The following is a 54,540-nucleotide window of genomic DNA, read 5'->3' as shown; positions in this document are numbered from 1 at the left end:
GAACCTACGGACGCCCTTAGGGAGCGATGCCGAGGGGGCGCTCCCGAGCCCCGAGGGCACGACGCCCCGACTGGCCCTCGTGTTTCTAGAACATGCGGGCTGATCTGGGCGAAGGTAGTTTTGCAGGCATGACTTTCCCTCATGACCTTCTGCTGGCCGCCGCTGACAACTCCGGATTCAATTGGTGGTGGTTGCTGTTGATTCTCGTCATCGCCGCCATCGCCCTCTACCCCGTGTTCAACCGCCGGAACAAAACTGACCAGAACAAGGACGTGGCCGACCACTCTGAACCGGGTGATGATCCCGTCACCAGGTAGTAAGGGGAATGCCCCTTATTTCTCGATGTCCACGACCACCCGCAGCGGATCCTGCAGCACCGTCACCGAGTACGGGCGCTGCTCATCCAGGCCGATGTAGGTCAGCGTGTGGCCCTCGAAGGTGCCGGTGTTGACCACCTCGGCGATCACACCGCCGCCGGGGTACTCGCCGACATCCAGGCCCTCGTGATCATGCTCGAAGGGGTAGGTCGTGCCGGTGAGGTCGATCTTGAGGAAGGCCTGGCCGGCAACCTCCACGTCATGGCCGGAGCCCTGCTGATAGGGCTGGTCAAGGTAACCGGTAAACCAGCCGGGTTCTCCATTGCCGACGAAGTCATAGACCACCCGGTCGAAGGTCTCATGCTCTCCGACGCGGATGCCGGTGAGCAGGGGAGCGGGCTCCTCCCACTCGGGGCTGCGCTCCAGATCCTCGGTGGAGGGAGTGCCCAGAGGCCGATCGGTGGGCTCAGATTCTTCGTCCGGGGTGGTGGTCGTCGTCTCCTGGGCGGGCGCGGCGGTGGAGGTGACCGTGAGCGGGCTGGAGTCAGCGGCGGTGGTTTCGGCACCGCCTGCATCGCCATCGTTGCAGGCGGTGAGCAACGCAGCACCGATAAGAAGGACGGCGGCGGGGATGAGGGGACGTCGATAAGCGTTCATAGGTCCACGATATGTGTCATAACCAATAATTGTCACCGGTTATTACCGAATTGTTAACCCGTGACCAGATCGATGACAAGCCGTTTCGGATCCTCCAGGTACGTCACCGAATACGGATGGCGCTCATTCAGGCCGATGACAAACTCCGAATTCGCCTCAAAGAGGCTGGCGTAGGTGATGTGGTTGATCACGCCGCCGCCGGGGTGCGGGCCGTGCTCCAGCAGCGCCGAATCATCGCCCATCGGGTAGGGCGTGCCCATGATGATCACCTGCAGGGCGGTGCTGCCCTCATAGTCCACGGGCAAACCGGAGGCCTGCTGCAGGGGAGTGTCGGTGTACTCGATGAACCAGCCCGGCTCGCCCGCGCCCTCCAGGTCGAAGACGAGGCGGTTGAAGGTCTCGTGTTCGCCGATGCGATAGCCGGTGACCTGCAGTTCCGATAGCGAAGGCCAGTGCTCCTGGCGGCCCGTGTCCGGAGAGCCCAGGGGCTGGACGCCGGGCGTAGACGTCGTGGGCGTTGCCGTCACCGTGGAGGTGACAGGTTCTGGCGCGGGCTCCGGATCCGGGGAAGCGCACGCCACCAACACCAGTGGCAACACCACGAGCCACCGCCTCATGGCTGGATCAGCTGGATCCAGTGGCCGCAGGTGTCATCGAGGACCGCCACCTTGACGGGGCCCGCGTCGGTGGGTTCCATGGAGAAGGTCACCCCGAGCTCGAGGAGCCGGGCGTACTCTGCCTCGATGTCGGCCACCTCGAACTGGGTGAAGGGCAGGCCGTCGGCGTAGAGCGCCTCACAGAACACGGCGGCCGCGGGGTGCCCCATGGGCTCCAGCAACAGCTCCGTTCCGGAAGGATCATCCGGGGAGACGAGCGTGAGCCAGCGCGCGCCCTCACCGACGGGGACGTCGTGCTTGACCTCGAATCCGAGCTTGTCGGTGTAGAACTCGAGGGCCTGCTGCTGGTCGGCGACGTAGATGCTGGTGATGTTGATGCGCATGCCCCGATCCTATGCGCCTACACTGGGTGACCGTATTCACTGGACTTCAAGGAGGAACCATGGCGATCAAGGTGGGAGTGCTCGGCGCGCAGGGCCGCGTCGGCTCAGCGGTGTGCGAGGGCGTGCAGGCGGCACAGGATCTGGAACTGGTGGCGCAGGTCGATCAGGGTGATGACCTGCAGATGCTTGTCGACGCCGCCGCGGAGGTCGTCGTCGACTTCACCACCCCGGGTTCTGTCATGGGCAACCTTGAATTCACCACGGCCCACGGCATCCACGCCGTGGTGGGCACCACCGGTTTCGATGAGGAGCGCCTGGCGCAGGTCCGCGAGTGGACCAGCAGGGAGGGCGCGGGACACGTCCTCATTGCCCCGAACTTCGCCATCTCCGCGGTGCTGGCAATGAACTTCGCCGCGCAGGCCGCCCGCTTCTTCGACTCGGCTGAAGTCGTCGAGTACCACCACCCGCACAAGCTGGACGCGCCGTCGGGCACCGCCATTCATACGGCGCAGGGGATCGCTAAGGCGCGTCGAGAAGCAGGGTTGGGGCCTATTCCGGACGCCACCGAGCAGAGCCTCGACGGCGCCCGCGGCGCGGATGTCGACGGCGTGCGCGTCCACGGCGTGCGCATGACCGGCATGGTCGCGCACGAGGACATCATCTTCGGCGCCCAGGGCCAGTCCCTGACCATCCGCCAGGACTCCTACGACCGCACCTCTTTCGTGCCGGGCGTGCTGCTGGGCGTCCGCGAGATCGCCGGGCACCAGGGACTGACAGTGGGGCTCGACTCCTACCTGGGGCTCTAGAATGGCCAAGCCAGTCACGCTTGACGTCCAGCTCATCGCCGCCACCGCATTCACCCCGCCGGTAGGTGTCGACTGGGACGTCGACGACACCGCCACGGATGCGGAGGCACTCGTCGAATTCGCCGGACGCGCCTGCTACGAGAGCTTCGACAAACCCAACCCGCGTACCGCCGCCAATGACGCCTACCTGCGCCACATCATGGAGGTCGGCCACACCGCGCTGTTAGAGCACGCCACCGCCACCTTGTATATCCGCGGGATCTCGCGCTCGGCCACCCATGAGCTGGTACGCCACCGCCATTTCAGCTATTCGCAGCTCTCGCAGCGCTTCGTCCACACCGATGAAGCCGAGGTCGTGCTACCGACACTCATCGCCGAGGACCCCGAGCTGGAGCAGATGATGCTGCGCGCCGTCGACGAATCCCGCTTCATTTACCAGGAGCTTCTCGACGCCCTCGACGACAAACTCGCGGAAGAGCCCAACGCCCTGCTGCGCAAAAAGCAGGCCCGCCAGGCCGCCCGCGCGGTGCTACCGAACGCCACCGAATCACGCATCGTCGTCACCGGCAACTACCGCGCCTGGCGGCACTTCATCGGCGCCCGCGCCACGGAACACGCCGACGTGGAAATCCGCGCCCTGGCCGTCGCCTGCCTGCGCCTGCTCCAGCAGCAATCCCCGGTGCTCTTCTCTGACTTCCAGATCTCCACCCTTTCCGACGGCACCGAGATGGCCGTCAGTCCCTACGCCACGGACCTCTGACTGGCCCGGGATTCCCCGACAAGAAAGCGAAACAGGTACCCTTGACCACCATGAGTACAGGTTTGACCGCCCAGACCGGAGTCGCGGACTTCGGCACCGTCAGCGTCGCCATGGTCACCCCCTTCGACCGGGACGGCGCCCTCGACCTCGAGGCCGGACGCAAGCTCGCGGCCCACCTCGTGGACAACGGACTCGATTCTCTGGTGCTCGCCGGCACCACCGGCGAATCCCCGACCACCACGGTCGAGGAGAAGCTGGCTCTGCTCAAGGCAGTGAAGGAGGAGGTCGGGGACCGCGCGAAGCTCATCGCCGGAGCCGGCACCAACGACACCCGTGTCTCCATCGAGCTGGCCCAGGCGTCTGCCGAGGCCGGCGCCGATGCCCTCCTGGTGGTCACCCCCTACTACTCGAAGCCGAGCCAGGAAGGCCTCTACCAGCACTTCCGTGCTGTCGCAGAGGCCACGGAGCTGCCGATCATGCTCTACGACATCCCGCCGCGCTCCTCCATTCCGATCGAGGCGGACACCCTTCGCCGACTCGCGGAGATCGACACCATTCGTGCGGTCAAGGACGCAAAGGGTAACATGGCCGAGTCTGCACTGCTCATGCATGAGACCGGTCTCGCCTGGTACTCCGGTGATGATCCGCTCAACGTCCCGTGGCTGTCCATCGGCGCCTCGGGCTTCGTCTCTGTGGTCGGCCATGCCGCACCGCAGGCACTGCGCGAGCTGTACACAAGTTTCGAGGAAGGCGACCTCGCCCGCACGCGGGAAATCAACGCCACTGTTCTTTCACCGCTCATCGCCGCCCAGGGTCGCCTGGGCGGAGCAACGATGGCCAAGGCTGCCCTGCGTCTGCAGGGCATTGAGGTGGGGGACCCGCGTCTGCCGGTCGTCGCTCCCGACGAGCAGCAGATCGAGGCCCTCCGCCGTGACATGGAAAAGGCTGGAGTCCTTTAAATATGACTGAATCCCGTAATCGTGCCCGGAAGGTCACCCGCAAGGCGGGCCCGCCGGAGACCGAGAGCACCGCTGCATCCCCGGTTTTCCAGGCACCGACCCCGGAGACGAACGGAAACGCTGAGCGCAGCACCCCGCCGACCGAATCCGGCAACCGCGGCGGTAACGGCAACAACGGCAACGGCAATGGCAACCGCTCCCGCAGCGGCGGCAACAACCGCGGCCGTGGTGGCCGGGGCGGCCGCAACCAGGGGGGCCAGGGTGGCCAGAACCAGGGCAACCACGACCGGAACCAGGGTGGACGGGGACGTCGCAACGTCGTCAAGTCCATGCAGGGCGCGGATTTGACCAAGCGCCTGCCGGAGCCGCCGAAGGCCCCGAAGAACGGCCTGCGCATCTACGCGCTGGGCGGTATCTCCGAGATCGGCCGCAACATGACGGTCTTCGAGTACAACAACCGTCTGCTCATCGTTGACTGTGGTGTGCTCTTCCCGTCCTCCGGTGAGCCGGGCGTGGACCTGATCCTCCCGGACTTTGGTCCGATTGAGAAGCACCTCGACCGCGTCGATGCACTCGTGGTCACCCACGGCCATGAGGACCACATCGGTGCCATCCCGTGGCTGCTCAAGCTGCGCCCGGACATCCCGATCCTGGCCTCCCGCTTCACCCTCGCGCTCATCGCCGCGAAGTGTAAGGAGCACCGCCTGCGTCCGAAGCTCATCGAGGTCAACGAGTCCTCCGATGAGAACCGCGGCCCCTTCAACATCCGTTTCTGGGCCGTCAACCACTCCATCCCGGACTGCCTCGGACTGGCGATCAAGACCGGCGCCGGCCTGGTCATCCACACCGGTGACATCAAGCTGGACCAGACCCCGACGGACGGTCGCCCGACCGACCTCCCGGCGCTGTCCCGCTTCGGTGATGAGGGCGTGGACCTCATGCTCTGTGACTCGACCAACGCCACCACCCCGGGTGTCTCCGGTTCCGAGGCGGATGTCGCCCCGACGCTCAAGCGCATTGTGGCCGATGCCCGCCAGCGCGTCATCCTCGCGTCCTTCGCCTCCAACGTCTACCGCGTGCAGGCAGCCGTCGACGCTGCTGTCGCCGCGGGCCGCAAGGTCGCCTTCAACGGTCGCTCGATGATCCGCAACATGGAGATCGCCGAGAAGATGGGCTACCTCAAGGCACCGAAGGGCACCATCGTGTCCATGGATGATGCCTCGAAGATGGCCCCGCACAAAGTCATGCTCATCACCACCGGTACCCAGGGTGAGCCGATGGCGGCGCTGTCCCGCATGGCGCGCCGTGAGCACCGGCAGATCACCGTCCGCGACGGCGACCTGATCATCCTGTCCTCCTCGCTCGTCCCGGGCAACGAGGAGGCTGTGTTCGGTGTCATCAACATGCTGGCCCAGATCGGCGCCACCGTGATCACCGGCAAGGACGCCAAGGTGCACACCTCCGGTCACGGATACGCCGGCGAGCTGCTGTTCCTCTACAACGCGGCACGTCCGAAAAACGCCATGCCGGTTCACGGCGAGTGGCGCCACCTGCGCGCCAACAAGGAGCTGGCGATTGCCACCGGTACCGAGCGTGATCGCGTGGTGCTGGCCCAGAACGGTGTCGTCGTCGATCTCGTCGATGGTCGCGCCCAGGTTGTCGGCCAGATCCCGGTGGGTAACCTCTACGTCGACGGCACCACCATGGGTGAGGTCGACGCGGATGTCCTCGCCGACCGCACGAGCCTCGGCTCCGGCGGCCTGATCTCCATCACCGCGGTGATCGATAACCGCACCGGTCGACTCATGGAGTCCCCGACGGTGGAGACCAAGGGCTTCAGCGAGGATGACCGCGCCATGACCCCCGAGGTCAAGGAACTGGCCGAGACCATCCTCAACGACCTGGCCGCGGAGGGCGAGAACAACCCCTACCGCATGGTCCAGCAGCTGCGCCGCCGCGTCTCCCGTTTCGTGGAGCAGAAGTGGCGCCGCGAGCCGATGATCCTGCCGACGGTCGTGCCCATGACCTCCGACCTCGACGACGCCATCGACGACGACGAGATCAAGGCCTCCGCCCGACCCTCGCTCTAAAGGCTCACCCATGCACCCCGGCGCTATGCTGGGGTGCATGTCTTTTTCTGCCACCGAGCGCACCCGCCTTGCCGACTTGCTTATCGACGTCGGCCCCACCGCCCCCACCCTCTGTGAAGGATGGGACACCCGCGATATGGCGATCCATCTCTACCTGCGCGAGAACCGGCCACTCGCCGCCGCCGGCATGTTCGTTCCCGCGCTGGCGGGCCAGTTGGCGAAGGCCAGCGCGAAGACCGCGGAGCGTGACTATGAGGAGGTCGTGCGCGAGTGGGCGGCGGGACCGGGGACGTTGAACCCGGTGCGGTTCGTCGATAAGCAGATGAACACCGCGGAACACTTCGTGCACCACGAAGATGTACGCCGCGGCGACGGGGTGGCGCGTCCCCGGGAGTTCAGCGCGGCGGTGAACAAGCAGCTGCACGGGATTGTCAAGATGTTGGCGCCGCGGCTGCTCAAGGACAGTGAGGCGCCGGTGATCCTGCATCCGGAGGGGCTGCCGCGGATTGTCGCCGTGGATGAGCGCGGGGTGAGCGAGGACGGCGAGAACGTGGTCAGCGTGAGCGGCGCGGTGGGGGAGATCCTGCTGTGGGTTTTCGGCCGCGATGTGGTCGAGGTGCGTATCGACGGCAACCCCGCCGACGCCCACCGCGGAGGATTATGAACCTGTGCCCGGTGTGGCTGATGTGAATGAAGTGGTGTGAACTACTACAGTGGGGGCCATGTCTGTACGAAGCTCGGCGCCCCGCACCAAGAAGGACCGCACCCGGCCCTCCTCCCGAGGAAGCAAGGCCCAACAGCCCGCGACCTCCGCATTCCGCGCTGCTGAGACCTCCGAAGAGAGGACCGGCAGCGCTTTCCGTGCGGTCGGTGGCGGTCTCGGCTCCCTCGCCCGCGGCGTGGGCAACCTGACCCGCCGCTCCGCCGAGCCCGCTGCCCCGGAACCGGAGGAGCGCGAGCCGCGCGAGCGCCGTGACGTCGACATGGACGGCATCGCCCTGGTTCTTCTCGGCCTGGCGGCCGTCCTCGGCGCCTCCGTGTGGCTCGATGTCGCGGGACCCATTGGCGCGGCCATTTCCACCGCCGCCCACCTGGCCATCGGCGCTGGCGCACTCATCCTGCCCGTGGCACTGATCGCCCTGGCTATCGCGCTCATGCTCGGGCTCAGCGACAACCCCGGCGAGCGCCCGCGCATCGCCATCGGCACCACGCTCATCGCCGTCGCCATGCTCGGCCTCGTCCACTTGCTCGCCGGCAACCCCGCCGAGTGGGAGGGACGCGCCATCGCTGGTGGTGCCATCGGCGCCTGGACCGGCGGCACCCTGGCCTTAGGTTTCAGCTCCTATGTGGCGATTCCGCTGCTCGTGCTGGTCATCATCTACGGCGCGCTCAAGGCCACCGGCATCACCACCCGCCAGGGGTTCGACTACCTCGCCCAGCTCATCCGCGACATCCGCACCCCCGGACCCGAGCACGACGACATCTCCGACGATGACCCCTACGGTTTCGTCGACGACGACATCGACGCGCTTGCCGAAGGCCGCGAGCGCGCACCCCGCCCGCGGCCGAAGCCGCGGGTGACGCGGGCGTCGAGAAGCATGACGACGCCGCTGGACAACTACCCGGTCGAAGAAGACCACGCGGAAGAATTTGAACACGACACCCAGCACACGCTGTTTGACACCCCCGTCCGCCGCGCGGACACCGATGAATTCCCGGCCGTCGACGCCGTCGACGCCTCCCGCGAGCAGATGCGTCAGGCCATCGTCGCCCGCTCCGGCATCGACGCCGCCGCCGTGCCCGCCGCCACCCCGAAATCCGAGGTGGAGGATCTGCCCGTGCCGGAACCGCGCCAGCCGGACACCACCACCGACTACCAGCTGCCCAGCACCAACCTGCTTATCGACGGCGAGCGCCCCAAAACCCGCACCGAAACCAACGACCGGATGATCGAGGCGATCACCGACGTCTTCAACGAATTCAACGTCGACGCCACCGTCACCGGATTCTCCCGCGGCCCGACCGTCACCCGCTACGAAGTGGAACTGGGCCCGGGTGTCAAGGTCTCCAAGATCACCAACCTGCAGTCCAACCTGGCCTACGCCGTGGCGACCGACAACGTCCGCCTGCTCACCCCCATCCCCGGCAAGTCGCTGGTGGGCATCGAGGTGCCCAACACCGACCGCGAAATGGTCCGCCTGGCCGATGTGCTCAACGCGCCCGCCACCCGCGGTAACCATGACCCCATGCTCATCGGCCTGGGCAAGGACATCGAAGGCGACTTCGTCTCCCACTCCGTACAGAAGATGCCGCACCTGCTCGTCGCCGGATCCACCGGCTCGGGTAAGTCCGCCTTCATCAACTCCATGCTCGTCTCACTGCTCACGCGCGCCACGCCTGAGGAGGTGCGCCTGATCCTCGTCGACCCCAAGATGGTCGAGCTCACGCCCTATGAGGGCATCCCGCACCTGATCACCCCGATCATCACCCAGCCGAAGAAGGCCTCCGCTGCGCTGCAGTGGCTCGTCGAGGAGATGGAACAGCGCTACATGGACATGAAGTCCGCGCGCGTGCGCCACATCAAGGACTTCAACCGCAAGGTCAAGGCAGGGGAGATCGAGACCCCGCTGGGTTCCGAGCGCGAATACCGCCCCTACCCCTTCATCATCTGCGTCGTCGACGAGCTTGCCGACCTCATGATGACCGCGCCGAAGGAGATCGAGGACTCCATCGTCCGCATCACCCAGAAAGCCCGCGCCGCCGGCATCCACCTCGTCCTGGCCACCCAGCGGCCCTCCGTCGACGTGGTCACCGGCCTGATCAAGACCAACGTCCCCTCGCGCCTCGCCTTCGCGACGTCCTCGCTTACCGACTCCCGCGTCATCCTCGACCAGGCCGGCGCCGAAAAGCTCATCGGTATGGGCGATGGCCTGTTCATCCCGCAGGGCGCCGGCAAGCCGCAGCGCCTCCAGGGAGCCTTCGTCACCGACGAAGAGGTCCAGGCCGTTGTCGACGCCGCCAAGGACCAGGCACAACCCAACTACACCGAGGGCGTCACCGAGGACCGCGGCTCCGATGCCAAAAAGGAGATCGACGAGGACATCGGAAAGGACATGGACGACCTCCTCGAGGCCGTGGAGCTGGTGGTCACCTCGCAGCTCGGCTCGACGTCCATGCTGCAGCGCAAGCTGCGCATCGGCTTCGCCAAGGCCGGTCGCCTCATGGACCTCATGGAAACCCGCGGCGTGGTCGGGCCTTCTGAAGGCTCCAAGGCGCGTGACGTGCTGGTCAAGCCCGAGGAACTGGACACCATCCTGTGGATGATCAAGGGCGCCGATCCGGCGGAGGCGCCGAAGGAGGAGGCCGGGGACGTGAATGTCGTCGAGGCTGACCCGCCGCGCGGGGTGTTCTAGGGGGGTCACCCTGTAACATTTGACGCCTGTTGGCTTTTGCCGACAGGCGTCATTGTTATAAAGGGAGCCGAAATGGGCCTATAAAAATACGTGCACTCGTCATTTGTGACATTTTGCCGACCGGTGCCAGACCTAACCGTGTATAGTGACACCCCATGGAGGGGAGTACCCCCTAAGCGGCATTGATCGTCAGCACGGTCCTGAACAAGGACCCGGTCGTGCCGGCCTTGTTTTTCCAAGGTGAGGAAGACCTCCGGTCATTTACGCAACCTGAAAAGACCGGAGGCACAATGTCTGTACCCCTGTGGATCTGGATCGCCACCATCGTGTTGATCCTCGGATTCTTCATCTTCGATTTCTACTCCCATGTCCGCACCCCCCATGAGCCCACGCTCAAGGAATCCGGCACGTGGACCGCGTTCTACGTCGCCCTGGCCCTGGCGTTTGGTGTGTTCGTCTACTTCATGTGGGATCACCAGCACGGCATGGAGTACTTCACCGGCTACGTGACGGAGAAGGCGCTGAGCGTGGACAACCTCTTCGTCTTCGCGCTGATCATGGGCGCTTTCAAGATCCCGCGCAAGTACCAGCAGAAGGTGCTGCTCATCGGCATCGTGCTGGCGCTGGTGCTGCGTTTGCTGTTCATCCTGGCGGGCGCCGCGATCATCTCCGCCTGGTCGGACGTGTTCTACCTCTTCGCCATCTTCCTGCTGTGGACCGCCGCCAAGCTGCTGTGGGATGAGTTCACGGACGCGCCGGAGACTGATCCGAATGACATGAAGATCATCCGTTGGCTGCGCAAGGTCGTCCCGGTCACCCCCGGCTACCACGGCGACAAGCTCACCGCTAAGTACCACGGTAAGTTCGCGCTCACCCCGCTGTTCGTCGCGCTGGTGGCCATCGGCCTGGTGGATGTGATGTTCGCCTTCGACTCCATCCCCGCGATCTATGGCATCACCACTGAGGCGTACCTGGTGTTCACCGCCAACGCCTTCTCCCTGATGGGCCTGCGCCAGATGTACTTCCTTCTCGACGGCCTCCTCGACCGCCTTGTCTTCCTGCCCTACGGCCTGGGCCTGATCCTCGGCTTCATCGGCGTGAAGCTGCTGCTGCACGCACTGCACGAGAACAACCTGCCGTTCATTAACGGCGGCGAGGACGTGACCGTGCCGGAGGTGCCCACCGAGCTGTCCCTGGTGGTGATCGTGGGCATCCTCACGGTGACGGTGCTGGCGTCGATATGGAAGAACAAGTACGACCAGGCGCAGGGTGGCATCGACACCCGTATCCGCCCGGAGGAGTGGGACCACGAGCTCACCGAGGAGGAGATGTACACCGCCGACGACGTGACCGCATCACCCCATGAGAAGGGTTCGACGAAACTCAGCGACCTGGAGTAAAGACGTTGAGCACGGCGTTCCAGGGGCGGATCTCGCGCCCCTGGAGCGCCTTTTCGCGGATGAAGGGGTCTGCGTCCATCAGTGCTTCGGCGTCTGTGACGGTGGAGCCCTCCGGCAGGCGGACGATGATGAGCGCACCACCCGAACCGTCAGTGTGGGGGCCGGAAGCGACGAGCTGTCCGGCGTCGAGAAGCGTCTTGAGCCACTCCCGGTGCTCGGGGCGCACGCGGGTGATCGTCTCATCGCCGTCGGGGTAGCGGTACTGCACTGTGAAGTAGTTCATGTCGGGTGATTCTACGCGGGGTAGGGTGTGTGTCGTGACTGCTCCTTCGACTGACCGGCCCAGCAATTTCAACCTGCCCAATGTGTTGACGAGCCTGCGGATCCTGGTCATCCCCCTCTTCCTCTGGCTGCTGCTGACCGGCCAGATGTGGTGGGCCTTCGGCGTCTTCGTCGCGCTGATGATCACCGACAAACTCGACGGCGACATCGCGCGTGCCCGCAACCTGGTGACGGATTTCGGGAAGATCGCCGACCCCATCGCTGATAAGGCACTGATCACCGCCGCGCTCATGGGACTCAACATCATCGGGGTGTTGCCGGTGTGGGTGACCGTGGTCATCCTGGTGCGTGAGTTCGGTATCACCCTGTGGCGCATGGTCATGCTGCGCCGCGGCCTGGTCGTCCCGGCGTCGAAGGGCGGCAAGATCAAAACCACCCTGCAGGCTCTTGCTATCGGCCTGTACTTGCTGCCGCTGCCGGAGTGGATGGACCTGCCGACGTGGATCGTCATGCTCGCGGCAGTGGCGGTCACCGTCATCACGGGCGTGCAGTACCTGTGGGATTCGAGAAAGCAATGACACTCGTCGATGCTTTGCGACGCCGCGGTCTCACCGTCGCCTTCTGCGAGTCCCTCACCGCGGGACTCGCCGCCGCCACCCTCGCCGACACCCCCGGGGCGTCGGCGGTGCTGCGCGGCGGGTTGATCACCTACGCCACCGACCTCAAGTACTCCCTCGCCGGGGTGCCGGCGGGTGCGGATCCGGTCGACGGGGAGACGGCAGTCGCCATGGCCCGCGGCGCGCGCGAGCGATGCGGCGCCGATTGGGGAGTGGCGTTGACCGGTGTCGCCGGCCCCGAGCCGCAGGGGGAGCACCCGGTAGGGGAGGTGTGGCTGGGATTTGCGGGGCCGGGGGACGTCGATAAGCACAAACTGCAGCTGGACGGTGACCGGCGGGCCATCCGTGAACAGGCCGTGGCGGCAGCACTCGCAGGACTGTGGGAGCGCGTGGAACAAACCACGGATGCCGGACGTTAAGAGGAGTAATGGTTACTACCGCTGTACTTGATACCCCGATCACCACCCGCCGCGCGCCCGAGCCGCTGCTGAGGGAGGCACTCGGTGCTGCCCTCCGCTCCTTCCGCGCCGACCAGGGCATCACCCTGCGAGAACTCGCCGAACAGGCCCGCGTGTCCCCCGGCTACCTCTCCGAATTGGAACGCGGACGCAAGGAGGTCTCTTCGGAGCTTCTCGCGTCGGTGTGCCACGCACTGGACACGTCTGTGGCAGACGTGCTCATTGAGGCGGCTGGCTCCATGGCGCTGCAGTCTGTCGCCGAGGAACTGGCGACAGAATCACTGCACGCTTAAGCGACAGTTCATCACCTACTCCGCTACCATGGTGGCGTAAAACACTGACTAACCAGGAAGGCCCAATCCGACATGGCTAACCCCTTCGTTAAGGCATGGAAGTACCTCATGGCGCTCTTCGACTCGAAGATCGAGGAGAACGCCGACCCGAAGGTGCAGATTCAGCAGGCCATCGAGGACGCCCAGCGCCAGCACCAGGAGCTTTCCCAGCAGGCGGCCGCTGTCATCGGCAACCAGCGCCAGCTGGAGATGCAGCTCAACCGCCGTCTCGGCGAGATCGAGAAGCTGCAGGCCAACACCCGCCAGGCGCTTCAGCTCGCCGACAAGGCCCGCGCTGAAGGGGATGAGCGTAAGGCCGTGGAGTATGAGAACGCTGCCGAGGCTTTCGCCGCTCAGCTGGTCACCGCCGAGCAGTCCGTCGAGGACACCAAGCAGCTCCACGACCAGGCTCTGCAGCAGGCTGACCAGGCCAAGCAGGCCGTCGAGCGCAACGCCATGGCCCTGCAGCAGAAGGTCGCCGAGCGCACCAAGCTGCTTTCCCAGCTGGAGCAGGCCAAGATGCAGGAGAAGGTCTCCGAGTCCCTGCAGTCCATGAACGCCATCACCTCCGGTTCCACCCCGAACCTGGACCAGGTGCGCGAGAAGATCGAGCGTCGTTACGCCAACGCTCTCGGCCAGGCCGAGCTGGCTCAGAACTCCGTCGAGGGCCGTATGGCCGAGGTGCAGCAGGCAGGCATCCAGATGGCCGGCCATTCCCGCCTCGAGCAGATCCGCGCCGAGATGCAGGGCGGCGGTCAGCTGACCTCCGGCCAGGCTGACAAGGCCATTGAGTCCGGTAACGGTGGAGCCAATGTCTCCGACGATGCCGTGGCCCAGCGCATGCGTGAGCTGCGCGGCGAATAGCCTTTTGCCTGCCCCGGCCCCCCCGGTGGGGTAGGGGCTTTGTCATGCCCGGACCCTTGACAGGTAATCTGTCGCGGTTCAGGTATGACTACCTCTTGTTCTTGTCCTCCCTGGGGCTCACCATGCCGGGGATCCCGCAGTATTGCGTGGCTGCTGAGCCCTTGACGTGACTACGCTCACGTATAGGGTAGGGTTCATGGATTCCACATCGGTCGTGCCTCTGCCCCCGTGCTCTGCCAGTGCGGCGATGGGGCAGCTGGCCGTCAGCCTCTTCTCCTCCCGTTAGGACTCATCCGTGAATACTCTGCTCCTTATCCTCGGTTTTCCCGTGCTCTTGTCGTCCATGCTGTCCTCGCTGGCCGGCGTCCCGCAGTGCACCCTGTTCGACACGACGGGGTGCTAATGGTCCACTACGTCCTTGATCCCGACATGTCCCAGGTGGCTTTCGAAGTCCGTCACGCCATGATCACCCGGGTGCGCGGCCTGTTCACCTCCTTCGAGGCTTCGCTTATCGACGACTCAGTCACCGCGACCATCGCCGTCTCCTCGTTGAGTACCGGTGTGGCTCATCGGGACGAGCATCTGCTGGCCGCTGATTTCTTCGACGTCGAGCAGTTCCCGGACATCACCTTCCGCTCTACCGAGGTCGAGCGCGACGGTGACGGTGACCGGGCCCGCGTTCACGGTGACCTCACCGTCAAGGGGCGGACACAGCCGGTGGTCCTGGATATCATCGACATCGCCGAGGCCGAGGTCCCCGTTCCCGCCACGGGCGAGATCGAGCACCGACTCGGTTTCCGCGCGTCCACCACCGTCAACCGGAAAGACTTCGGACTCGATTTCCACGCTGAACTGCCCAGGGGAGGGTTGCTGCTTTCCGACGAAGTGCGGATCGAGATTGACGGCTCTGCGATCAGGCAGGACTAGTCCGCGGCGCCCCGCGCGATAAGCGCCTCCGCCAGCAAGCGGGCCCGGCGGATGGAGCGCACCAGCACCGGGGTGCCGAATGCGGCGATGGAGAAGCCGGCGCCGCGCGCTTTGCGAGCGGCCAAGACCTCGTGGACCGTCGCCAGCTGGAGGGGGATGAGCCGCAGCGTCAATGACACCGCCAGGGAGATGGTTTCCACGGGCAGCCCGAAACGTTCGAAGGGGCTAAGGCCGCGCTCGATGGCGGCCATGAGCTCGGCGATAGAGGTGGTCAGGGTGAGCAAAGCAGCCGCCGCCACGGAGGCCAGCAGAACGAGCACGGTGGTCAGGGCGAATTCCCATCCGCGCTGCCACCACTGGAAACCACCGAGCACGGCGAGAACGGGCATGACCGGCAGGATCTGGCCGAGCGCAGTGCGTACCGGTACCCGGGCGATCACGTAGCCGAGCAGGACCACAGCCAGCCAGCAGGCCGCGACGAAGGGCGTTTTCACCAGGATGGTCGAGGCCAGGATGAAGGCCAGGAGCAGGAGAAACTTCCAGCCAGCCGGCAGGCGGTGAATCGCGGTGGTGCCGGGAAGGTAGACGCCTAAGGGGATGTTCCTCATGCCAGCATGAGGTTCCGGTAGTGGGCGCAGACCTCGGACGGGGTGCCATCGGCGATCACACTGCCGTTGTCGAGGCAGATGACCCGGTCGAAGTCCGCGAGGATATCCAGGTCGTGGGTGACCACGATGAGTTGCTGCTCGAGCTTGGCGAATTCCGCGACAATGCGGTGGCGGTTGCGCAGATCGAGCAGCGTGGTGGGTTCATCGGCGATGATGAGATCCGGCTCGATGACCAGCACAGAGGCCAGGGCGAGGAGCTGCTTTTCGCCGCCGGAGAGCGTGTGCGGGGAGTTGTCTGCCAAGTCCTGCAGGCCGAAGCGGGCGAGGGCGGCGTTAACACGTGCGTCCCGCTCAGCGCGGGAGAGCTTCAGGCGGCGCAGGGAGAAGGCGACGTCGTCGCGCACCTGTGGCATGACGATCTGGTTCTCGGCGTCGGAGAAGACGAATCCGACGCGGCGGCGGATGTCGCGGCCGTGGCGGGCGACGTCGGCGGCGTCGATAAGCACGCGGCCTTCCGTGGCATCGCCGAGCCCGTTGATGAGGCGCGCAAGGGTGGATTTCCCGGAGCCGTTGGCACCGATGATGCCGATGCGGTGCTCGGTGAGTTCCAGGGAAATCTTGTCGAGAGTAGGGGAATCGTCCCCGTCAAAGGTGACGGAGACGTTCTCGAAAGTGATGGTGGGCATTATTTCTTGCGTGTGAGCAGGTCAGGGAAGGCGGCGTGGATGCCGAGCGCGATGATGACCATGATGGCGAACTTGGCCACGTCCGGGACGACGAAAGCACCCTGGGCGATGATGGACTCGCTCAGGGACAGGCCAGCGCGCCACACCAGTCCCAGCGCACCGAGCGTGTACTGGATGAGCAGGCCCACGAAGGCGGCGAGGGCGAACCAGAGCATCTGCTCGCCGCGCTTTTTCGGGCGCGCGCGGTAGGCGATGGCACCTGCCACACCTGCGGAGACGAGGTAGCCGGCAAGGTAGCCGACGGTCGGTCCAGCCAGTGCCGCCAGGGTGGTGCGTCCACCAGCCAGGACCGGCAGGCCGATGAGGCCGAGGGCGAGGAAGAGTGCGGCGGCGAGGAAGCCGCGGCGCCCTCCGAGGACGAGTCCGGCGAGGACGATAGCGGCGTTCTGCAGCACGATGGGCACGCCAGCGGCGCCGACGGGGATAGAGACGAAGGCGAGCACGATGATGAGTGCGGCGAAGACGGCGATGTAGGCGAGATCCTGCACTCCGGTGCGGGAGGTGCGGGCGGCGGTGGCTGTTGTCATGGGAGGAAACACTAGCATTGAACGGTGTTCAAGGGAACCTGTGGATGGTGTGTCTGTAGTATCGGGGCATGCGATTGACCGAGTTTCATCAGCTCATCGAGGACGAGTTCGGACGCGCGAAAGGCCGCCACCTGCTGCACTCGCACGTGCTGGCTACCCGGGGGGAGACTGTCCAAGCGCTTGTCGACGATGGAGCTGACCTGCGGGAAGTCTGGCTGGAGATCTGCCGCGACTTTGATGTCCCGGAGGAGCGGCGCCTGGGTCGCGACATGCCGGGGCGATGGCGTTGAGTTCGAACAGGCGTGCGTGTATGTTCGAAGGCGATGGCCTACGTGTCGCACCCTGTGGATAGTGTGGGCCCCGATAAACGCACGTACGCACTTTCTTGGCCGAACCGGGATCCTTTCGCGGGTTTCCGGAGTCTAAGAGGGTGTGGACTATTCACACAACCCAGACATCATTGACCACCCGACAGAAGGAACCGTCACCATGGCACCGAAGAAGAAGGCCGCTGCACCGAAGGGCGATGACCGCGCGAAGGCACTGGATGCTGCCCTGGCTTTGATTGAGAAGGACTTCGGTAAGGGCGCGGTCATGCGCCTCGGCGACGATAACCGCCCGCCGATCCAGATCATCTCCTCCGGTAACACCGCCATCGATGTGGCTCTCGGCATCGGCGGCTACCCGCGCGGCCGCATCGTCGAGGTATACGGGCCGGAATCCTCCGGTAAGACCACCGTGGCGCTGCATGCTATCGCCCAGGCGCAGAAGGCCGGCGGCATCGCCGCGTTCATTGACGCGGAGCACGCGCTCGACCCTGATTACGCTAAGAAGCTCGGCGTCGACACCGATGCCCTGCTGGTCTCTCAGCCGGATACGGGTGAGCAGGCCCTGGAGATCGCGGACATGCTGGTGCGCTCCGGCGCCATCGACATCATTGTCATCGACTCGGTCGCCGCGCTGACCCCGAAGGCGGAGATCGAGGGTGAGATGGGCGATAGCCATGTCGGCCTGCAGGCCCGTCTCATGAGCCAGGCGCTGCGCAAGATGACCGGTGCCCTGCATTCTTCCGGCACCACCGCGATCTTCATCAACCAGCTGCGCGAGAAGATCGGCGTCATGTTCGGCTCCCCGGAGACCACCACCGGCGGCAAGGCCCTGAAGTTCTACGCCTCCGTGCGCCTGGATGTGCGTCGTATTCAGACGCTCAAGGACGGCCAGGATGCGATCGGTAACCGCACCCGCGTCAAGGTGGTCAAGAACAAGGTCTCCCCGCCGTTCAAGATCGCGGAGTTCGACATCATCTATGGCGAGGGCATTTCCCGCGAGTCCTCGCTCATTGACATGGGTGTGGAAAACGGCATCGTGAAGAAGTCCGGTTCCTGGTTCACCTACGAGGGGGATCAGCTGGGCCAGGGCAAGGAGAAGGCCCGCCTGCTGCTCAAGGAGACCCCGGAGCTGGCCGATGAAATTGAGCGCCGCATCTTCGGCAAGCTCGGGATCGGCCCGGATGCCGCCACCGCAGAGGGCGATCTTAGCGACGACCCGGTGGACATGGTCCCCAACGTTGACTTCGACGATGAGGACGAGGTCGAGGACGCAGCTGCGGAGTAGTCGATGGGGGAGCAGGAGCTGAAGATCGCGCAGCTGCGCCGGGCAATGGTCGAGTACCGGCCCGGTACGCTGTTTGACCATGACGCCGAGGAGGCGAAACAAGCGGTGCGCAAACGCGCCCTGCTTCTTCTCGACGCCCGCGCCCGCTCCCGCCACGAGCTGCGTTCCCGGCTCGCGGACCTCGAATTTGAACCCCGCGTCATCGACGACGTCCTCGACGATCTCGCGGGCGTCGGACTGCTCAACGACGCGGTCTTCGCCCACGAATGGGTCCGCCAACGTCACGCCCGCCGCGGGAAATCGGCCCGGGTGCTCGATATGGAACTGCAGGAAAAAGGAGTCGACTCCGCCACGCGTGCCGACGCCCTGGAGCAGATCGACCCGGCCGATGAGGAAGCCACTGCGCGTGCCCTGGCCGAGAAGAAGGCCCGCACCGTGCGCCGTGCTCCCGCCGACCGCGCCGAGCAGGACAAGATGCTGCGTCGCATCGTCGGAGTGCTGGCCCGCCGGGGATTCAACCAGGGGATGAGCCTGCGCATCGCCCGCGAGGCCCTCGACGAGCGGATTGAGCAGCTTTAGCTGCGCAGACTGTTCAGGCAGAGGTCGAGCGTCCCGCAGTGGTCGACGTAGTGCCGCAGGCGCTGCACGCATGCGGGAGCTGGCATTGAACTATCCATGTGCTCGGTGACGCTACCGGGGCTCGTTCCAGTCCACGTCCAGGGAGGTGTTCCACTCGGGGAGGGGGCCGGTGGCGTCGCTAAGCGTGGCTTCGCAACGGTAGGAGGCGTCGAAGGAGGTGCCCGCGTCGTTGAGGAGCGGGAGGGTGCCGGTGACGGTAGCGGAGGCGGCGTCGTCGGCGAGCTCGGTGGACCGGGCGTCCTCAAAATTGATCTCAGAGAGGTAGAACCCGGCCTCGGTGGCGGCCTCGATGGCCGCGACCGTGCAGTCGGATTCCGCCGACAGCCGCCGGATCTCCGCCTCCTCCTCGGAGGCGAAACCGGTGGAACCGCACGCGGTGAGTACGAAGATAGGCACGAGAGGTGCGGCGCGATACTTCATGCGTTGAGTGTGACACGAATTCTACTTCGGCGCCTGCACTATCTCGGCGGATTCGATCATGGCCTCATAGTGGTGCGCACCCGCCATCCCCGAACCGCCGTGGCGGTGGGTAGCCCGGCAGCGGTACCGGACGGTGTGTTCCCCCTTTGTCTCATCGACGACCGTGGTCTGCGCGGTCACCACCGCGGTGTCGCGCGCGGGCCGCTCGAAGGAGACGGAGACATGATCGGCCGCGGGAACTGGGATAAAACTGGACTCTTCCTGGAGGTAGAGGGAGAACTCCGCCCAGCATGCCTGGGCGGAGTCGGTGTGGATCCGCTCGTTGGGGATCGCACTATTCGAGCCGCAGGCCATCAGCGCCAGCGGTATGGATAGTACAACAATCCATCGCATGGGTTCACTGTAGCCGCACCCCTTTGGCCGCGCGGACAAAAGGGGGTATGAATGTTATTGGCCCGGGTTCTTGATCTCGACGTAGTCGGGATCGTGCCAGTCGACGTTGACGTTGTCCTTGGTGTCCAGGCCCTGATCGGGCAGCTCGGGAACCTTGGCGACAATGTTGCGGCGGGCCCGGCCGGCGCGGAGTTGACGCTCGATGCGCTGGGCCAGGGAGGTCAGCGCCCAGTTGATGAGGATCATGATGATCGCCACCACCGTCAGCGAGGCCAGGAAGTTCTGGTTCACCGATGCGGTCTGGATACCGGAACGGACCACCTCGACGTAACCGATCTGGTAACCGAGTGCGGAATCCTTCAGCGCGATGACCATCTGCGCGATGAGTGCCGGCAGCATGGCGGCGATCGCCTGGGGCAGGAGGATCGTGCGCATCGTCTGGGAATGTGACATGCCCAGCGCGCGGGCCGCCTCCGTCTGCCCCTTCGGCAGGGACTTGATGCCGGAGCGCAGGATCTCGGCAATGACGGAGCCGTTGTACATCGTCAAACCGAACACCACCGCAGCAAACGCGAGTTCCCGGGGCGGGAACATCCGGTAGGTAGCGAACATCTGATAGGCGAAAATCATGAGCAGCAGCACCGGGATCGCGCGGAAGAACTCCACGATCACGGCGCACACCCAGCGGATCGGTGCCACCTCAGACAGACGTCCCAGGCCGAGGATGACACCCAGGATCATCGCCAGGATGATGGACACGAACGCCGACTTCAAGGTGCCCCACAAGCCGGGCAGGATATAGGTCTGCCAGGTCTGCGGATTAATGAACGGGGTCCACTTTGCGGAGGTCAGCTGGTTGTTCTCGTTGAGTGTCCAGCCGATCCAGCCGAGTGCCACCAGCGTGACCACCGCGGTGAGCACCGTGAAGATGATGTTGTTGCGACGACCGCGGGGGCCGGGGGCGTCGTAAAGCACTGTCGCACGTACGGACATTATTTCCTCACCGCCAGACGATCAGACAGACGACCCAGGGCCAGGCCCGTGGGCAGCGTCAGGATGATAAAGCCCAGCGCGAAGATGCCGAACACCACGAACAGCATGTTCGCGTGGTTTTCGATCGTGGACTTCATGAGCAGCGAGGCCTCCGCCACGCCGATCGCCGAAGCAATCGTCGTGTTCTTGGTCAACGCGATCAGCGTGTTGCCCAAGGGCACGATCGCTGCGCGAACGGCCTGCGGGAAGATGATATTGCCGAAGATCTGGCTAAAGGACAGGCCCAGAGAACGCGCCGCCTCCGCCTGCCCGAAATGCACCGTGTTGATGCCCGAACGCAGCGATTCCGCCACAAAAGCCGAGGTGTACAGGATAAAACCCAACACCGCGAGACGGAAGTTGTTGTCCACCAGGAAGGTGGGGGAGCTCCGATCGGCCATCACCAGACCCAGGTTCTGGTACAGGCCGAAGGAACAGAAAATGATGATCAACGTGAGCGGCGTATTACGCAGCGTATTGATGTAGAAGGTGGCCAACCCACGCAGAATCTTCACCGGAGAGACCCTCATGGCCGTCAAAATAGTGCCGAGGATCATCGACCCGATGGCGGAATAGACCGTCAGCTGAATGGTCAGCCAGAACGCCGGCCACAACCGGGGGCCGAGATCGGCCCATAATGTCGACATGAGGGATAACTCCTTGCGTGCGGACTAGTTCTCGTCGAGGAAGGACAGATCGCCCGGCTCACCCGGGGACACGGCCTCATCGCCGCCGAGGTTCTCCTGCAGGAGACGGTCGAAGTCGCCCGACTCATGCAGCTCGGTCAAAGCGGCGTTGATGGCATCCGTCGCCTCGGAATCATCCTTGGCCAGGCCGATGCCGTAGTACTCGTTGGTGAAAGGCTCGCCGTCCTTCTCCATCTCAATGACCTTGAACTGGCCCGGGGCCTGCGCGGAGTAGCCGAGCAGAATGGTCGCGTCGGTGGTCATCGCGTCGATGTTGCCCTGGCGCAGCGCCTCCACGCAGGAGGAGTAGGTGTCGTACTCCTGCAGCTGGACACCCGGCAGGGCATCCTTGACCTTCTGCGCCGGGGTGGAGCCGGTGACCGAGCAGAGGATCTTGCCGTCGAGGGACTCCAGATCAGTGATCTCAGTCTCGTCCTCGCGCACCAGCAGCGCCTGGTGGGTGATCAGGTAGGGGCCACCGAAGTTGACGGACTCGGAACGGCCCTTGTTGATCGAGTAGGTCGCGGCAATGAGATCCACCTCGCCGTTCTGGATGAGGGTCTCACGCTGCGCGGACGGGGTCTCACGCCAGGTGATGGTCGGGGCATCCCACCCATTCTCCTCGGCGATGTGGTTGACCACGTACTCCGCGACATCCACATCCAGGCCGGTCATGGAGCCATCCGGGTTATGCAGGCCCAGGCCCGGCTGATCGTACTTGGTGCCCACGGTCACCTCACCGGACTCGATGGCGGCGAGCATGCCGTCACCGCCACCCGCGGAATCACCACACGCGGCGAGAGTGATACCAGCCAGAACGGCAGTGGAGGTCAGGGCGGAGATACGGAAAATGTTGCGCTTCATGTCGTTGATTCCTTGTCTTTAGTGGGAGAGGATCTTGCCGAGGAAGTCCTTGGCGCGATCTGTCCGCGGATTGGTGAAGAAGTTCTCGGGGGTGTCGTCCTCGACGATCGCCCCGTCAGCCATGAACAAGACCCGGTCCGCGGCGCGGCGCGCGAACCCCATCTCGTGGGTGACCACCACCATCGTCATGCCTTCCTTGGCCAGGCTGGCCATGACGTCGAGGACCTCGTTGACCATTTCGGGGTCAAGGGCGGAGGTGGGCTCGTCGAAAAGCATGACTTTGGGGCTCATCGCCAGCGCGCGGGCAATCGCCACGCGCTGCTGCTGGCCGCCCGACAGTTGTGCCGGGTATTTTTCGGCCTGGTTGGCGATGCCGACCCGTTCCAATAGCTCCATGGCGCGCTGCTCGGCCTCCGCCTTCTTCTTCTTGCGCACCTTCATCGGACCGAGTGTGACGTTGTCCTTGATGGTCAGGTGCGGGAAGAGGTTGAAGGACTGGAAGACCATGCCGACATCGGCACGCAACCTCGCCAGGTCCTTGCCCTCCTCGGGGAGGAGGACGCCGTCGATCTCGATGTGGCCGTCCTCGATGGTTTCGAGGCGGTTGATGGTGCGGCACAGCGTGGACTTACCGGAGCCGGACGGCCCGAGTACCACGACGACCTGACCGCGCGGGATCTTCAGGTTGATGTCCTTGAGCGCGTGGAAGTCGTCGAAATACTTCTGCACGTCCGTCATCCGAATCATGATGTCCGCGTTAGCTGGAACACGTTCCGATGGGGGTGTGGTCTGGGTCATAGGAGAGATCTTAGACATAAAGCTCCCCGGGCCATACGAGTTTTGCTTAACTTTTCAGCAACGAGGCAAAGTTTGTTAATTGCTTATCGACGCCCCCGCCATCGTTTAGGCCGAAACACCCCGCGCCGATACAATGACCTCCCGTGGCACAGCTTGAGACCGATACCCCCCGCACCTATGAAGTGCGCACCTTCGGGTGCCAGATGAACGTCCACGATTCCGAGCGCCTCTCCGGGCTTCTGGAGGAGGCCGGATATACCGCGGCGGCGGATACGCAGCCGGACCTCATCGTGTTCAACACCTGCGCCGTCCGCGAGAACGCCGACGAGCGCCTCTACGGCACCCTCGGATCCCTGCGCGCGACCAAGCGCGAACATCCCGGCCTGCAGATCGCCGTCGGCGGGTGCCTGGCGCAGAAGGACCGCGACACCGTCGTCTCCCGCGCACCGTGGGTGGACGTGGTGTTCGGCACCCACAACATCGGCTCCCTGCCGACCCTGCTGGAACGCGCCCGGCACAACGAGAAGGCGCAGGTCGAGATCGTCGACGCCCTCGAGGCATTCCCCTCCGTCCTGCCCGCCAAACGCGAATCCGCCTACGCCGGATGGGTGTCAGTGTCCGTCGGCTGCAACAACACCTGCACCTTCTGCATCGTGCCCGCACTGCGCGGCAAGGAGATCGACCGCCGCCCCGGCGACATCCTCGCCGAGGTGCAGGCACTCGTCGACCAAGGGGTCACCGAGGTGACCCTGCTGGGCCAGAACGTCAACGCCTACGGCGTCAACTTCGCCGACCCCGACATGGAGCGCGACCGCTCCGCCTTCTCCAAGCTCCTGCGCGCCTGCGGGCAGATCGACGGACTAGAGCGCCTGCGCTTCACCTCCCCGCACCCGGCCGAATTCACCTCCGACGTCATCGACGCCATGGCCGAAACCCCCGCCGTGTGCCCACAGCTGCACATGCCGCTGCAGTCCGGATCCGACAAGGTGCTCAAGGAGATGCGCCGCTCCTACCGATCCAAGAAGTTCCTCGCCATCCTCGACGAGGTGCGGACTAAGATCCCGCACGCCTCCATCACCACCGACATCATCGTCGGCTTCCCCGGGGAAACCGAGGAGGATTTCCAGGACACCCTCGACGTCGTGAAAAAGGCCCGCTTCACCTCCGCCTACACCTTCCAGTACTCCCCGCGCCCCGGCACGCCGGCCGCCGAGTATGCAGACCAGATCCCCAAGGAAGTAGTCCAGGAACGCTTCGAGCGCCTCCTCGCCCTGCAGGAGCGGGTCTCCGCCGAGGAGAACGCCAAGCTGGTCGGCACCGAGGTCGAACTCCTCGTCCAGGCCGAGGGCCGCAAGAAGACCGGCCGCCTGACCGGCCGCGCCCGCGACGGCCGCCTCGTCCACTTCGAGCCCGTCGGAGCGCTCGACGGTGACATCCGCCCCGGTGACATCGTCACCACCACCATCACCGACTCCGCCCCGCACCACCTGCTGGCCGACGCAGGCGTGCTCAGCCACCGCCGCACCCGCGCCGGAGACATGTCCGCCGCCGGCCAGGTGCCCACCACCGAACCCATCGGCGTCGGCCTGGGCCTGCCGTCAATCGGGCGCCCGGCCACACCCCCGGCCGCCGCGGATTCCTGCGGCTGCTGAGATAGGCTGCACTACAGACGACCCCAAGGAGAACTTCACGTGTCTGACACCCATCAGGAACTGGCCACCCGCGAGAAGCGGGTCGCGTCCCGACTTGACCTGGGAGGACGGCTGTGGCTTTTCGTCGGGGCACTGGTTTTATACGTACTTGCTCTGGTGTTGCCGCAGGCCGGTTCCGTCCGCGGCTACGAGGTCCTCTTCCACCTGCCGGCCGCCGACGACGCCGGCATCAAGGTCACCGAGTACATCTACGCCACGCTGATTTTCCTCGGCGTCGGTGTGCTGACCACGCTGACGGTGATCACTCGCCGCCTGGCGGTGGCGATTCCCGCCTGGATGCTGACTACCGTCGGGCTGGCCTACTCTGTGTTCGCCCTGTGGCTGCGCCAGACCCGCGCCAGTGCTGACGACGGGGTGGAGATGGGCCTGGGCTTCTGGGTGTCACTCATTGCCGTGGTCCTGGCCTTCCTGGGTTACGCGCTGACGATCTTCCGCCGCAACCCCGAGCAGGAGAAACTGGCCCGGGAGCGCGCGGCATCCGACAACCTCGATGAAGTCGGACGCATGCAGCAGCAGGCCAACGTGCAGGCGGAAGACAACCCGCTGTTGGTCGACGACCGTCGTTCCCGCGCCACCGAACGCCACAAGAAGGACTGATTGGCGTAGACATAACCCCAGGTCGGCGGAGGTCCGCCTGTCTACGACGCGGGCCTTGATCTGCTCCTCCCGCACCAGGTCCTCATACTGATCCCGTTCCATGAAAAAGCCCGGGACGGGGCGGACGTACTCGTTCTTCTTTTACCCGCGGATGATGCGCTGACGCTGCGCTGCTGACATTTTCGCTGTCGTGATGACAGGCCCCCCGACCGTGTTCATGTCTTGCAGTGTGGCATGTCAGGGACGGTTGCGCAGTGCTGCCGGCCAAGCCGCGTGCGGACGTACCCCGATGTCCGGCGGTCTCGGCTTTTCCCCTGGTGGAATTACCGCGCAGGAGGAGTCGGGGTATGTGACAACGCGCTCTTAAGAATCGAGAACCTTCTGCCAGCCCGAACCACCCGAAATCACGCGCCACCCCAGGCGCCGATTGATGTCGATCATCCACGAGTTGTCGGCCGCGTTGGAGGTGTAGACCCGCACCGCACCCAGTTCTGCAGCCGCCGCCCGCAGCACCGCCTGCTTGAGACGGAGCCCGTAACCGTGGCCGCGGGCCGAGGGTGCGATGACCGTGATGCCTTGTTCCGCGATACCGGGTTCGGAGCCAGGGAAGCGGGTGATCTCGCTGATCCCGATCACGCCGCTGGTGTCTGATAACACGACCGACACCACCTGCCGACGGGTGCCGCGCACGCGGGCAGCGGCAGCCGCCAGGCGCTCCGGTGTCCAATTGACCGGCTCGGCGTGCATGCCACCATGGGGGACATCGAGACTGGCCTGGTAATAAAGCGCTAACACCCCCTCCACGAGCGGGGCGGGGAAGCACAGGTCCCGGACCAGGTCAACGCGGATGCCCGCCGGCCATGTCGGGGCGGGACCAACCCCAACCACGCCCTGGATCTCCTGCAGGCCTAGCTCATAGCCGCGTCCACGCAGCATATCCGCCCAGTCGCCGGTGCCGACAGGCTCGTCGGCCGGGTGGAGCAGCCAGGTCTGCACAATGGTGCGGCCCAGACGTGCCGCCTCCGATTCGGCGGCCTCGTAGAGACGCTCCAGCACCGCCCGGCCCTCCGGCTCGAAGTCGGCGCCGGGGAGGGGGAGGTGGGCGGCATCGAGGATGATCTCAGCGTCGACGACTGCCGTGTCCTCCAGCAGGGGAGTGCTCAGCAGGAGGTAACCGGCCGGATCCTCCCCGGGGACCACGAGCTTGAAGCCGCGGGTGTCATACTCCGTGGAACCACGCAGGCGATGGAGCACCCGCTCCACCGAGGTAGAGGAAGCGGTGTCGCCGGTGGTCTCCTGCGCGGCGAGGTTGGCCAGGAAGACCAGGTTGATAACGTCATCGGCCGGTTCCGCACCCGGAACCGGCCGATCAAGTGGCGAAGGCTGCAACTAGAGGTCCTCGACAGCCTTCGCGGCGGCGTCGGCCCACTCCTGCCACTGGGCAGCCTGGCCGCGCAGCTTCTCGGCCTTCTTCGTGTTGCCCTTGGCTTCGGCGGCCTCGGCCTGGGCGGTGAATTCGGCGACCTTGTCCAGGAACTGTTGGGCGCGGGCCTGGGCCTCCGGGTCGGTGCGGCGCCACTGGGACTCCTCCGCCTCGGAGACACGCTTTTCTACCGCGCCGATCTTCTCCTCGTACTCGCGGACCTGGTTACGTGGGACGTAGCCGATCTCATCCCACTTCTCCTGCAGCTCGCGCAGCTTGGCGCGGGCACCGTCGAGGCCCTTGGCTGGGTCGATCTGGGAGTCATATTCTGCGAGAAGCGCGTCCTTGGCTTCGGCGTTGGCGACGAATTCCTTGTCGCGTTCCTCGTTGACCGCGTTGCGGGCGTTGAAGAAGTGGTCCTGGGCAGCGCGGAAAGCTTCCCACAGCTTGTCGTCGACCTCGCGGGGGGCGCGGCCGGCGGCCTTCCATTCCTTCATGAGGTCACGGTAGGCGCGCGCCGTGTCATTCCACTCAGTGGAATCCTTGAGTGCCTCGGCGCGCTCGACGAGCGCTTCCTTGGTGCGGCGGGCGGCGGCACGACCCCGGTCGAGCTCGGCGAAGTGGGAGCCACGACGGCGGTTGAAGGCGTCGCGGGCGCGGGAGTAGCGCTTCCACAGCGCATCGTCGGTCTTGCGGTCAATGCCGCGGATAGTCTTCCACTCCTCGAGGATGGCGCGGAGGCGGTCGCCGGCCACCTTCCACTCGGTGGAGTTCTCGGCGAGTTCCTCTGCCTCGGTGGCGAGTGCCTCCTTGCGGGCGATCGCCTGCTCGCGGCGCTTCGCGCGGTCGGCCTTGGCCTGCTCGCCGGCGGCCTCGGAGTGCTCCATGATGTCGGACAGGCGCTTGTCCAGACCAGCGATGTCGCCGATGACAGCGGCCTCAGGCAGAGTCTCCCGGAGGTGCCCGGCGGCCTCCTTGATGGAGTTGGCGTCATCCGGGTGGGCGGTCAGGCGGGCTTCGAGGAGCTCGACCTCGGTGGCCAGGTCATCGAAGCGGGTGCCGTAGTGGGCCAGACCCTCCTCCGGGGTGCCGGCCTGCCAGGATCCGATCTGTCGCTCCCCTTCGGCGGTGGTGACGAACACGGCGCCGTCCGCGTCGACACGCCCCCACTTGGCAGGATCGTTCTTCGGCGGGCGGGCGGCGACGGGTGTGGCCGGTCGCGGGGAGGGAGTAGGGCGGTTGCCGGTGCCCGGCAGAGGACCAGGCTTCGGTCCCGGGCCGGGCTTGGGGCCGGGCGTGGGGGACGGCGTCGGGGAGTTGGTCATCTCGGTGGTCCTTTGCTTCATGCCGCGCGTCACGGCTGCCGATAGTGCTCCAACTAACATACCGCGCTGCGTTCGGGCCTGTCAGCAGTAGTCAGTAGGATTGCGCGGGTGAGCACCAATCTTGTCGTCATGCCGGGGTCGCCGTCGCTGGTCCATGAGCTGGCGCCGCGTGATACCGTCGGCGCCCGCATGGTGGCGCGGCTGCGCTCGCTCATCGACGCTAGCTGCGCCCCCATCCACCTCGTCTCCTCGCGTGCAGCACGGTGGGAGACCGGAGTGGAGGGATCGTTCCGGGCCTGGGGTGCGCCGCAGGTTCAGGTGGGCACGGGGCGTTTCCTGCCGGAGTTGGTGCAACGTTACGTGCTGGGCGAGGCTGCCTTGCGGGTGGCCTCGGTACGCGGGCAGCTCGACGAAATCGAGCCTGCAGCCTTGACTATCGTGGCCGTGGATGGTTCGGCCGGATTGACGGAGCGGGCGCCTTTGGCTTTGCTGCCGGGGGCGGCGCGGGCAGATGCGTGGTGCCGGGCGATGTTGGCGGGCCAGCCGCCGGGGGAGCTGCCAGCAGAGTCAGGCATCATCGAAACCCAACTGTGGGAGGAACTCGCGGCCCTGCGCCCACACAACGCGGAGCTCCTGGAGGCAGATAGCACGCACGGCGTGGGAAGGTATGTGGCGGCATGGCAGATCTGACACCGATCGCGGTGGTCGGCCCGACGGCCTCCGGGAAGTCGGCGCTGGGCTTAGCGCTCGCCCATGAGCTTGGTGGGGAGGTGGTCAATGTCGATTCCATGCAGCTCTACCGGGGCATGGATATCGGTACGGCGAAGTTGAGCGTGGAGGAACGCGAGGGCATCCCACACCACCAGCTTGACGTGTGGGATGTCACCGAGACCGCCTCGGTGGCGCGCTACCAGGCCGATGCCGTGGCTGATGTGGAGGACATCATGGCTCGCGGTAAGGTGCCCATTCTGGTCGGCGGTTCAATGCTCTATGTGCAGTCACTCATCGATGACTGGCAGTTCCCGCCCACCGACCCCATGGTCCGGGCGCGCTATGAGCAACGCCTGGGGGAGATCGGCATCGATGCTCTGCATGCTGAGTTAGCCGCGGTGGACCCGGCAGCCGCCGCCATCATCGAGGACAAAGATCCGCGCCGCACTGTCCGGGCTCTGGAAGTCATTGAGATGACGGGACAGCCTTTCCAGGCCTCTCAGCCACCGAAGGATGCGCCCCCGCGCTGGGGTTCACGCATCCTCGGGTTGCGCACGCAGGCGGAGTGGCTCAACCCGCGCATTGAACTGCGCACTCGCCTCATGTTCGACCGCGGCCTGGTCGAGGAGGTGGAACAGTTGGTCACAGAGCACGGGCTTGTGGCCGATTCCACCGCAGGCCGGGCGATCGGCTACGCGCAGGTGCTGGCTGCGCGGGCGGGGGAGCTGAGCTGGGAGGAGGCGGTTGAGCGGACCATCACCGGAACCCGCCGTTATGTGCGTCGCCAGCGTTCCTGGTTCAACCGTGACCCGCGGATCACGTGGTTGGTCGCCGACAAAGACCCCGCAGCAGCGGCACTGGCGGCACTGCGGTGAACGGACGTACCCCGATTCTGAAAGGATCGCCGCGCGACCTGGGCTTTTCCCGGGCGCTAGGTGACAAAGGGGCATGTCACAACGCGGTCGTTCTAGAATCACTCCGGTGAACACCATCAGCTTCGCCAAGGGCCACGGCACGGAGAACGATTTCCTCATCATCGACGCCTCCGTCGATCCCACGCGGCAGCAGGTCCGCGCCCTGTGTGAGCGCCGCGCGGGCCTGGGGGCCGATGGCCTGTTGCGCGCGGTGGACACGGGTGGCCAGTGGTTCATGGACTACCGCAACGCCGATGGCTCCATCGCGGAGATGTGCGGCAACGGCGTGCGGGTCTTCGCGCATTGGCTGCGCTCCCGTGGGCTGGTGGATACCGATGAATTCATCGTGGGCACCCGCGCCGGCGACCGGCCCGTGATCGTGCGCGAGTGGTCGGACACGGATGCGCAGGTCACCGTCGAGATGGGCCCCGCGGAAGTCACGGGCCTGTCTACCGCTCGGTTGGGGGAACTCCACGTGTCTGGCCTCGGTGTGGATATGGGCAATCCGCACTTAGCATGCGTACTGCCCGGACTGACCCCGGATACCCTGCGAGCGCTGACACTGCCCGACCCTGACTATGACCGGGAGTTCTTCCCCGGCGGGGTCAACGTGGAGATCCTCACCCCGCTCATCGACAACGCCGTGCACATGCGTGTCCATGAACGCGGGGTGGGGGAGACCCGCTCCTGTGGCACGGGCACCGTCGCCGCGGCCCGCGCGGCACTGGCCGATGCCGGGCGCACGGACGGGACAGTCACCGTGCATATCCCCGGTGGGAGCGTGCAGGTGAGTATTGACGGGCAGCGCTCGACCCTCACCGGCCCCTCGCGGATCATCGCGAGCGGCCACACGGTGATCTAGTAGTCCGGCCCCAGCCGCTGTGCGGCTTGTCGCGCCGCCAGCCACGTCTCTTTGAGCTCGAGTGCCCGCATGTCGGTGACCTGCAGCAACGACTCCAGCTGGGGTACTTCGAGGGATTCGTTGGCGAGGCGGGCATCGAGGCGCCCGAGGAAACGACGCGCGGTCGCGTAAGCGTGGTGGAAGGCGGCGATGTCGGGGTCGGTGCAGTCGAGATCAAGCAGCGCGGGGCGTGCGAGGGTGCGATCGGCGATGGCGGTGGTGTCCGGGCTGTCGGCGAAGCGCTCGAATTCGGCGACGACGTCCCGGATGTCATCGGCGCTGAGCAGGATTGATGAGCGCAACGCGGTGGTTTCGCGGGTGTCGGGACGACGGGTCATCACGAAGGCGGCCACCACCAGGATCGGGATGATGAGCAGCAGCCCCTGCAGCCGGAAGATCCCTAGGACGGCGACGCAGGCGAGCAGGATGATCGCCAGGACCAACCACTGCCGGTGGGGTTCTGGGCGGATGAGCATCCGGTCAGGCATGTCAAGGGCCTTAGTGTCCGCCGCAGCCGCAGCTTCCGCCGCACCCTCCGCAACCGCCGCCGGACATGGGGGTCAGGACGGAGGCGGCGAGCATCGCGGTGCCGGCGACGACAGATCCCCGTGCAGGGAGCTCCGGTGCGTCGATAAGGCACAGGTCAAAGGGGAAAGCGCCGTCCACGGTGGCGTGGATGAAGCGCTGGCCGGTGAGCTGGTTGTGGCGGTACTCGGCGTCGAGGATGCGGGCGGAGAAGAAGGCGGAGGCGTCCGGGGCGGCGGCGCCGGATCCGGAGGTGACCAGCTGGGCGCCCTCGGAGACGAGCTCGCCGGCGGGCTGGCCGGAGGCGGCCTCGTAGGCCTCGGGGGATTCGTAGACGGCGGTGTCCAGGCCGAGGGCGGTGACGGAGATCTGCTGCCAGGTCTGAGTGGGGGCGTCGACAAGCAGGGGGCCCTGGGCGAGGTTGGCGGTGACCGAGGCGAGCACGGTGCCGTCCGGGGTGATGATCTCGCAGAGGGCGAGGACGTCGTTGACCATGCTGACGTGCGCGAAGGTCTGGGTGACTGCTTCGAAGCCGGCGAAGGTGGCGAAGGGTTCGACGGCGAGGATGTTGATCTGGGCGCCGGAGGCGTCGGTGAACTGGATCAGCTGTCCGCCGCGGATTTCGCCGGCGACAACCAGCTGGTTGGTGGCGATGGCGGCTTCGACGGCGTCCTGCCACTTGTCGAATCCCAGGCCGATGCTCTTCAGGTCAGTGCTCATGGTTGTTCAGTCTATCGCGGTGTGGGGGAGGGGGAAATCTGCGGGGACGCTTTCCCCGGCACACACATAGGTGTAAGGTAAGGCTTGGCTTACCTACTCATAGTCAGAGAGACCTCCATGACCTGCCCACTGACCGACGCGCCCCGCCGCTGCCCGCTGCGCCTGTGCGCCGTTGACCCCCAGCTTCCCCAGCACCTGCGCCGCAGGCTTATCGAACTCGGCCTGCACGACGGCACCGAACTCAGTCTCGACCGCACGGCCATCGGCGGCGCCTGCCTCATCTGCATCGGGGCGACGCGCTACGTCATTGACCGGCAGACCGCCTCCCGCCTCACCGTGGCGACAGTGTCATGAACGCCCCCTGCTGTCACGACGGCGCCCTGCGTTCGGCGCCGGAAGGTTCCCCGGTCATCGCCGTCGTCGGCGCCCCCAACTCGGGCAAATCCACCCTGTTTAACGCGCTAAGCGGCGCGCGCGTGCAGGAGGGTAACTGGCCGGGCACCTCGGTGGAGATCTCGCGCAGTACCTGGCACACCGCGGCCCGCCCCTTCGACCTCATCGATCTGCCCGGCGCGTACTCCCTCGACCCGGTCAGCCCGGACGAGGCTTTCACGCGGGACATGCTTATCGACGCCCCGCCCGACCTCATCATTGTCACCGTCGACGCCACCGCCCTGGCCCGCGGATTGTACCTGGTCACCCAGCTGTTGGAACGCAACCTGCGGGTGCTCATCGCGGTGACCAAGGCGGATCTCGCCCCGGGGATCAACATCACCGAGCTGGCCACCCGGTTGGACGCGCCGGTGGTCGACGTCGATCCGCGCCACCGCCGGGGCCTGGACGCCCTGGCGCCCGCGGTGGAAAAGGCACTGGCGGAGGAGCCACGGCGGCGTCGCAACGCCCCCTGGGGCGGGGAACTCGACGCCGCGGAGGAACGTTTCGGATGGATTGCCGGGGTGGTAGAGGGCAGCGTCGATAAGCAGCCGGAACGCGGGTTCAGCGACCGCCTCGATGCGGTCGCGCTGCACCCGGTCGCCGGGCCGGGGCTGTTTCTTGCGGTGATGTGGGTGGTGTTCCAGATCACCACCACCGTGGCTGCGCCGCTGCAGGACTGGCTCGACGGGCTGTTTGCGGGTCCGGTGTCCGATGCTCTGCGCGCCCTGCCGCTGCCCCGGCTGGGGGAGGCGATCATCGTCGATGGTCTGGTGGCCGGTGTCGGCATGGTGTTGACTTTCGTGCCGCTCATGGCCTTGATGTTCATCTGCCTGGCCGTGCTGGAGGACTCCGGCTACATGGCCCGCGCCGCGGTGGTGGCCGATCGGGTGATGCGCGCCATCGGGCTGCCCGGGCGGGCCTTCCTGCCGCTCATTGTCGGATTCGGGTGCAACGTGCCGGCAATCTCCGCGACCCGCATCCTGGGCAAACGGGAACACCGTATCCTCACCGCCCTACTCATCCCCTTCGCCTCCTGCACGGCGCGCCTGGCTGTCTACGTCATGCTCGCCACCACCTTCTTCCCCGATCGCGCCGGCACCGTTGTCTTCGCGATGTATGTCATATCGGTGCTGCTCATCGTCGTGGTGGGCATGGCGGTGCGGCGCCTGCTGTGGCGCAGTTTCGGCTCCGAGCCACTGGTCATTGATCTCCCGCGCTATCAGCTCCCCGGGGCGCGCATGGTCACCCGCATGACCTGGACCCGTCTCGCGGGGTTCCTCAAGACCGCCTCGACCATCATCGTGGCGTGCGTCGCCATCGTGTTTCTCCTGCAGGCCACCCCGGTGCGCGGGGACCACGAATTCGGCGACCCGGATCTCGCGGTCGCCGACTCCGCCTATGGCGTGACCGCGGAAGCGATGGCGCCCATCTTCGCCCCGGCCGGATTTGGCTCGGGCGCGATTACCGGCGCGCTCATCACCGGGTTCGTGGCCAAGGAGGCGGTCATCTCCACCTGGGCGCAGACCTACCCGGATGAGGAATTGTCCACTGCGATCACCCGCGACTTCGAGGAGACCTCCGGCGGGCATGCCCTGGCCGCGGTGTGGGCGTTCATGATGTTCCTGCTCGCCTACACCCCGTGCGTGGCCACCCTCGCGGCGCAGCGGCGGGAGATCGGACTGCCGTGGACACTTGCCGGAGTGGTGTTGCAGTTGGGTGTGGCGTGGCTTCTGGCCGTGGGTACCTTCCAGCTGCTGAGCGTGTGGCTGTGAGCGCGCCAGTGAGGAGCCCGGTCGCGCAGATCCGCGCGGCGGTGGCCGGTGGGGCAGGCACGAGCGCGGAGATCGCCACCGTGACCGGGCTGCCGTTGACACTGGTCAGCGCGGTCCTGCTGCACTTCCACCGGCCCACCTCGTGTGCCTCTACGGGATGTGGCGGGTGCCCGGTGGAGGCCGGCTGCGGCGGACCGGTGCTGTTCAACCTGGGGCAGGCGTGGAACAATGAACAGAAATGACTGATGTTTCACAGAACAACCCTGATTCGCACGATGAGCTGCTGGCTCGCGCCTTCCGCGACAACGCCCCGCAGTCAACCGTCCCGGAGGATCCCGGCACGGATCTCTCCGACCTGCTGACCCCCACCACCGGTGAGCTCGACCTCGCCGAACGTAACCGCTTCCGGCGCGTCACCCGGGATACGGAGATCCGCTCCCGCGACAGCGAGGACATCACCGAGGTCGAGTACCGCAAACTGCGCCTCGAGCAGGTCATCCTCGTCGGCGTGTGGACAGAAGGCACCTCCGCTGAGGTCGACGCCAACATGGCGGAGCTGGCCGCACTGGCCGAGACCGCCGGCGCGGAGGTGCTTGAGATGCTCTACCAGCGCCGCGACAAGCCGGATCCGGGCACCTACATCGGCTCCGGCAAGGTGAATGAACTCAAGGACATCATCGCCGCCACCGACGCCGACACCGTTGTGTGTGACGGTGAGCTCTCGCCCGGCCAGCTCGTCGCCCTGGAGACAGCGCTGAACACCAAGGTCATCGACCGCACCATGCTCATCCTCGACATCTTCGCCCAGCACGCGAAGTCCAAGGAAGGTAAGGCGCAGGTCTCGCTGGCCCAGATGGAGTACCTCTACACCCGCGTGCGCGGTTGGGGTGGCAACCTCTCGCGCCAGGCGGGTGGCCGCGCCGGCTCCAATGGTGGCGTGGGACTGCGTGGCCCGGGTGAGACGCGCATCGAGGCGGATCGTCGTCGCCTGCGCCAGGAAATGGCGAAGCTGCGCCGCGAGCTGTCGGGTATGAAGACGGCGCGTGAGATCAAGCGGCAGCGCCGGCAGGAGTCGACGATCCCGCAGATCGCTATCGCGGGGTATACGAATGCGGGCAAGTCCTCGCTCATCAATGCGCTGACCGGGGCGGGTGTGCTGGTGGAGGACGCGCTGTTCGCCACCCTGGACCCCACGACCCGGCGCGCCGAACTGGCGGACGGTCGCGCGGTGGTTTTCACCGACACCGTCGGTTTCGTGCGCCACCTGCCGACGCAGCTGGTCGAGGCCTTCAAGTCGACACTGGAGGAAGTGTTGGCTGCTGACCTGGTGCTGCATGTCGTCGACGGTTCCGATCCGTTCCCGCTCAAGCAGATCGAGGCGGTGAACAAGGTGATCTACGACATCGTCAAGGAGACCGGCGAGGACGCCCCGCCGGAGATGATCGTGGTGAACAAGATCGATCAGGCCGATCCGCTGGTGCTCGCCGAGCTGCGCCACGCCGTCGAGGATGCGGTGTATGTCTCCGCCGTCACCGGCGAAGGCATCCCGGAGCTGGAGGCGCGCATCGAGCTCTTCCTCAATTCGCTGGACGCCCACCTGCGGCTGCTGGTGCCTTTCACCCGCGGCGATATCATCTCCCGCCTGCATGAGTACGGCACGGTCCGTTCCGAGGAGTACACCGAGGACGGCACGCTTATCGACGTCCGCCTGCCCCAGTCCATGGCCGCCGAGCTCGCGGAGTTCGCGGTGGAGGAAGAGGGATCGTAATTACGATGCTCGCAAATGCGAGAATCGTATTTACGAGTCCTCCTCGGCGCGCCGGGCACCCCACGCGAACAGCCGGTTGAACGCCCACCGCGCCGCGCTGAACACGACAAACAGCACCACCCAGGACACAGCCAGCATCCAGATCATGGCAATCCAGCCGCCGCCTTCCTGCTCGTACCAGAACCACGCCGCCAGCACGCTGCCGATGAGCGAGAAAAGGCGCACGCCATCGCGGCCGAAGGCGAAAGGCTGGGTATCAGGATTCATGCTTATCGACGCTACTGTGTAACCGTGACCATCAAAAGCCTCGGTTGGACCGTCCATGGAGACGGTCGCAAAATTGCCCCCGGCGCAGTCGTCGCACCCGACGAGCGCCTGAGCTGGCCCCGCACCATCGGCATCGGCATGCAACATGTCGTGGCGATGTTCGGCGCCACCCTCCTTGTTCCCACCCTGACCGGATTCCCCGTCAACACCACCTTGTTGTTCTCCGGTCTGGGCACGATGATCTTCCTGCTCATCACCCGCAACCGCCTGCCCTCCTACCTGGGTTCGTCGTTTGCGTTCATCGCCCCGCTGATCGCCAGCCAGCAGCACGGCCCGGGCGCGCAGATCGGTGGCGTGCTGGTCACTGGTGTGGTGCTCATGGCGGTGGGTTTCATCGTCAAGGCGGCCGGGCGCAAGGTCATCGACGCGGTGATGCCGCCGGCGGTGACCGGTGCCATCGTGGCACTTATCGGGCTGAACCTGGCGCCGGTGGCCACGAGCAACTTCCAGGCGCAGCCCCTGGTGGCGGCGGTGACCATGGTGGCGATCCTGGTGTGCACCGTGGCCGGGCGCGGCATGGTAGCGCGGCTGGGCATCCTCATCGGTGTGGTCGTGGGCTGGGTGTTCGCCACGGTGACGGGCAACCTCGCCGAAGGGGCGGGGGAGACCATCCGCGAGGCCGCGTGGATCGGCGTGCCGGAATTTCATACCCCGGAGTTCCACCTCTCGGCGATCCTGGTGACGCTGCCGGTGGTCATCGTGCTCATCGCGGAAAACGTCGGCCACGTCAAGGCCGTGTCGGAGATGACGGGCAAAAACCTCGATGACCTGGCTGGTGATGCGCTGGTCGCGGATGGTCTGGCAACCACCCTGGCCGGTTCCTTCGGCGGCTCCGGTACCACCACCTACGCGGAGAACATCGGAGTCATGGCCGCGACCCGCGTGTACTCCACGGCCGCGTATTGGGTGGCGGCGGCCACCGCCATCGCCCTGGCGTTCATCCCGAAGTTCGGGGCGCTCATATTCACCATCCCCACCGGCGTGTTGGGTGGGGCGACGATCGTGCTCTATGGCCTGATCGGCATGCTGGGTATCCGCATCTGGCAGGACAACAAGGTCAACTTCAACAACCCGGTCAACCTCACGGCGGCGGCGGTCGCACTTATCGCGGGTATCGGCAACCTGACGCTGAGCATCGGCGCCATCGAGCTGGAGGGTATCGCTTGGGGGTCGGCGGGCATCATCCTCGCCTACCCGCTCCTGAAATGGCTCTACATTCACGTCGGTGAGGGTAAGGGCGCCAAGTTCTATAATTAGGCGCTATGACCCTCGAGATCACCGTCGCCGCCCACGCGTTCATCGCCTTGCGTGAGACCGTCTCCACCGACGGGCTGCCCGCCTTCTTCGACCGCGCCTACCCCCGGCTTGTCGACGTCCTGGCTGCGGTCGGTGCGTACCCCGCGGGCCCGGCCCGCGCGTACTACTTCTCGCCACTGACCGAGACCGTCGACATCGCCGCAGCCTTTCCGCTGCACCCCGAGCAGGTGGCCGCGGTGGAGGCCGCGTATCCGGAGCTGGTGCACCACGTTCCTGAGTGTGAGGCGTTCACCACCCGGCACCACGGTTCGTACGACATGCTGGGCCGGTCCTGGCAGGAGTTGATGGAGGCGGTCCGGGAATCCGGGCGGCCGGCGGGTGCGGTGTGCTGGGAGACCTACGTCACCGAGCCCACCCCGGAGGCTGCCCCGGCGGACATGATCACCGACCTGTATGTCACGCTGGCCTGATCGCGCGATTTTCGTCACAAACTCCCCACTTGGCCAGGCGGGACCCACGCGGTGTACGCCCTCGCGGTGGTAGAACGGTAGGCATGCGTGTTCCTGTGTATCTCGCCGTCTCCAAGGACGACTACCTTCACCTGACGGTCAACCCGAACCGGGTGGCGGTCGTCGATAAGCTCATTGAAGAGGGGCAACAGCCCACCCTGCGCCTGAGCGACGAGTGGTTCATCCTCGATGAGGATCTGTTGCTCACCCACGCCGAGCCAGCGCTCAACGGCGGTGAGATGTGGCAGTACAAGCCCACGCGCAATGCGCTGGCGCCGGTGCAGGTGACCATGATCGCGAAGGCGCTCGGGGAGGTCGGGGAGCTGACCTACTCGCATGATCTGCCGCCGCTGCAGAAGTTCTTCGCCGCGGCTGCCGAGCGCCACGACGCGATCATCATCGCCTATATTTAGGCATGAGAAAAGCCTCCCGGCCCAGGTGGCCGGGAGGCTTTCGCGTGTGTCAGGCGTCCAGGTCGGACTCGATGAGGGCGGCGATCTTCTCGACAGCCTCGGCGTTGTCGGAGGTGACGGTGACCTCATCGCCCTTCTCGGCGCCCAGCGCCATGATCATGAGGGAGGAGGCGGCGTCGGCCTCTTCGCCGTCCTCGTCGCCGACGAGGGTGAGGATGATGTCATCGTCGTACTCGGCGGCGGCGTCAGCGACGACGGCAGCGGGGCGGGCGTGGAGGCCGACAGCGGAGCCGACGGTCACGGTCTTGGAAGCCATGGGGGTGTTCCTTTCGTTGTACAAGAGGTGATGCAGGCCAGTTTAGGCGTCCACTGTGGCGACTGCCACTGCCTTAGTGGGCCAGAACTGCTTGAGCGCGATGACGGCCACCGCGGAGACCAGGGTGCCGGCAACGATGGCCAGGAGGAAGCCCCACCATGGTTCGATAGCGAAGAGGACGAAGACACCGCCGTGCGGGGCGCGGGAGCCCACGCCGAGTGCCATGGACAGCGCGCCGGTGACCGCACCACCGGCCATCATCGAGGGGATCACGCGCAGCGGATCGGCCGCCGCGAATGGGATCGCTCCCTCGGAGATGAAGGACAGACCCAGCAGCCAGGCGGACTTGCCGTTCTCCTGCTCCGCGGGGGTGAACAGGCGCTTGCGCACGAGCGTGGCCAGCGACAGGGCGATCGGCGGGACCATGCCCGCCGCCATGACGGCGGCCATGATCTGCATGGACGCAGCGTCGCCGGTGGACAGTCCGGCGGTGGCGAACAGGTAGGCCGCCTTGTTGACCGGGCCGCCGAGGTCGAAGCACATCATGAGCCCGAGGATGATGCCCAGCAGGATCGCGGAGGAACCGGACATCGAGGACAACCAGCTGGTCAGCCCCGTCATGATGCCCTCCAGCGGGCGGCCGAGCAGCAGGAACATCAGCAAGCCGATCGCCAGGGAGGTCAGCAGCGGGATGATTACCACCGGCATGAGCGAGGTGAGGATCCTTGGCACCTTCCACGAGGCAATCCAGTAGGCGATGAGTCCGGCGAGGATACCGGTGACCAGGCCGCCGATGAAGCCGGCTCCGATGAGCACGGAGATCGCGCCGCCCACGAAACCAGGGGCGATGCCGGGGCGCCCGGCCAGGGCATAGGCCGTGTAACCGGACAGGGCAGCGACGATGAAGCCCATCGCCATCTGGCCGGTGGCAAAGAGCACCGCACCGAGGTACAGCGCGAGGCCGGAGCGGTCGAAGGTGACGGGGGCGCCGTCGATAAGCACCTCATTGCCGGGCAGATTGCCCAGCGAATGCTGCAACGCGATCGCCTGCCACCCGTTGGCCATGTCATAGCCGCCGATGAGGAAACCGAGCGCGAGGAGCAGGCCGCCCGCCGCGACAAACGGAATCATGTACGAGACACCGGTCATGACGGCCTGCTGAATACGGCGCGGCCAGCTCATCTCCTGCTTCTTTTCGCTTATCGACGCCGTCCCGCTCACCCGCCGGGCCTGCGGATCGCGGGCGGCGGTCACGGCTTCATCGAGCATGACGCCAGGTTCGTTGATGGCGCGTTTGACGGCCGACTCGATGACCGGCTTGCCTGCGAAGCGTTCGCGGTCACGGACGCCGACGTCGGTGGCGAAGATGACGGCATCGGCGCGGGCGATGACCTCGGGGTCGAGTGCCTCGGTGGAGGAGGAACCCTGGGTCTCGACCTGGAGCTCGACGTCCGCACGGTCGGCGGCTGCCTGGGCGAGGGCATCGGCGGCCATGTAGGTGTGCGCGATGCCGGTGGGGCAGGCGGTGATGGCCACGATTTGGGTTCTTTCCGGCGCGGCGGCGGGCAGCTGCCCGATGACCTCGTCGACGGCCGCGACGACCTCCGCGGGGGTGGTGGCAGCGCGCAAACGCTCGCGGAAATCACCGCGGACCAGCGCGCGGGCCAGCTTGGAGAGGATCTTCAGGTGAGCCTTACCGCCACCTTCCGGCGCGGCGATGAGGAAGACGAGTTCGGCGTCGCCATCCGGGCCACCGAAATCCACCGGTCGTGACAGGCGGGCAAAGGCGAGGGTAGGTTCCGATACGGCCGCGCTACGGCAGTGCGGGATGGCGACCTGGCCGGGCACGCCGGTGGGATTCTGGGCCTCACGGTCAAGGGCGGCGTCGGCCAGCTCCTGCGGGGAGGTGGCGCGACCTGCCTGATGGACGGTGTGCGCGAGTGAGGTGATGACGTCGGTGGTGCTGGCGCCGAGGTCGGCGTCGAGAAGCACCAGCTCAGGGGAGATGACAGACATGGGTTTCCTCGAGATTTAGTTGTGCGGGGGAAGGGATAGTGGTGCCCGGCAGCCCCGTGGCGGCGGTGCCATAGGCGACGGCGCGGGCGAGGCAACCTGCCTCATCGGCGCCCTCCGCGCGGGCGATGAGATAACCGGCCAGCGAAGAATCGCCAGCGCCGACTGTGGACTGCACCTCGACGGGCGGGGGAGTGGCGAACCACGCGCCCTCGGCGGTCACCAGGACCGCACCCGCCGAACCGAGGGTGACCAGCACCTCGTTGATGCCCCGTTGAATGACAATCCGGGCCGCGTCGACCACCTCGGTGACATCACCCTCCGCGGCAGCCGCCTCCATGGCGGCGCCGTCGCGGCCGACCAGCTGCCCCAGCTCCAGACCATTGGGCTTGATCAGCGTCGGGGCGGCCTTCTCCAGCCCTGCGCCGAGAGTCTGCATCGCCTGGTCCGAGGTATCCACCGCGATGAGCATGTCCGGGTGGGTGGCGCGCACCGCCGCGATGAGCGTGGTGTACCAGTCATCCGGCACCCCCGGCGGCAAAGAACCCGCCATGACCAGCCAGGACGCGTTGCCGCACAGGCGGGTGACGGTGTCCTCAATGGTGCGACGGGTGCGGGGCGTAATGGTGGCGCCCAAGCCGTTGATCTTGGTGGTGGTGCCGTCCGGCTCAGTGAGCGTGGTGTTGATGCGCACGCCCTCCTCGACCGGGATGCAGTGGAAGGGTATGCCAGCCTGGCGGGCGAGAGCGACGAAAGGGTCATTGCTGTCCGCCGGGAACAAAGCGAGGCTGAGCCGGTCGGCCAACGAGAGAGCGTGGGTGACGTTGACGCCCTTGCCGCCCGCGACCTGGGTAATGGCCGTGGGGCGGTGGACCAGGCCACGTCGCAACCTGTCCTCCAGTTGCATCGTCGCGTCGATGCTCGGGTTGGGCGTCAGGGTGAGGATCACGATGGGCTCCCTCGTCGGTGTCCGTTCGGAAAATCAGGTGATGCTGTGGTTGACAGGACGCTGGATGCGGCCTGAAATGCGTCAATCCTACGGGCGGGCTAGTCGGGGCCGGTGAAAGGGGGTCACGTGCGCGGCCGGATGACTACGGAACATGAACTAACTCACAATCTATGTTTGATTGTGAGTTTATTCTTGCCCGTTTGTGTCCGGTTGTCAAGTGGGTGTGTGTCTGGGTCGTTGCTAACCGTTGAGTTTTGTGGTGTTCTGGAAGTCACACCATCAAATGCTCTGTGAGACGGGACAACACCACCATGGCCTCTGACACTGTCGACACTGTATCCACGTCCATCAAGGGAACCGGTGTCGTCGCCGGTATCGCCTACGCCCCCGCAATCTGGGTCCACGCGCGCCCTGAACTGCCCGAATCCGGCGGCACCGTCGCCGAAGACGCTCGTGACGCCGAGTTCGAACGCTTCACCGTCGCGGCCGACAATGTCGCGCAGCGCCTGGAAGAACGCGCCGGCACCGTCGACGGCGCCGCCGCCGAAGTTCTCAAAGCCACCGCCGGCATGGTCAAAGACCGCGGCTGGCGCAAGGCCGCCAAGAAGAACATCGCATCCGGGCACCCCGCCGACTACGCCACCGTCGCCGCCACCCAGAAATTCGTCGAGATGTTTGAGGCCGCCGGCGGTCTCATGGCCGAGCGCACCACCGACCTCAAGGACATCCGCGACCGCGTCATCGCCGAACTGCGCGGCGAGGAGGAGCCCGGCCTGCCGAACATCACCTCCGAGAAGGTCCTGTTCGCCGATGACCTTTCCCCGGCGGACACCGCCACGCTCAACCCTGAGCTCGTCGTGGCGCTGGTCACCGAACTCGGCGGCCCCACCAGCCACACCGCCATCATCGCCCGCCAGCTCAACGTCCCCTGCATCGTCGCCGCGGGCAAGGCCATCAACGAGATCCCCGCAGGCGAGCCCGTGCTTATCGACGGCGCCAGCGGCACCATCACCCTCGACGCCGACGAAGAGACCTCCCGGGCCGCCGTCGCCTCCTCCCGCGAGCGCGCCGCCATCGTCGCCCAGTGGAAGGGCCCCGCGCAGACCAAGGACGGACACCGCGTGCAGCTGCTGGCCAACGTCGCCGACGGCCAGGCCGCCCGCGTTGCGGCTGACACCCAAGCCGAAGGTATCGGCCTCTACCGCACCGAGATGAGCTTTCTGTCCACCTCCCAGGAACCCAGCGTGGAGGAGCAGGCCGCGGTGTACAAGAAGGTCTTCGATGCCTTCCCCAACTCCAAGGTGGTTATCCGCACCCTCGACGCCGGATCCGACAAGCCCATCGCCTACGCCAACATGGAGCACGAGGACAACCCGGCTCTCGGCGTCCGTGGCCTGCGCATCGCCTGGGGCAACGAAGGAATCATGGTCCGCCAGCTCGACGCTATCGCCCTGGCCGCCGAAGGCCGCGGCGAGGACGCCCCCACGTGGGTCATGGCCCCCATGGTCGCCCGCGAGCGCGAGGCGAAGTGGTTCGCCGAACTCTGCCGCGAGCGCGGTCTGGTGCCCGGCGCCATGATCGAGGTCCCGGCGGCCGCGATCATGGCCGACCGGATCATGCCGCACCTGGACTTCGTGTCCATCGGCACGAATGACCTCACCCAGTACACGATGGCCGCTGACCGGCTCTCGCCGTCCCTGGCCTACCTCACCGACCCGTGGCAGCCGGCCGTGCTGCGCCTGGTGAAGGAAACCTGCCGCGTCGGCGAGCTCACCCAGACCCCCGTCGGAGTGTGCGGCGAGGCTGCTGCCGACCCGAAGCTGGCGTGCGTGCTCACCGGACTGGGGGTTACCTCCCTGTCCGCCGCATCCACCGCCGTAGCAGGTGTCGGCGCGCAGTTGGCTGACCTCGACCTGGCGCAGTGCCAGGAGGTTGCGGAAGCGGTACTCGACGCCTCCGGCGCGACGCGGGCCCGGGAGATCGCCGCCGAGATGATTCTCGGCTGACCTGGATAAACGAGCGCCGGGGAGTGCGCCGCTGCGGACACCCCCGCGCTTTGTCATGGTCTCAAAAGCCCGCCCCCGGGCGGGTTTTTTTGGGTGTGATACGCGGCGCTGGTTTCCACGAACACCCGCTCGCGCAGAGCAGAGACAAAAGAATTGGGGGCTGCGGGATCGGTGATGACCACGTCGATGTCGTCGATGCCTGCGAAGCTGACGAGGTAGTCGGTGCCGAGTTTCGTGGAGTCGCACAGGACGACGACGTTGTGTGCGTTAGTCACCATGGCGGATTTGATGGCCGCCTCCTGTGCATCAGCGGTGGACAGACCATGATCCAGGGTCAGGGCGTTGGTGCCGATGAAGGCGACGTCGGCACGCATCAGTGCCAGGGTGCGCAGTGCGGTATCACCGACGACAGCCTGCGTGATCGCACGCACAGAGCCGCCGAGCAGCTGCACCTCCGGCAGGCCGCGGGTGGCGAGGTTGAGAGAGATCGGCAGACTGTTGGTCACGATTGACCACTGGTTCGCGTTCGGCTGCTCAGCGATAAGGTCAGCGAGCGTGCCGATGGTTGAGCCGGAGTCGAGGAACAGCCCGCCGTGGGGTTCGGGGAGGAAACGCAGCGCGGCACGGGCGATAGCGGACTTGGCGGAGGGTGCAGAACGGAAACGGGCATCGAGGGAGAACTCGGTGGTCTGGAACGTCTGGCTGGCGACTGCGCCGCCGTGGACGCGGTGCACCACACCTTCACGGTCGAGGACCGCGAGGTCTCGGCGAATGGTCTCGGCGGTCACGTCAAAGCGCTGGGCCAACTCAGTGACGTTGACCCGGCCCTCGACGGCGGTGAGGGAGGCGATCTGGCGACGCCGCTCCTCTGCGTACATGCTGCACTCCTACTGGTGTCCGACACCCAACACGATGGAAACCGGACACGTGTTTGCCCGTTTCCGCCATTGTTGCAAACATCGCGGGGTTAGGAGGCGTATCTACCCGTTGTACAGCACGAACGGGGGAGAGCAATTCGCCGGAAAAGGAAGCGCGCCCGACGTCCGATGCCCCTGTGACATGCCCGTTCAGGTGGGAAGGTGTCTAGATCGCCGAACGGGGATGTCCGAAGTGGCGGGGGTGGCTGGGGGCGGGGCTTAAAGCTTGCGGAACACCGAGACGATCTTGCCCATGATCTCCGCCTTCTCGCCGGGGATCGGCGCGAAGTCCTCGTTGTGGGGCAGAAGCCACACGCCGGAGGAATCCTTGTGGAACTCCTTCGCGGTTGCCTCCCCGTCGATGAGGGCGGCGACAAACTCTCCCTGTTCAGCCACCGGCTGGGAGCGAACAACAACCCAGTCGCCGTGCAGGATGCCGGCATCCTTCATGGACTCCCCGTCGATCTGCAGCATAAACAGCTCACCATCGCCAACCAGATGCGCCGGCATCGGGTAGTACTCCTCGACTTCTTGTTCAGCGAGGATCGGAGAGCCAGCGGCGATGCGGCCCAGCACCGGGATGAAGTTGGCGGGGCTGGCATCCTCCGGGGTCTCCACCTGCTTCGGAGCGGCCTTGCGGCCCGGCTTCTTGGCGGTGTCGGTGGACGGCAATGTGCGCACGTCGACAGCGCGGGGCTTATTGGGGTCGCGGCGCAGGAAGCCCTTCTTCTCCAGCTGCTTGAGCTGGTAGGCGACCGAGGAGGTCGACTGAAGCCCAGCGGCGTCACCGATCTCACGGATGCTCGGCGGGTAGCCCCGCAACACAACGGCGTCACGGATGACTTCCAGGATTCGTCGCTGGCGGTCGGACAGGGTCGCCAGGTCAGGCTTCCCGGTGGGGTTGGTCATTGTCTCGCTCCTAGGTTCTCGTGCGGTTGTCGAGGAGTTCTTGTGCGGTGTTCGAATGGTTTGCCCTCAGTGTGCCATTCACCTGATACATGTCTACCACGAACTGGTACGGATGTTCGAGCGAAACGACTCACGGCTGGACAAACTTTCGAAGCGGTGCTATAAATCGAACATAGCATCTACTTCGAACAAGTGAACGGTATTGATGTTCGAGCGTGTCGGATGCATTCGATACTCTCACATCAGTCAACGAAAGGACAGCACCATGACCATCCACCTTAACCACTCCCATGCAGGTCGCCACATGGAGGAGCAGGCTCGTCCGCGTGTTAGTGCCCCGGCAGTCTGGGAGCCCTCCGGCTTCCGGGAAGGTTCGGCCGCCGAGCGTGGTGTTCGAACCCTGCGGCCCTCAGATCGAACGCAGCACCGAGATATCGGCGTGCTGCCCCCACGATCGGCCGCCACGTGGGAGGACCGGGCACGCAAGCGCCGCGATACCTGGCGCACCTACCTCATCGGAGCATTGTTCGGCGCTGCCCTTATCGGTGCCTCCGCGCTGGGCGATAACGGCGAGCAGGCTGTGACGCCAGAGCAGATCGCAACCTCGCCCGTCGATGTGAGAGATGCCCGCTAGTCCTAACCGGGGGAGGGGAGAGTACTGGGGTGCGGGGGTAGGATCGGCCAGTAGTTTTGTTGGTCGATCCCAGAAAGGCGTTGACGGCTCACGTGTACTGCCCGTTTTGCCATCATGATCACTCGCGGGTGATTGATTCGCGCATCATCGATTCCGGGGCCTCCATCCGGCGGCGCCGGGAGTGCACGAAATGCGAGGGTCGATTCACCACGATCGAAAAGGCCATCCTGCTGGTGATCAAGCGTAATGGAGTCACCGAGCCCTTCAGCCGAGACAAGGTGGTCCTCGGTGTGCGCCGTGCGTGCCAGGGGCGGGATGTCTCGGACGACGCCCTCAAGCGCTTGGCACAGGAAGTGGAGGAAGCCGTACGCTCGCACGGCAGCTCCCAGGTCAACGCAAACGACATCGGCCTGGCGATCCTGGAGCCGCTGCGCGCGCTCGATGAGGTGGCGTACCTGCGCTTCGCCTCCGTGTACAAGTCTTTCGAATCCGCTGAGGACTTCGAGTCGGAAATCCGTCTCATGCGACGCCGTGCCCGGGAGGAGCAAGCCGTCCTCGAAGGCTAAAGGTCAGCGCAGCTTGTCCACTGCCTTCTGGATCCGGCGTAGGGAGATCGGTCGCGCCGTGCCCAACCGCTGCGCGAAGAGACTGACGCGCAGTTCCTCAATCATCCAGCGGATGTCCTTGACCTCGCGGGTTTTCTCCCGGCCCGCCGGCAGTTTCGCCAGACGCAACTGCAGATAGGACTGGGCCTCCTCGACCTCGTCCTGGCGGTCGGCATCCTTATCGGGGTCCTGCGCCATCTCTTCCAATCGGATGCGCATGGCCTGCAGATAACGCGGCAGGTGCCGGAGCTGTCCTGTCCCGTGTACCGTGACGGCGTTGCGTGGCAGGAGGAAACCCAGCTGCGCCTTCATATCGTCGATCGCGTCGCCGCTCCAGGCGTTGAGCTCCTCGGCCACAGACTGGTATTCGATGAGCGCCGGAGCGAGTGATACCACGGTGCGGCGCACCATGCCGGGTACCTCCGGGGAGACCTTCTTGCGCAGTACCTCGAACTCTTCCGGGTCACGCACCGGCCCGCCGTGGACGAGCATGAGGTCGCGGGTGGCGGCGACGCGGGCGTCCTCCACCAGGCCAGCGGCCCCACCGTGTGGATAGTGATCCACGGCGACGCGCTGCTGCAATGGCAGGCCCTTGGTCATTTGCCCGGCATTGACGGAGATCTCCCGCAGCAGCAGGGTGAGGGTAGCGGTAAGCATGGAGGCGTCGGCCGCGGCCTTGGTCGGGTGGACGCGGATCTCCACGCCGTCCTTGGTGGCCACGAGCGCCGGGTAAGCGGTCACCTCATGGCCGTCGACGACGGTGCTCACTTCCTCAGCGACGGTGCCCAGTGAATCAGCCGTCCACTTCGGCACGGCCTTTAACTCCGAGGAGCGTGAGACCTTACTCACTGAGGAGGTGATCGAACCGGCTTGGCGCTTGATGAGTGCGCCGAGGTCCTTGTCGGCGTCAATGACTTTGCCGCGTTTATCCACGGCGCCGTAGGTCATCTTCAGATGAGGCGGCAGCGCGGCAGGACGGAAGTCTTCCGCCATGATGTGGCGCCCGCCCATGGAATGCAGCACCTGTGTGAACTGCTCCACCAGGGATCCCTCATAAGGGATGAGGCGGCTCAGCGCGCGGCGGGCGACATCCGGCGCGGGCACCACCGCGCGGCGTTTGTCTTTCGGCAGGGTGCGGATGAGCTCGGTGAGTAGTTCCTCGCGCAGGCCGGGGACGAGCCAGTCGAATCCCTCGCGGTCGATGCCCGCCAAAAGCGGAACGGGCACGAGGATGGTCACGCCGTCCTGCGGGTGGCCGGGCTCGAAACGATAGGCCAGGTCGTAGACTATGCTGCCCTTGCGCCAGCGGTCGGGGAAGGCTTCCTCGGTGATGGCGTCGGCGTCCTCGTCGAGAAGCGTTGCCGGGTCGAAGTCGAGCAGGTCCGGGTTGGTCTGCCGTTCCTTCTTCCACCAGGAATCGAAGTGGCGGCCGGTGGTGATATTCGCGGGCAGGCGGGCGTCGTAGAAGTCGAAAAGTGATTCCTCGTCGATGACCAGCCCGCGGCGGCGGGCCTTCTCTTCGATCTCGGCGGCGGTCTCCAGTTTCTCCACGTTGGAGTGGAAGAAGGTGTGATGCGTCGTCCAATCCCCTTCGATGAGGGCATGCCGGATGAACATGTCGCGGGCGGCCTCCGCGTCGACCCGGTGGTAGGGGACGATGCGGTCGGCGATGATGGTCACGCCGTAGAGGGTCGACTTCTGGTGGGCGATGCCGGAGGCCCGCTTCCGGGACCAGGAGGGCTCGGAATGCTGGTGTTTCAACAGCGGTCCGGCGAGTTTCTCCACCCAGGCGGGTTCAATCTTGGCGACGTCGCGCGCCCACAGCCGGGAGGTCTCCACCAGTTCGGCGGCCATGAGGAACTCCGGGGGCTTCTTCGCCAGGGAGGAACCTGGAAAGACCATGAAGCGGGTGCCGCGGGCCCCCTTGAATTCACGGGTGTTGCCGTCGCGGGCACCGATGTGAGAGAGCAGACCCGAGAGCAGCGACTGGTGGATGGCATCGGCGTTGCGGTCGCCGGCGACGTCGTGGCGCGAGGACCACCCGAGCTGGCGGGTGACCTCCCGGAGCTGACGAACCAGGTCGTACCACTCGCGAATCCGCATGTAATGGAGGAACTCGGACTTCATGCGGCGTCGAAAAGCATTGCCGGAGAGGTCATCGCGGGACTGGTTGATGTAGTCCCACAGCTTCAGCGAGCTGAGGAAATCACTTGTGGTGTCCTTGAACCGGGCGTGCTTCTGGTCAGCTTGGGCCTGCTGCTCGAGGGGGCGTTCGCGCACGTCCTGGATGGTCATGGCGGCGACGATGACGATGACGGCGTCGAGTTCCCCGAGACGGTTGGCCTCCACCAGCATGCGGGCCATGCGGGGGTCGACGGGAATGCGGGCGATGTCGCGGCCGGTGGGGGTGAGCACCGGCTGGCCGTCGCGTTCCTCGTCGGTCAGCGCCCCGAGCTCATGGAGCAGGAGGAGGCCGTCGCGGATGGCGCGGTTTTCCGGCGCCTGGACGAAGGGGAACTCGGCGATATCACCCAGGCGCATGAGCGCCATCTGCAGGATGACGCTGGCCAGGTTGGTGCGCAGGATCTCGGGGTCGGTGAACTCGGGCCGGGATTCGAAATCCTCCTGCGAGTACAGGCGGATGGCGATGCCGTCGGCGACACGTCCACAGCGCCCCGAACGCTGGTTGGCAGAAGCCTGGGAGATCGGTTCGATGGGCAGGCGCTGGACCTTGTTGCGGGTGGAATACCGGGAGATACGGGCGGTACCGGTGTCCACGACGTAGCGGATGCCGGGCACGGTCAGCGAGGTCTCGGCGATGTTGGTGGACAACACGATGCGCCTGCCGGAGTGGGGCTGGAACACGCGGTGCTGCTCCTGGTTGGACAGGCGGCCGAACAGCGGGGTGACCTCCACGCCCTTCCACTTGCGGCCCTCGATCGCCTCCATGGCATCGCGGATGTCGCGCTCACCGGGGAAGAAACACAGGATATCGCCGGGGCCCTCGAGCATGAGCTCCTCGCACGCCTCGCAGAGGGAGTCGAGCGGATCCTGGTCGATGACCTTGCCCTCGCGTTCGAACTCCATCGGTCGGTAGCGGATCTCCACGGGGAAGGTACGCCCGGAGACCTCGATGATCGGCGCGGGCTCACCGTTTGTATCCGCGAAATGGGAGGCGAAGGACTCCGGATCAATCGTCGCGGAGGTGATAATCACCTTGAGGTCCGGGCGCTTCGGCAGCAGGCGGCGCAGGTAGCCGAGGATGAAGTCGATGTTGAGGGAACGCTCGTGGGCCTCATCGATGATGAGGGTGTCGTAGGCGTTGAGGAAGCGGTCGCGCTGCATCTCGGCGAGCAGGATGCCGTCGGTCATGAGCTTGACGGCGGAGGTGGGGGAGACGCGGTCGTCGAAACGAATGGCGTAGCCGACGGTCTCCCCGATGTCCTGGCCCAACTCCTCGGCGATACGCTCGGCGACGGTGCGGGCCGCCAGGCGACGCGGCTGTGTGTGCCCGATGAGCCCACGGCGGCCCCGACCGAGGTCGAGGCAGATCTTCGGGATCTGCGTCGTCTTACCGGAACCGGTTTCACCGGCGATGATGACGACCTGGTTGTTCTCGATCGCCTCCGCGATATCCTCACGCCGCGCGGAGACAGGCAGGGATTCGGGGTAGGTGATGTCGGGGACGGCGGCGTCGATAAGCATTTGCTTCTCGACGGCGCGCTCCACGTCGGCGGCAATCGCAGCAAGAGCCTGCGGGGCGCGTGCTTTGTGGAGGCGGCGGCGGAAGGCGCGTTCGTCGGCGAGCGAGACCTCGGAGAGGCGGGCGTAAAGATCTTCACGGGTAGTCATGGCTGAGCGTAAATCCTACCGTCTCCAAGGGCGTGGCCTACTGTGGTGCACATGAGCACCCCGAACGACCCCTATGAACCCTATCCCTCCACCCCGCACCCGGAAGATGCCCCCGGCTACGGTCAGCAGCCCTACCAGGGCTACCCGCAGTACGCCGGACAATCGTCGTACGGTGAGCCGCACTACGGTGAGCCGCAGCAGCCTGTCGGCGACGGCAAGGTCCGCCCCATGGAGGCTGTGGGCTGGGCGTTCCGGGCGACGTTCCGCAACTGGCCGGTGTGGATCTTAGGTGCCTTGGCACTGATGGTGCTGATCTTCGTCACCTCCGCTGGCCTGCAGTTCATCGGCGGCGGGAGCGCTGACCCGAGCGCCCCGATGAGCTCGGGCGACATGGTCATTCAGCTGCTGATGGGTGTGATCGGCGTCGTCGTCGGTGTGTTTATCTACAACGGTGTGCTGCGCGAGATCGACAACGACAAGATCGGATACGGCGATTTCGGGAATAACGTCAACTTCTGGCCGACCCTCGGAGTGGTGCTGGTTCTGCAGGTCCTCTCCGGCGTTGCCTTGACGCTGGTGTCGACACCGATCATGGCCACCAGCAATGAGATCGCGATGGAACAGATGGCCTCGCAGGATGAGATGCTCGCAGAGCTAGGCAAGCTGTTTGCCGTGCTCGGTGTGGTCCTGCTGATCACCCTGCTCGTCGTGCCGCTGACAACGTTTATGCCCTGGTTCGCGGCTGACCGCCGCACCGGTTTCGCAGGCGCCTTCGGGGCTGGTTTCCGCGCCGGCGCCCGCAACTACCTGCCGCTGCTGCTGTTCACCTTCGTCGCAGCTATCGCCACGTTCATCCTCACGCTGGTCACATTCGGGCTGGCGGCGATCATCATTGTCCCGGCCTTGACGCTGGCGCAGGGGCACATGTACCGGCAGGCGGCGCAGGGCCAGCTGCCAGCTAGTCCTCCAGTGCCGCCTGGAATGCCGCGGTGAGCAGTTCCCCGAGGATCTCAAAGTCCTCGGAGCGGGAACTGGAATTGCGGGCCACCAGCCCGATCTCGCGCTGAGCGGTGACGTCCGCGGCAAAGGTGGCGATGGCCAGGCCCGGGCGGTGGCACTCGGTGCGCAGCGCGGAGACGGGCACGAGGGTGGCGCCGAGGCCCGCGGCAACGAGCTGCATGATCGTCGTCAGTGAGGAGGCGCGGGTGACGGAATTCGTCGCCTCGGTGGGGTTGAGATCGGCCTGGCGGCACAGGTCGACGATCTGGTCGTGGAGGCAGTGGCCGTCGTCGAGAAGCAGAAGGTCAAGGGCATCGAGGTCGGAGAGGCCGAGATCCTCCCGGCCGGCCAGGGGGTGATCGGCGGGGACGACGACGGCGAAGTCTTCCGTATAGAGGGGGCGTTCAGCGACACCGGTGCTCTCAGAAGGAAGCGCCATCACGGCGAGGTCGATCTGGCCGTCGCGGAGCATCTGGAGCAGGTGGCGGGTCTGGTCTTCGACGATGCGGGGTTCCAGCTCCGGAAACTGCTCGTTGAGCGTGGTGAGCAGGGTCGGCAGGAGGTACGGCGCGATCGTCGGGATGATGCCGATGGTCAGCGGGCCGATGAGGGTGCCGTGCGTGCCGCGGGAGTGGGCGAGGAAGGAGTCGGCGGCGTCTAGTGTGGCCTTGGCGTAGGGGAGGAGTTCCTCGCCGGCGGGGGTGACGATGACGCGGCGGGTGGAGCGCTCGATGAGCTGGATGTCCAGCCCCTGCTCGAGGGCGACGAGTGCCTGGGAGAGCGAGGGCTGGGAGATGCCGAGCTTGGTGGCGGCGGTGCCGAAGTGCTTGTTCTCGGCGATGGTGACGAATGTCCGCAGCTGGGAGAGTGTGGGGCGGTACTCCTTATTGTTCATGCCTATCACTCTACAATATGTGGATTGCAATTGGCTATTGACGCCGCGGGGATTTGGGGGCATAATGGTTGGTGGCTTCGGAAAGGTGCAATAGTAAGACCTTTCCGTGACGGCCGTCACATCCCCCACTTTTTCTGAGGAGATATTCGCATGGCAATCATGACCGTTGGAGAGAAGTTCCCCGAGTTCGAGCTGCTCGCCCTCAAGGGCGGCAACCTGTCTGAGGCAAACGCCCAGCAGCCGGACGATTACTTCGAGACCGTCTCCCTGGACACCTACCCGGGCAAGTGGAAGGTCGTCTTCTTCTACCCGAAGGACTTCACCTTCGTCTGCCCGACCGAGATCGCCGCTTTCGGCAAGCTCGACGAGGAGTTCCAGGACCGCGACACCCAGATCCTCGGCGGTTCCGTCGACAACGAGTTCTCCCACTTCAACTGGCGTGCCACCAACGAAGAGCTGAAGGACGTTCCGTTCCCGATGTTCTCCGACATCAAGCACGAGCTGATCCGCGCCCTCGGCGTCGAGAACAAGGACGGCGTCGCTGACCGCGCCACCTTCATCATCGACCCGGACGGCATCATCCAGTTCGTCTCCGTCACCCCGGACGCCGTCGGCCGCAACGTCGACGAGGTCCTGCGCGTCCTCGACGCCCTGCAGTCCGAAGAGGTCTGCGCTTGCAACTGGCAGGCCAACGACCCCACCAAGAACATCAACAAGATGGACGTCGTTCAGGAGTCGCTTAAGTAATGTCGATCGATAACCTGCGTGGCGCGCTGCCCGAGTACGCCAAGGACCAGAAGCTCAACCTGGGTTCCCTGACCCGTTCCACCGAGCTTTCCGAGCAGCAGCTGTGGGGCACCCTCGTTGCCTCCGCTGCCGCCACCCGCAACGACACCGTCTTCTCCGAGATTGCCGAGGAGGCCAAGGAGCACCTCAGCGATGAGGCTTTCGAGGCTGCTCTCGGTTCCGCGACCGTCATGGCCATGAACAACGTGGCCTACCGTGCCCGCCACTTCCTGGGTGATGATTACTCCCAGGTCAAGATGGGTCTGCGCATGAACATCATCGGCAAGCCCGGTGTGGAGAAGGTCGACTTCGAGCTGTGGTCCCTCGCCGTCTCCACCATCAACGGTTGTGAGAACTGCGTTGTCGCCCACGCGAACACCGTCCGTGAGGAGGGTCTGACCAAGGAGCAGATCTGGGAGGCCGTCAAGGTCGCCGCAGTCGTCGAGGCTGTTGCTCAGACTGTTCAGATTGAGGCAGCTCGCTAGGCTTTTGCTTATCGACGCCCCCCACGTCCAAGCCCCGCGCCGTCTGGTGCGGGGCTTGCGTCGTTGCGGGGGACAGGATCAGGTGGCGGGGATGTTGAGCTCGGCGAGGTCAATGCCGTTGGCGTCATCGAGTTCAATCTCCCAGCGGAGTACGCCGTCTTCCTCATCGAGCTCAGCCTCGTCGAGCACTCCGTCCGGGATCTGCTCGAGTGCCTGGCGGATGGCCTCGGCGGCGGTGACGGTGGCGGCGTGGGCCTCGGCGACATCCTCGGGGTCGCTCTCCCGCTCCTCCTCGCGGACGGTGCCGTCTGCGTCGACCTCCAGCTCGATGACCTGGTCGCCGACCACGACGTCGATGTCGTAAGCCACCCGGCCATCCTCGCGATCGATGTCGGTGATGATGCCGCCTGCGTGCGCGGCGAGCACTGCATCAATGGCGGCGAAGACCGGGTCCTCGCCGGTGGCCGGGGCGGGATCCTGAGCCTGGGTGGTCTCAGCCGGAGTCTGGGTGGCGGCCTGTGCGGTGGCCTGCGCGGTGGTGGTCTCGGTGACCGTGGTAGTGGTGTTCTCGGAATCGGTACAGCCCGTGAGAGCGAGGGCGGCGATCCCGGTGAGGGCCAGCGCGGCGCGGTTCTTCATGGTGTTCTCCTTGGTGA

Annotated in this window: 60 protein-coding genes; 34 read left to right on the top strand and 26 right to left on the bottom strand. The window is 65.6% G+C overall.

What is annotated here, in order from left to right; all coding sequences use genetic code 11:
- Positions 1-128 precede the first annotated feature (128 nt).
- Positions 129-317 (top strand): hypothetical protein, encoded by a 189-nt coding sequence (locus Q4G50_RS06015; protein WP_303376746.1) that lies wholly within the window; start codon positions 129-131, stop codon positions 315-317.
- 15 nt (positions 318-332) lie between these two features.
- Here the strand turns inward: Q4G50_RS06015 and Q4G50_RS06010 are convergent, their stop codons facing one another.
- The 3 genes from Q4G50_RS06010 to Q4G50_RS06000 are packed head-to-tail and all read right to left on the bottom strand — an operon-like array spanning position 333 to position 1,974.
- On the bottom strand, positions 333-974 hold the full coding sequence (locus Q4G50_RS06010; RefSeq protein ID WP_303376745.1) for a hypothetical protein: 642 nt from the start codon (positions 972-974) through the stop codon (positions 333-335).
- A 53-nt stretch (positions 975-1,027) separates the two neighbouring features.
- Entirely contained in the window at positions 1,028-1,591 is a 564-nt protein-coding gene (locus Q4G50_RS06005; protein ID WP_303376744.1) for a hypothetical protein, read from the bottom strand.
- Positions 1,588-1,974: a VOC family protein gene (locus Q4G50_RS06000; protein ID WP_303376743.1), complete on the bottom strand. Its 387-nt coding sequence runs from the start codon at positions 1,972-1,974 to the stop codon at positions 1,588-1,590. Before Q4G50_RS06000 ends, Q4G50_RS06005 begins: the two co-directional genes overlap by 4 nt.
- Positions 1,975-2,033: 59 nt before the next feature.
- On the opposite strand from Q4G50_RS06000, the gene dapB reads away from it, so the two are divergent.
- The 7 genes from dapB to Q4G50_RS05965 all read left to right on the top strand — a co-directional run bounded on the left by dapB (position 2,034) and on the right by Q4G50_RS05965 (position 11,402).
- Entirely contained in the window at positions 2,034-2,780 is a 747-nt protein-coding gene (gene dapB, locus Q4G50_RS05995; protein ID WP_303376742.1) for a 4-hydroxy-tetrahydrodipicolinate reductase, read from the top strand.
- A 1-nt stretch (position 2,781) separates the two neighbouring features.
- Entirely contained in the window at positions 2,782-3,540 is a 759-nt protein-coding gene (gene thyX, locus Q4G50_RS05990; RefSeq protein ID WP_303376741.1) for an FAD-dependent thymidylate synthase, read from the top strand.
- Between the two features lie 50 nt (positions 3,541-3,590).
- Positions 3,591-4,499, top strand: a complete 909-nt coding sequence (gene dapA, locus Q4G50_RS05985) for a 4-hydroxy-tetrahydrodipicolinate synthase (RefSeq protein ID WP_303376740.1) — start codon at positions 3,591-3,593, stop codon at positions 4,497-4,499.
- Between the two features lie 2 nt (positions 4,500-4,501).
- Complete coding sequence (locus tag Q4G50_RS05980) at positions 4,502-6,589, top strand: ribonuclease J (RefSeq protein ID WP_303376739.1); 2,088 nt, start codon at positions 4,502-4,504, stop codon at positions 6,587-6,589.
- A gap of 37 nt (positions 6,590-6,626) precedes the next feature.
- On the top strand, positions 6,627-7,253 hold the full coding sequence (locus tag Q4G50_RS05975) for a TIGR03085 family metal-binding protein (protein ID WP_303376738.1): 627 nt from the start codon (positions 6,627-6,629) through the stop codon (positions 7,251-7,253).
- Positions 7,254-7,311: 58 nt separating this feature from the next.
- Positions 7,312-10,002 (top strand): DNA translocase FtsK, encoded by a 2,691-nt coding sequence (locus Q4G50_RS05970; protein WP_303376737.1) that lies wholly within the window; start codon positions 7,312-7,314, stop codon positions 10,000-10,002.
- 290 nt (positions 10,003-10,292) lie between these two features.
- Complete coding sequence (locus Q4G50_RS05965; RefSeq protein ID WP_303376736.1) at positions 10,293-11,402, top strand: TerC family protein; 1,110 nt, start codon at positions 10,293-10,295, stop codon at positions 11,400-11,402.
- On the opposite strand, the gene Q4G50_RS05960 is transcribed toward Q4G50_RS05965, so the two are convergent.
- A complete protein-coding gene (locus Q4G50_RS05960) occupies positions 11,386-11,685 on the bottom strand; it encodes a YciI family protein (RefSeq protein ID WP_303376735.1) in 300 nt (99 codons plus the stop codon). The two genes, Q4G50_RS05965 and Q4G50_RS05960, sit on opposite strands and share 17 nt — an antisense overlap.
- Positions 11,686-11,719: 34 nt before the next feature.
- Here Q4G50_RS05960 and pgsA point away from each other — a divergent pair, with 34 nt between their 5' ends.
- The 5 genes from pgsA (at position 11,720) to Q4G50_RS05935 (ending at position 14,882) form a co-directional block, all read left to right on the top strand.
- A complete protein-coding gene (gene pgsA / locus Q4G50_RS05955) occupies positions 11,720-12,262 on the top strand; it encodes a CDP-diacylglycerol--glycerol-3-phosphate 3-phosphatidyltransferase (RefSeq protein WP_303376734.1) in 543 nt (180 codons plus the stop codon).
- Complete coding sequence (locus Q4G50_RS05950) at positions 12,259-12,720, top strand: CinA family protein (RefSeq protein WP_303376733.1); 462 nt, start codon at positions 12,259-12,261, stop codon at positions 12,718-12,720. Before pgsA ends, Q4G50_RS05950 begins: the two co-directional genes overlap by 4 nt.
- A gap of 8 nt (positions 12,721-12,728) precedes the next feature.
- Positions 12,729-13,052, top strand: coding sequence for a helix-turn-helix domain-containing protein (locus tag Q4G50_RS05945; protein ID WP_303376732.1), 324 nt, complete (start codon positions 12,729-12,731; stop codon positions 13,050-13,052).
- A gap of 72 nt (positions 13,053-13,124) precedes the next feature.
- A complete protein-coding gene (locus Q4G50_RS05940) occupies positions 13,125-13,955 on the top strand; it encodes a PspA/IM30 family protein (RefSeq protein ID WP_303376731.1) in 831 nt (276 codons plus the stop codon).
- Positions 13,956-14,357: 402 nt separating this feature from the next.
- Positions 14,358-14,882 (top strand): YceI family protein, encoded by a 525-nt coding sequence (locus tag Q4G50_RS05935; protein WP_303376730.1) that lies wholly within the window; start codon positions 14,358-14,360, stop codon positions 14,880-14,882.
- Here Q4G50_RS05935 and Q4G50_RS05930 read toward each other — a convergent pair.
- From Q4G50_RS05930 to Q4G50_RS05920, 3 genes are read right to left on the bottom strand one after another with little or no spacing between them, the layout of a single operon-like run.
- Positions 14,879-15,490 carry an energy-coupling factor transporter transmembrane protein EcfT gene (locus tag Q4G50_RS05930; protein ID WP_303376729.1) on the bottom strand — a complete coding sequence of 204 codons (612 nt, stop codon included), beginning with the start codon at positions 15,488-15,490 and terminating at the stop codon, positions 14,879-14,881. The two genes, Q4G50_RS05935 and Q4G50_RS05930, sit on opposite strands and share 4 nt — an antisense overlap.
- Positions 15,487-16,176 carry an energy-coupling factor ABC transporter ATP-binding protein gene (locus Q4G50_RS05925; RefSeq protein WP_303376728.1) on the bottom strand — a complete coding sequence of 230 codons (690 nt, stop codon included), beginning with the start codon at positions 16,174-16,176 and terminating at the stop codon, positions 15,487-15,489. Before Q4G50_RS05925 ends, Q4G50_RS05930 begins: the two co-directional genes overlap by 4 nt.
- Positions 16,176-16,763, bottom strand: a complete 588-nt coding sequence (locus Q4G50_RS05920) for a biotin transporter BioY (protein ID WP_303376727.1) — start codon at positions 16,761-16,763, stop codon at positions 16,176-16,178. The genes Q4G50_RS05925 and Q4G50_RS05920 overlap by 1 nt, the downstream gene beginning before the upstream one ends.
- Positions 16,764-16,831: 68 nt before the next feature.
- Between Q4G50_RS05920 and Q4G50_RS05915 the strand changes: the two genes are divergently transcribed.
- The 3 genes from Q4G50_RS05915 (at position 16,832) to recX (ending at position 18,956) form a co-directional block, all read left to right on the top strand.
- Positions 16,832-17,053 (top strand): DUF3046 domain-containing protein, encoded by a 222-nt coding sequence (locus Q4G50_RS05915; protein ID WP_303376726.1) that lies wholly within the window; start codon positions 16,832-16,834, stop codon positions 17,051-17,053.
- Positions 17,054-17,252: 199 nt separating this feature from the next.
- Positions 17,253-18,377: a recombinase RecA gene (gene recA / locus Q4G50_RS05910; RefSeq protein WP_303376725.1), complete on the top strand. Its 1,125-nt coding sequence runs from the start codon at positions 17,253-17,255 to the stop codon at positions 18,375-18,377.
- A 3-nt stretch (positions 18,378-18,380) separates the two neighbouring features.
- Positions 18,381-18,956, top strand: a complete 576-nt coding sequence (gene recX, locus Q4G50_RS05905; protein ID WP_303376724.1) for a recombination regulator RecX — start codon at positions 18,381-18,383, stop codon at positions 18,954-18,956.
- Positions 18,957-19,067: 111 nt separating this feature from the next.
- Here the strand turns inward: recX and Q4G50_RS05900 are convergent, their stop codons facing one another.
- Genes Q4G50_RS05900 through gluA form a run of 6 tightly spaced genes read right to left on the bottom strand, consistent with a single transcriptional unit; the run spans position 19,068 to position 23,158 of the window.
- Positions 19,068-19,436 (bottom strand): hypothetical protein, encoded by a 369-nt coding sequence (locus Q4G50_RS05900; RefSeq protein ID WP_303376723.1) that lies wholly within the window; start codon positions 19,434-19,436, stop codon positions 19,068-19,070.
- A gap of 21 nt (positions 19,437-19,457) precedes the next feature.
- Positions 19,458-19,829 carry a hypothetical protein gene (locus tag Q4G50_RS05895; RefSeq protein WP_303376722.1) on the bottom strand — a complete coding sequence of 124 codons (372 nt, stop codon included), beginning with the start codon at positions 19,827-19,829 and terminating at the stop codon, positions 19,458-19,460.
- A 54-nt stretch (positions 19,830-19,883) separates the two neighbouring features.
- Positions 19,884-20,822, bottom strand: coding sequence for an amino acid ABC transporter permease (locus Q4G50_RS05890; RefSeq protein ID WP_303376721.1), 939 nt, complete (start codon positions 20,820-20,822; stop codon positions 19,884-19,886).
- Positions 20,822-21,508 (bottom strand): glutamate ABC transporter permease GluC, encoded by a 687-nt coding sequence (gluC, locus tag Q4G50_RS05885; RefSeq protein WP_303376720.1) that lies wholly within the window; start codon positions 21,506-21,508, stop codon positions 20,822-20,824. The genes Q4G50_RS05890 and gluC overlap by 1 nt, the downstream gene beginning before the upstream one ends.
- A gap of 24 nt (positions 21,509-21,532) precedes the next feature.
- Positions 21,533-22,411, bottom strand: coding sequence for a glutamate ABC transporter substrate-binding protein (locus tag Q4G50_RS05880; protein ID WP_303376719.1), 879 nt, complete (start codon positions 22,409-22,411; stop codon positions 21,533-21,535).
- Positions 22,412-22,429: 18 nt separating this feature from the next.
- Positions 22,430-23,158, bottom strand: a complete 729-nt coding sequence (gluA, locus tag Q4G50_RS05875) for a glutamate ABC transporter ATP-binding protein GluA (RefSeq protein ID WP_303376718.1) — start codon at positions 23,156-23,158, stop codon at positions 22,430-22,432.
- Between the two features lie 194 nt (positions 23,159-23,352).
- Here gluA and miaB point away from each other — a divergent pair, with 194 nt between their 5' ends.
- Entirely contained in the window at positions 23,353-24,861 is a 1,509-nt protein-coding gene (gene miaB, locus Q4G50_RS05870) for a tRNA (N6-isopentenyl adenosine(37)-C2)-methylthiotransferase MiaB (RefSeq protein ID WP_303376717.1), read from the top strand.
- Positions 24,862-24,900: 39 nt separating this feature from the next.
- Complete coding sequence (locus Q4G50_RS05865) at positions 24,901-25,518, top strand: hypothetical protein (protein WP_303376716.1); 618 nt, start codon at positions 24,901-24,903, stop codon at positions 25,516-25,518.
- 363 nt (positions 25,519-25,881) lie between these two features.
- On the opposite strand, the gene Q4G50_RS05860 is transcribed toward Q4G50_RS05865, so the two are convergent.
- Together Q4G50_RS05860 and Q4G50_RS05855 are read right to left on the bottom strand one after the other, a co-directional pair.
- Positions 25,882-26,907 carry a GNAT family N-acetyltransferase gene (locus Q4G50_RS05860; RefSeq protein ID WP_303376715.1) on the bottom strand — a complete coding sequence of 342 codons (1,026 nt, stop codon included), beginning with the start codon at positions 26,905-26,907 and terminating at the stop codon, positions 25,882-25,884.
- Positions 26,908-28,266, bottom strand: a complete 1,359-nt coding sequence (locus Q4G50_RS05855) for a DUF349 domain-containing protein (protein WP_303376714.1) — start codon at positions 28,264-28,266, stop codon at positions 26,908-26,910. It abuts the gene before it with no gap.
- Between the two features lie 99 nt (positions 28,267-28,365).
- On the opposite strand from Q4G50_RS05855, the gene Q4G50_RS05850 reads away from it, so the two are divergent.
- From Q4G50_RS05850 to dapF, 3 genes are all read left to right on the top strand, one after another.
- A complete protein-coding gene (locus Q4G50_RS05850) occupies positions 28,366-28,956 on the top strand; it encodes a hypothetical protein (RefSeq protein WP_303376750.1) in 591 nt (196 codons plus the stop codon).
- Positions 28,944-29,852 (top strand): tRNA (adenosine(37)-N6)-dimethylallyltransferase MiaA, encoded by a 909-nt coding sequence (gene miaA / locus Q4G50_RS05845; protein ID WP_303376713.1) that lies wholly within the window; start codon positions 28,944-28,946, stop codon positions 29,850-29,852. Before Q4G50_RS05850 ends, miaA begins: the two co-directional genes overlap by 13 nt.
- Before the next feature lie 115 nt (positions 29,853-29,967).
- Positions 29,968-30,753 carry a diaminopimelate epimerase gene (gene dapF / locus Q4G50_RS05840; protein ID WP_303376749.1) on the top strand — a complete coding sequence of 262 codons (786 nt, stop codon included), beginning with the start codon at positions 29,968-29,970 and terminating at the stop codon, positions 30,751-30,753.
- On the opposite strand, the gene Q4G50_RS05835 is transcribed toward dapF, so the two are convergent.
- Positions 30,750-31,280 (bottom strand): hypothetical protein, encoded by a 531-nt coding sequence (locus Q4G50_RS05835; RefSeq protein ID WP_303376712.1) that lies wholly within the window; start codon positions 31,278-31,280, stop codon positions 30,750-30,752. The genes dapF and Q4G50_RS05835 overlap by 4 nt on opposite strands.
- 10 nt (positions 31,281-31,290) lie before the next feature.
- On the bottom strand, positions 31,291-32,037 hold the full coding sequence (locus Q4G50_RS05830) for a hypothetical protein (protein WP_303376711.1): 747 nt from the start codon (positions 32,035-32,037) through the stop codon (positions 31,291-31,293).
- Positions 32,038-32,154: 117 nt separating this feature from the next.
- Between Q4G50_RS05830 and Q4G50_RS05825 the strand changes: the two genes are divergently transcribed.
- Genes Q4G50_RS05825 through hflX form a run of 4 tightly spaced genes read left to right on the top strand, consistent with a single transcriptional unit; the run spans position 32,155 to position 36,012 of the window.
- Positions 32,155-32,391, top strand: a complete 237-nt coding sequence (locus Q4G50_RS05825) for a FeoA family protein (protein WP_303376710.1) — start codon at positions 32,155-32,157, stop codon at positions 32,389-32,391.
- Complete coding sequence (gene feoB / locus Q4G50_RS05820; protein WP_303376709.1) at positions 32,388-34,244, top strand: ferrous iron transport protein B; 1,857 nt, start codon at positions 32,388-32,390, stop codon at positions 34,242-34,244. The genes Q4G50_RS05825 and feoB overlap by 4 nt, the downstream gene beginning before the upstream one ends.
- Positions 34,241-34,486: a hypothetical protein gene (locus Q4G50_RS05815; RefSeq protein ID WP_303376708.1), complete on the top strand. Its 246-nt coding sequence runs from the start codon at positions 34,241-34,243 to the stop codon at positions 34,484-34,486. Before feoB ends, Q4G50_RS05815 begins: the two co-directional genes overlap by 4 nt.
- Positions 34,483-36,012: a GTPase HflX gene (gene hflX, locus Q4G50_RS05810; protein ID WP_303376707.1), complete on the top strand. Its 1,530-nt coding sequence runs from the start codon at positions 34,483-34,485 to the stop codon at positions 36,010-36,012. The genes Q4G50_RS05815 and hflX overlap by 4 nt, the downstream gene beginning before the upstream one ends.
- Positions 36,013-36,042: 30 nt before the next feature.
- Here the strand turns inward: hflX and Q4G50_RS05805 are convergent, their stop codons facing one another.
- Entirely contained in the window at positions 36,043-36,279 is a 237-nt protein-coding gene (locus tag Q4G50_RS05805) for a hypothetical protein (RefSeq protein ID WP_303376706.1), read from the bottom strand.
- Between the two features lie 24 nt (positions 36,280-36,303).
- On the opposite strand from Q4G50_RS05805, the gene Q4G50_RS05800 reads away from it, so the two are divergent.
- From Q4G50_RS05800 to Q4G50_RS05790, 3 genes are all read left to right on the top strand, one after another.
- Positions 36,304-37,596, top strand: a complete 1,293-nt coding sequence (locus tag Q4G50_RS05800) for a uracil-xanthine permease family protein (RefSeq protein ID WP_303376705.1) — start codon at positions 36,304-36,306, stop codon at positions 37,594-37,596.
- 5 nt (positions 37,597-37,601) lie between these two features.
- Positions 37,602-38,066: a GyrI-like domain-containing protein gene (locus Q4G50_RS05795; RefSeq protein ID WP_303376704.1), complete on the top strand. Its 465-nt coding sequence runs from the start codon at positions 37,602-37,604 to the stop codon at positions 38,064-38,066.
- A gap of 83 nt (positions 38,067-38,149) precedes the next feature.
- Positions 38,150-38,518, top strand: coding sequence for a hypothetical protein (locus tag Q4G50_RS05790; protein WP_303376703.1), 369 nt, complete (start codon positions 38,150-38,152; stop codon positions 38,516-38,518).
- Between the two features lie 49 nt (positions 38,519-38,567).
- Here Q4G50_RS05790 and Q4G50_RS05785 read toward each other — a convergent pair whose 3' ends face one another.
- Genes Q4G50_RS05785 through Q4G50_RS05775 form a run of 3 tightly spaced genes read right to left on the bottom strand, consistent with a single transcriptional unit; the run spans position 38,568 to position 41,796 of the window.
- A complete protein-coding gene (locus Q4G50_RS05785) occupies positions 38,568-38,834 on the bottom strand; it encodes an HPr family phosphocarrier protein (protein WP_303376702.1) in 267 nt (88 codons plus the stop codon).
- Between the two features lie 42 nt (positions 38,835-38,876).
- Positions 38,877-40,850, bottom strand: a complete 1,974-nt coding sequence (locus Q4G50_RS05780) for a fructose-specific PTS transporter subunit EIIC (protein WP_303376701.1) — start codon at positions 40,848-40,850, stop codon at positions 38,877-38,879.
- Positions 40,831-41,796 (bottom strand): 1-phosphofructokinase family hexose kinase, encoded by a 966-nt coding sequence (locus Q4G50_RS05775; protein ID WP_303376700.1) that lies wholly within the window; start codon positions 41,794-41,796, stop codon positions 40,831-40,833. The genes Q4G50_RS05780 and Q4G50_RS05775 overlap by 20 nt, the downstream gene beginning before the upstream one ends.
- A gap of 311 nt (positions 41,797-42,107) precedes the next feature.
- Between Q4G50_RS05775 and ptsP the strand changes: the two genes are divergently transcribed.
- The gene (ptsP, locus tag Q4G50_RS05770; protein ID WP_303376699.1) at positions 42,108-43,802 is read left to right on the top strand and encodes a phosphoenolpyruvate--protein phosphotransferase; all 1,695 of its coding nucleotides are present in this window, start codon (positions 42,108-42,110) and stop codon (positions 43,800-43,802) included.
- Positions 43,803-43,855: 53 nt separating this feature from the next.
- Here ptsP and Q4G50_RS05765 read toward each other — a convergent pair whose 3' ends face one another.
- Both Q4G50_RS05765 and lexA read right to left on the bottom strand, forming a co-directional pair.
- Positions 43,856-44,680, bottom strand: coding sequence for a DeoR/GlpR family DNA-binding transcription regulator (locus Q4G50_RS05765; RefSeq protein ID WP_303376698.1), 825 nt, complete (start codon positions 44,678-44,680; stop codon positions 43,856-43,858).
- Between the two features lie 258 nt (positions 44,681-44,938).
- On the bottom strand, positions 44,939-45,628 hold the full coding sequence (gene lexA, locus Q4G50_RS05760; RefSeq protein ID WP_303376697.1) for a transcriptional repressor LexA: 690 nt from the start codon (positions 45,626-45,628) through the stop codon (positions 44,939-44,941).
- Between the two features lie 265 nt (positions 45,629-45,893).
- Between lexA and Q4G50_RS05755 the strand changes: the two genes are divergently transcribed.
- Positions 45,894-46,262, top strand: coding sequence for a hypothetical protein (locus Q4G50_RS05755; RefSeq protein ID WP_303376696.1), 369 nt, complete (start codon positions 45,894-45,896; stop codon positions 46,260-46,262).
- 92 nt (positions 46,263-46,354) lie between these two features.
- Complete coding sequence (gene nrdR / locus Q4G50_RS05750) at positions 46,355-46,828, top strand: transcriptional regulator NrdR (RefSeq protein ID WP_303376695.1); 474 nt, start codon at positions 46,355-46,357, stop codon at positions 46,826-46,828.
- A gap of 3 nt (positions 46,829-46,831) precedes the next feature.
- Here nrdR and hrpA read toward each other — a convergent pair whose 3' ends face one another.
- Entirely contained in the window at positions 46,832-50,719 is a 3,888-nt protein-coding gene (gene hrpA, locus Q4G50_RS05745) for an ATP-dependent RNA helicase HrpA (protein WP_303376694.1), read from the bottom strand.
- A gap of 51 nt (positions 50,720-50,770) precedes the next feature.
- Here hrpA and Q4G50_RS05740 point away from each other — a divergent pair, with 51 nt between their 5' ends.
- A complete protein-coding gene (locus Q4G50_RS05740; protein ID WP_303376693.1) occupies positions 50,771-51,712 on the top strand; it encodes a hypothetical protein in 942 nt (313 codons plus the stop codon).
- On the opposite strand, the gene Q4G50_RS05735 is transcribed toward Q4G50_RS05740, so the two are convergent.
- Entirely contained in the window at positions 51,678-52,613 is a 936-nt protein-coding gene (locus Q4G50_RS05735; protein WP_303376692.1) for a hydrogen peroxide-inducible genes activator, read from the bottom strand. The genes Q4G50_RS05740 and Q4G50_RS05735 overlap by 35 nt on opposite strands.
- Positions 52,614-52,763: 150 nt before the next feature.
- Here Q4G50_RS05735 and Q4G50_RS05730 point away from each other — a divergent pair, with 150 nt between their 5' ends.
- Positions 52,764-53,360, top strand: coding sequence for a peroxiredoxin (locus Q4G50_RS05730; protein ID WP_303376691.1), 597 nt, complete (start codon positions 52,764-52,766; stop codon positions 53,358-53,360).
- A complete protein-coding gene (locus tag Q4G50_RS05725; protein ID WP_303376690.1) occupies positions 53,360-53,884 on the top strand; it encodes a carboxymuconolactone decarboxylase family protein in 525 nt (174 codons plus the stop codon). The genes Q4G50_RS05730 and Q4G50_RS05725 overlap by 1 nt, the downstream gene beginning before the upstream one ends.
- Before the next feature lie 78 nt (positions 53,885-53,962).
- Here the strand turns inward: Q4G50_RS05725 and Q4G50_RS05720 are convergent.
- Positions 53,963-54,540: PepSY domain-containing protein (locus tag Q4G50_RS05720; protein WP_368660624.1), on the bottom strand; the 578-nt coding region annotated here is incomplete at its 5' end.

The organism is Corynebacterium sp., assembly GCF_030538285.1.
Lineage (GTDB): Bacteria > Actinomycetota > Actinomycetes > Mycobacteriales > Mycobacteriaceae > Corynebacterium.
This window is presented reverse-complemented; position numbering and strand designations above follow the sequence as displayed.

What these genes read in the sequence shown, in the direction of transcription:
- dapB (WP_303376742.1), top strand. Translation starts at nt 2,034, where the DNA reads ATGGCGATCAAGGTGGGAGTGCTCGGCGCGCAGGGCCGCGTCGGCTCA.
- Q4G50_RS05975 (WP_303376738.1), top strand. Translation starts at nt 6,627, where the DNA reads ATGTCTTTTTCTGCCACCGAGCGCACCCGCCTTGCCGACTTGCTTATC.
- Q4G50_RS05895 (WP_303376722.1), bottom strand. Translation starts at nt 19,829, where the DNA reads ATGCGATGGATTGTTGTACTATCCATACCGCTGGCGCTGATGGCCTGC.
- Q4G50_RS05780 (WP_303376701.1), bottom strand. Translation starts at nt 40,850, where the DNA reads ATGTCTGTCATCTCCCCTGAGCTGGTGCTTCTCGACGCCGACCTCGGC.
- Q4G50_RS06005 (WP_303376744.1), bottom strand. Translation starts at nt 1,591, where the DNA reads ATGAGGCGGTGGCTCGTGGTGTTGCCACTGGTGTTGGTGGCGTGCGCT.
- Q4G50_RS05825 (WP_303376710.1), top strand. Translation starts at nt 32,155, where the DNA reads ATGACCTGCCCACTGACCGACGCGCCCCGCCGCTGCCCGCTGCGCCTG.
- Q4G50_RS05920 (WP_303376727.1), bottom strand. Translation starts at nt 16,763, where the DNA reads ATGACAACAGCCACCGCCGCCCGCACCTCCCGCACCGGAGTGCAGGAT.
- recA (WP_303376725.1), top strand. Translation starts at nt 17,253, where the DNA reads ATGGCACCGAAGAAGAAGGCCGCTGCACCGAAGGGCGATGACCGCGCG.
- Q4G50_RS06000 (WP_303376743.1), bottom strand. Translation starts at nt 1,974, where the DNA reads ATGCGCATCAACATCACCAGCATCTACGTCGCCGACCAGCAGCAGGCC.
- Q4G50_RS05805 (WP_303376706.1), bottom strand. Translation starts at nt 36,279, where the DNA reads ATGAATCCTGATACCCAGCCTTTCGCCTTCGGCCGCGATGGCGTGCGC.
- Q4G50_RS06010 (WP_303376745.1), bottom strand. Translation starts at nt 974, where the DNA reads ATGAACGCTTATCGACGTCCCCTCATCCCCGCCGCCGTCCTTCTTATC.
- hflX (WP_303376707.1), top strand. Translation starts at nt 34,483, where the DNA reads ATGACTGATGTTTCACAGAACAACCCTGATTCGCACGATGAGCTGCTG.
- Q4G50_RS05725 (WP_303376690.1), top strand. Translation starts at nt 53,360, where the DNA reads ATGTCGATCGATAACCTGCGTGGCGCGCTGCCCGAGTACGCCAAGGAC.
- Q4G50_RS06015 (WP_303376746.1), top strand. Translation starts at nt 129, where the DNA reads ATGACTTTCCCTCATGACCTTCTGCTGGCCGCCGCTGACAACTCCGGA.
- Q4G50_RS05930 (WP_303376729.1), bottom strand. Translation starts at nt 15,490, where the DNA reads ATGAGGAACATCCCCTTAGGCGTCTACCTTCCCGGCACCACCGCGATT.
- Q4G50_RS05730 (WP_303376691.1), top strand. Translation starts at nt 52,764, where the DNA reads ATGGCAATCATGACCGTTGGAGAGAAGTTCCCCGAGTTCGAGCTGCTC.
- Q4G50_RS05790 (WP_303376703.1), top strand. Translation starts at nt 38,150, where the DNA reads ATGCGTGTTCCTGTGTATCTCGCCGTCTCCAAGGACGACTACCTTCAC.
- Q4G50_RS05945 (WP_303376732.1), top strand. Translation starts at nt 12,729, where the DNA reads ATGGTTACTACCGCTGTACTTGATACCCCGATCACCACCCGCCGCGCG.
- gluA (WP_303376718.1), bottom strand. Translation starts at nt 23,158, where the DNA reads ATGATTCGGATGACGGACGTGCAGAAGTATTTCGACGACTTCCACGCG.
- Q4G50_RS05965 (WP_303376736.1), top strand. Translation starts at nt 10,293, where the DNA reads ATGTCTGTACCCCTGTGGATCTGGATCGCCACCATCGTGTTGATCCTC.
- Q4G50_RS05970 (WP_303376737.1), top strand. Translation starts at nt 7,312, where the DNA reads ATGTCTGTACGAAGCTCGGCGCCCCGCACCAAGAAGGACCGCACCCGG.
- Q4G50_RS05765 (WP_303376698.1), bottom strand. Translation starts at nt 44,680, where the DNA reads ATGTACGCAGAGGAGCGGCGTCGCCAGATCGCCTCCCTCACCGCCGTC.
- hrpA (WP_303376694.1), bottom strand. Translation starts at nt 50,719, where the DNA reads ATGACTACCCGTGAAGATCTTTACGCCCGCCTCTCCGAGGTCTCGCTC.
- feoB (WP_303376709.1), top strand. Translation starts at nt 32,388, where the DNA reads ATGAACGCCCCCTGCTGTCACGACGGCGCCCTGCGTTCGGCGCCGGAA.
- Q4G50_RS05960 (WP_303376735.1), bottom strand. Translation starts at nt 11,685, where the DNA reads ATGAACTACTTCACAGTGCAGTACCGCTACCCCGACGGCGATGAGACG.
- Q4G50_RS05890 (WP_303376721.1), bottom strand. Translation starts at nt 20,822, where the DNA reads ATGTCCGTACGTGCGACAGTGCTTTACGACGCCCCCGGCCCCCGCGGT.
- miaA (WP_303376713.1), top strand. Translation starts at nt 28,944, where the DNA reads ATGGCAGATCTGACACCGATCGCGGTGGTCGGCCCGACGGCCTCCGGG.
- Q4G50_RS05830 (WP_303376711.1), bottom strand. Translation starts at nt 32,037, where the DNA reads ATGAGCACTGACCTGAAGAGCATCGGCCTGGGATTCGACAAGTGGCAG.
- Q4G50_RS05900 (WP_303376723.1), bottom strand. Translation starts at nt 19,436, where the DNA reads ATGAAGTATCGCGCCGCACCTCTCGTGCCTATCTTCGTACTCACCGCG.
- Q4G50_RS05835 (WP_303376712.1), bottom strand. Translation starts at nt 31,280, where the DNA reads ATGCCTGACCGGATGCTCATCCGCCCAGAACCCCACCGGCAGTGGTTG.
- Q4G50_RS05880 (WP_303376719.1), bottom strand. Translation starts at nt 22,411, where the DNA reads ATGAAGCGCAACATTTTCCGTATCTCCGCCCTGACCTCCACTGCCGTT.
- Q4G50_RS05795 (WP_303376704.1), top strand. Translation starts at nt 37,602, where the DNA reads ATGACCCTCGAGATCACCGTCGCCGCCCACGCGTTCATCGCCTTGCGT.
- Q4G50_RS05755 (WP_303376696.1), top strand. Translation starts at nt 45,894, where the DNA reads ATGACCATCCACCTTAACCACTCCCATGCAGGTCGCCACATGGAGGAG.
- Q4G50_RS05940 (WP_303376731.1), top strand. Translation starts at nt 13,125, where the DNA reads ATGGCTAACCCCTTCGTTAAGGCATGGAAGTACCTCATGGCGCTCTTC.
- Q4G50_RS05950 (WP_303376733.1), top strand. Translation starts at nt 12,259, where the DNA reads ATGACACTCGTCGATGCTTTGCGACGCCGCGGTCTCACCGTCGCCTTC.
- Q4G50_RS05855 (WP_303376714.1), bottom strand. Translation starts at nt 28,266, where the DNA reads ATGACCAACTCCCCGACGCCGTCCCCCACGCCCGGCCCCAAGCCCGGC.
- dapA (WP_303376740.1), top strand. Translation starts at nt 3,591, where the DNA reads ATGAGTACAGGTTTGACCGCCCAGACCGGAGTCGCGGACTTCGGCACC.
- recX (WP_303376724.1), top strand. Translation starts at nt 18,381, where the DNA reads ATGGGGGAGCAGGAGCTGAAGATCGCGCAGCTGCGCCGGGCAATGGTC.
- Q4G50_RS05735 (WP_303376692.1), bottom strand. Translation starts at nt 52,613, where the DNA reads ATGAACAATAAGGAGTACCGCCCCACACTCTCCCAGCTGCGGACATTC.
- thyX (WP_303376741.1), top strand. Translation starts at nt 2,782, where the DNA reads ATGGCCAAGCCAGTCACGCTTGACGTCCAGCTCATCGCCGCCACCGCA.
- Q4G50_RS05740 (WP_303376693.1), top strand. Translation starts at nt 50,771, where the DNA reads ATGAGCACCCCGAACGACCCCTATGAACCCTATCCCTCCACCCCGCAC.
- Q4G50_RS05915 (WP_303376726.1), top strand. Translation starts at nt 16,832, where the DNA reads ATGCGATTGACCGAGTTTCATCAGCTCATCGAGGACGAGTTCGGACGC.
- Q4G50_RS05925 (WP_303376728.1), bottom strand. Translation starts at nt 16,176, where the DNA reads ATGCCCACCATCACTTTCGAGAACGTCTCCGTCACCTTTGACGGGGAC.
- Q4G50_RS05980 (WP_303376739.1), top strand. Translation starts at nt 4,502, where the DNA reads ATGACTGAATCCCGTAATCGTGCCCGGAAGGTCACCCGCAAGGCGGGC.
- ptsP (WP_303376699.1), top strand. Translation starts at nt 42,108, where the DNA reads ATGGCCTCTGACACTGTCGACACTGTATCCACGTCCATCAAGGGAACC.
- Q4G50_RS05785 (WP_303376702.1), bottom strand. Translation starts at nt 38,834, where the DNA reads ATGGCTTCCAAGACCGTGACCGTCGGCTCCGCTGTCGGCCTCCACGCC.
- lexA (WP_303376697.1), bottom strand. Translation starts at nt 45,628, where the DNA reads ATGACCAACCCCACCGGGAAGCCTGACCTGGCGACCCTGTCCGACCGC.
- gluC (WP_303376720.1), bottom strand. Translation starts at nt 21,508, where the DNA reads ATGTCGACATTATGGGCCGATCTCGGCCCCCGGTTGTGGCCGGCGTTC.
- Q4G50_RS05935 (WP_303376730.1), top strand. Translation starts at nt 14,358, where the DNA reads ATGGTCCACTACGTCCTTGATCCCGACATGTCCCAGGTGGCTTTCGAA.